General features: G+C 73.1%; 47 protein-coding genes. 32 read left to right on the top strand and 15 right to left on the bottom strand.

All coding sequences use genetic code 11. The features are described 5' to 3' along the window. The 4 genes from B7P34_RS18245 to B7P34_RS18260 all read left to right on the top strand — a co-directional run. The coding region (locus B7P34_RS18245; protein ID WP_223267976.1) for a hypothetical protein at positions 1-528 on the top strand (528 nt) is incomplete at its 5' end. 71 nt (positions 529-599) lie between these two features. Beyond that, on the top strand, positions 600-1,619 hold the full coding sequence (locus B7P34_RS18250; RefSeq protein WP_223267977.1) for an ABC transporter ATP-binding protein: 1,020 nt from the start codon (positions 600-602) through the stop codon (positions 1,617-1,619). A 40-nt stretch (positions 1,620-1,659) separates the two neighbouring features. Further along, a complete protein-coding gene (locus B7P34_RS18255; RefSeq protein ID WP_106677807.1) occupies positions 1,660-2,499 on the top strand; it encodes an ABC transporter permease in 840 nt (279 codons plus the stop codon). A gap of 56 nt (positions 2,500-2,555) precedes the next feature. Continuing rightward, entirely contained in the window at positions 2,556-3,224 is a 669-nt protein-coding gene (locus B7P34_RS18260) for a hypothetical protein (protein WP_106677809.1), read from the top strand. Between the two features lie 314 nt (positions 3,225-3,538). Here the strand turns inward: B7P34_RS18260 and ybaK are convergent, their stop codons facing one another. Genes ybaK through B7P34_RS18275 form a run of 3 tightly spaced genes read right to left on the bottom strand, consistent with a single transcriptional unit; the run spans position 3,539 to position 6,444 of the window. Continuing rightward, entirely contained in the window at positions 3,539-4,042 is a 504-nt protein-coding gene (ybaK, locus tag B7P34_RS18265) for a Cys-tRNA(Pro) deacylase (RefSeq protein ID WP_106677811.1), read from the bottom strand. Between the two features lie 18 nt (positions 4,043-4,060). Further along, a complete protein-coding gene (locus B7P34_RS18270) occupies positions 4,061-4,798 on the bottom strand; it encodes an LON peptidase substrate-binding domain-containing protein (RefSeq protein ID WP_106677814.1) in 738 nt (245 codons plus the stop codon). Between the two features lie 44 nt (positions 4,799-4,842). Further along, the gene (locus B7P34_RS18275) at positions 4,843-6,444 is read right to left on the bottom strand and encodes an oxidoreductase (RefSeq protein ID WP_106677815.1); all 1,602 of its coding nucleotides are present in this window, start codon (positions 6,442-6,444) and stop codon (positions 4,843-4,845) included. Between the two features lie 145 nt (positions 6,445-6,589). On the opposite strand from B7P34_RS18275, the gene hisD reads away from it, so the two are divergent. Genes hisD through hisF form a run of 8 tightly spaced genes read left to right on the top strand, consistent with a single transcriptional unit; the run spans position 6,590 to position 12,312 of the window. Continuing rightward, positions 6,590-7,942, top strand: coding sequence for a histidinol dehydrogenase (gene hisD, locus B7P34_RS18280; protein WP_106677816.1), 1,353 nt, complete (start codon positions 6,590-6,592; stop codon positions 7,940-7,942). Further along, complete coding sequence (locus B7P34_RS18285; RefSeq protein ID WP_106677817.1) at positions 7,939-9,045, top strand: histidinol-phosphate transaminase; 1,107 nt, start codon at positions 7,939-7,941, stop codon at positions 9,043-9,045. Before hisD ends, B7P34_RS18285 begins: the two co-directional genes overlap by 4 nt. Continuing rightward, positions 9,042-9,635, top strand: coding sequence for an imidazoleglycerol-phosphate dehydratase HisB (gene hisB, locus B7P34_RS18290; protein WP_106677819.1), 594 nt, complete (start codon positions 9,042-9,044; stop codon positions 9,633-9,635). Before B7P34_RS18285 ends, hisB begins: the two co-directional genes overlap by 4 nt. Then, positions 9,635-9,802, top strand: a complete 168-nt coding sequence (locus B7P34_RS37535) for a hypothetical protein (protein WP_189382868.1) — start codon at positions 9,635-9,637, stop codon at positions 9,800-9,802. Before hisB ends, B7P34_RS37535 begins: the two co-directional genes overlap by 1 nt. Beyond that, the gene (gene hisH, locus B7P34_RS18295; RefSeq protein ID WP_106677820.1) at positions 9,799-10,440 is read left to right on the top strand and encodes an imidazole glycerol phosphate synthase subunit HisH; all 642 of its coding nucleotides are present in this window, start codon (positions 9,799-9,801) and stop codon (positions 10,438-10,440) included. The genes B7P34_RS37535 and hisH overlap by 4 nt, the downstream gene beginning before the upstream one ends. After that, positions 10,437-11,162, top strand: a complete 726-nt coding sequence (gene priA / locus B7P34_RS18300) for a bifunctional 1-(5-phosphoribosyl)-5-((5-phosphoribosylamino)methylideneamino)imidazole-4-carboxamide isomerase/phosphoribosylanthranilate isomerase PriA (RefSeq protein ID WP_106677822.1) — start codon at positions 10,437-10,439, stop codon at positions 11,160-11,162. The genes hisH and priA overlap by 4 nt, the downstream gene beginning before the upstream one ends. Beyond that, positions 11,159-11,560, top strand: a complete 402-nt coding sequence (locus tag B7P34_RS18305; RefSeq protein ID WP_106677823.1) for a Rid family hydrolase — start codon at positions 11,159-11,161, stop codon at positions 11,558-11,560. The genes priA and B7P34_RS18305 overlap by 4 nt, the downstream gene beginning before the upstream one ends. After that, positions 11,557-12,312 (top strand): imidazole glycerol phosphate synthase subunit HisF, encoded by a 756-nt coding sequence (gene hisF / locus B7P34_RS18310; RefSeq protein WP_106677824.1) that lies wholly within the window; start codon positions 11,557-11,559, stop codon positions 12,310-12,312. Before B7P34_RS18305 ends, hisF begins: the two co-directional genes overlap by 4 nt. A gap of 68 nt (positions 12,313-12,380) precedes the next feature. Here hisF and B7P34_RS18315 read toward each other — a convergent pair whose 3' ends face one another. Genes B7P34_RS18315 through B7P34_RS18325 form a run of 3 tightly spaced genes read right to left on the bottom strand, consistent with a single transcriptional unit; the run spans position 12,381 to position 14,493 of the window. Continuing rightward, complete coding sequence (locus B7P34_RS18315) at positions 12,381-12,923, bottom strand: DoxX family protein (protein ID WP_106677826.1); 543 nt, start codon at positions 12,921-12,923, stop codon at positions 12,381-12,383. A 39-nt stretch (positions 12,924-12,962) separates the two neighbouring features. Further along, positions 12,963-13,595: a TIGR03085 family metal-binding protein gene (locus B7P34_RS18320; protein ID WP_106677827.1), complete on the bottom strand. Its 633-nt coding sequence runs from the start codon at positions 13,593-13,595 to the stop codon at positions 12,963-12,965. Between the two features lie 46 nt (positions 13,596-13,641). Next, positions 13,642-14,493 (bottom strand): hypothetical protein, encoded by an 852-nt coding sequence (locus B7P34_RS18325; RefSeq protein ID WP_146166848.1) that lies wholly within the window; start codon positions 14,491-14,493, stop codon positions 13,642-13,644. A gap of 74 nt (positions 14,494-14,567) precedes the next feature. Here B7P34_RS18325 and hisI point away from each other — a divergent pair, with 74 nt between their 5' ends. From hisI to B7P34_RS18390, 14 genes are all read left to right on the top strand, one after another. Then, a complete protein-coding gene (gene hisI, locus B7P34_RS18330; protein WP_106677830.1) occupies positions 14,568-14,936 on the top strand; it encodes a phosphoribosyl-AMP cyclohydrolase in 369 nt (122 codons plus the stop codon). An 11-nt stretch (positions 14,937-14,947) separates the two neighbouring features. Next, positions 14,948-16,474 carry an anthranilate synthase component I gene (locus B7P34_RS18335; protein ID WP_106677832.1) on the top strand — a complete coding sequence of 509 codons (1,527 nt, stop codon included), beginning with the start codon at positions 14,948-14,950 and terminating at the stop codon, positions 16,472-16,474. 48 nt (positions 16,475-16,522) lie between these two features. After that, positions 16,523-17,125 (top strand): TIGR02234 family membrane protein, encoded by a 603-nt coding sequence (locus tag B7P34_RS18340; protein WP_106677833.1) that lies wholly within the window; start codon positions 16,523-16,525, stop codon positions 17,123-17,125. Positions 17,126-17,234: 109 nt separating this feature from the next. Further along, on the top strand, positions 17,235-17,468 hold the full coding sequence (locus B7P34_RS18345; protein WP_106677834.1) for an HGxxPAAW family protein: 234 nt from the start codon (positions 17,235-17,237) through the stop codon (positions 17,466-17,468). A gap of 105 nt (positions 17,469-17,573) precedes the next feature. Then, positions 17,574-18,014 (top strand): DUF2752 domain-containing protein, encoded by a 441-nt coding sequence (locus tag B7P34_RS18350; RefSeq protein WP_106677836.1) that lies wholly within the window; start codon positions 17,574-17,576, stop codon positions 18,012-18,014. A 149-nt stretch (positions 18,015-18,163) separates the two neighbouring features. Next, entirely contained in the window at positions 18,164-18,973 is an 810-nt protein-coding gene (gene trpC, locus B7P34_RS18355) for an indole-3-glycerol phosphate synthase TrpC (RefSeq protein WP_106677837.1), read from the top strand. Between the two features lie 6 nt (positions 18,974-18,979). Next, positions 18,980-19,132: a tryptophan biosynthesis modulator TrpM gene (gene trpM, locus B7P34_RS39920; RefSeq protein ID WP_368066774.1), complete on the top strand. Its 153-nt coding sequence runs from the start codon at positions 18,980-18,982 to the stop codon at positions 19,130-19,132. 46 nt (positions 19,133-19,178) lie between these two features. Then, entirely contained in the window at positions 19,179-20,420 is a 1,242-nt protein-coding gene (gene trpB / locus B7P34_RS18360) for a tryptophan synthase subunit beta (RefSeq protein WP_106677839.1), read from the top strand. Then, positions 20,420-21,235 carry a tryptophan synthase subunit alpha gene (gene trpA / locus B7P34_RS18365; protein ID WP_106677841.1) on the top strand — a complete coding sequence of 272 codons (816 nt, stop codon included), beginning with the start codon at positions 20,420-20,422 and terminating at the stop codon, positions 21,233-21,235. Before trpB ends, trpA begins: the two co-directional genes overlap by 1 nt. Positions 21,236-21,334: 99 nt before the next feature. Then, positions 21,335-22,117, top strand: coding sequence for a DsbA family protein (locus tag B7P34_RS18370; RefSeq protein ID WP_106677842.1), 783 nt, complete (start codon positions 21,335-21,337; stop codon positions 22,115-22,117). Between the two features lie 83 nt (positions 22,118-22,200). Further along, positions 22,201-23,070: a prolipoprotein diacylglyceryl transferase gene (gene lgt, locus B7P34_RS18375; protein ID WP_106677844.1), complete on the top strand. Its 870-nt coding sequence runs from the start codon at positions 22,201-22,203 to the stop codon at positions 23,068-23,070. Between the two features lie 269 nt (positions 23,071-23,339). Continuing rightward, positions 23,340-24,071: a VIT1/CCC1 transporter family protein gene (locus B7P34_RS18380; RefSeq protein WP_106677845.1), complete on the top strand. Its 732-nt coding sequence runs from the start codon at positions 23,340-23,342 to the stop codon at positions 24,069-24,071. Between the two features lie 323 nt (positions 24,072-24,394). After that, a complete protein-coding gene (gene gltB, locus B7P34_RS18385; RefSeq protein ID WP_106677847.1) occupies positions 24,395-28,945 on the top strand; it encodes a glutamate synthase large subunit in 4,551 nt (1,516 codons plus the stop codon). Next, entirely contained in the window at positions 28,938-30,398 is a 1,461-nt protein-coding gene (locus B7P34_RS18390; RefSeq protein ID WP_106677849.1) for a glutamate synthase subunit beta, read from the top strand. The genes gltB and B7P34_RS18390 overlap by 8 nt, the downstream gene beginning before the upstream one ends. 95 nt (positions 30,399-30,493) lie before the next feature. On the opposite strand, the gene B7P34_RS18395 is transcribed toward B7P34_RS18390, so the two are convergent. Genes B7P34_RS18395 through B7P34_RS18410 form a run of 4 tightly spaced genes read right to left on the bottom strand, consistent with a single transcriptional unit; the run spans position 30,494 to position 33,856 of the window. Further along, positions 30,494-31,159 (bottom strand): family 16 glycoside hydrolase, encoded by a 666-nt coding sequence (locus tag B7P34_RS18395; protein WP_106677851.1) that lies wholly within the window; start codon positions 31,157-31,159, stop codon positions 30,494-30,496. Further along, positions 31,156-32,346, bottom strand: a complete 1,191-nt coding sequence (gene wecB, locus B7P34_RS18400) for a non-hydrolyzing UDP-N-acetylglucosamine 2-epimerase (RefSeq protein WP_223267978.1) — start codon at positions 32,344-32,346, stop codon at positions 31,156-31,158. Before wecB ends, B7P34_RS18395 begins: the two co-directional genes overlap by 4 nt. A 47-nt stretch (positions 32,347-32,393) precedes the next feature. Next, positions 32,394-33,650, bottom strand: a complete 1,257-nt coding sequence (locus B7P34_RS18405) for a glycosyltransferase family 2 protein (protein ID WP_106677853.1) — start codon at positions 33,648-33,650, stop codon at positions 32,394-32,396. Beyond that, positions 33,647-33,856: a hypothetical protein gene (locus tag B7P34_RS18410; protein ID WP_146166849.1), complete on the bottom strand. Its 210-nt coding sequence runs from the start codon at positions 33,854-33,856 to the stop codon at positions 33,647-33,649. The genes B7P34_RS18405 and B7P34_RS18410 overlap by 4 nt, the downstream gene beginning before the upstream one ends. Before the next feature lie 369 nt (positions 33,857-34,225). Between B7P34_RS18410 and B7P34_RS18415 the strand changes: the two genes are divergently transcribed. Together B7P34_RS18415 and B7P34_RS18420 are read left to right on the top strand one after the other, a co-directional pair. Continuing rightward, the gene (locus B7P34_RS18415) at positions 34,226-36,046 is read left to right on the top strand and encodes a DUF2334 domain-containing protein (RefSeq protein WP_106677857.1); all 1,821 of its coding nucleotides are present in this window, start codon (positions 34,226-34,228) and stop codon (positions 36,044-36,046) included. Continuing rightward, positions 36,043-37,113, top strand: a complete 1,071-nt coding sequence (locus B7P34_RS18420) for a glycoside hydrolase family 113 (protein ID WP_106677858.1) — start codon at positions 36,043-36,045, stop codon at positions 37,111-37,113. Before B7P34_RS18415 ends, B7P34_RS18420 begins: the two co-directional genes overlap by 4 nt. Before the next feature lie 66 nt (positions 37,114-37,179). On the opposite strand, the gene B7P34_RS18425 is transcribed toward B7P34_RS18420, so the two are convergent. From B7P34_RS18425 to B7P34_RS18440, 4 genes are all read right to left on the bottom strand, one after another. After that, entirely contained in the window at positions 37,180-38,331 is a 1,152-nt protein-coding gene (locus B7P34_RS18425; RefSeq protein WP_106677859.1) for a sensor histidine kinase, read from the bottom strand. Then, positions 38,328-39,005: a response regulator gene (locus tag B7P34_RS18430; RefSeq protein ID WP_106677860.1), complete on the bottom strand. Its 678-nt coding sequence runs from the start codon at positions 39,003-39,005 to the stop codon at positions 38,328-38,330. The genes B7P34_RS18425 and B7P34_RS18430 overlap by 4 nt, the downstream gene beginning before the upstream one ends. A 124-nt stretch (positions 39,006-39,129) precedes the next feature. Further along, positions 39,130-39,834 (bottom strand): hypothetical protein, encoded by a 705-nt coding sequence (locus B7P34_RS18435; RefSeq protein WP_106677862.1) that lies wholly within the window; start codon positions 39,832-39,834, stop codon positions 39,130-39,132. A gap of 476 nt (positions 39,835-40,310) precedes the next feature. Next, complete coding sequence (locus tag B7P34_RS18440; protein WP_106677863.1) at positions 40,311-41,117, bottom strand: S1 family peptidase; 807 nt, start codon at positions 41,115-41,117, stop codon at positions 40,311-40,313. Between the two features lie 244 nt (positions 41,118-41,361). Here B7P34_RS18440 and B7P34_RS18445 point away from each other — a divergent pair, with 244 nt between their 5' ends. Beyond that, positions 41,362-42,267, top strand: coding sequence for a hypothetical protein (locus B7P34_RS18445; protein WP_106677865.1), 906 nt, complete (start codon positions 41,362-41,364; stop codon positions 42,265-42,267). A gap of 12 nt (positions 42,268-42,279) precedes the next feature. On the opposite strand, the gene B7P34_RS18450 is transcribed toward B7P34_RS18445, so the two are convergent. After that, entirely contained in the window at positions 42,280-42,660 is a 381-nt protein-coding gene (locus tag B7P34_RS18450) for a VOC family protein (protein WP_106677866.1), read from the bottom strand. A gap of 90 nt (positions 42,661-42,750) precedes the next feature. Between B7P34_RS18450 and B7P34_RS18455 the strand changes: the two genes are divergently transcribed. The 3 genes from B7P34_RS18455 (at position 42,751) to B7P34_RS18465 (ending at position 47,278) form a co-directional block, all read left to right on the top strand. Then, positions 42,751-45,984, top strand: coding sequence for an endo-alpha-N-acetylgalactosaminidase family protein (locus B7P34_RS18455; protein WP_223267979.1), 3,234 nt, complete (start codon positions 42,751-42,753; stop codon positions 45,982-45,984). A gap of 86 nt (positions 45,985-46,070) precedes the next feature. Continuing rightward, the gene (locus B7P34_RS18460; RefSeq protein ID WP_106677868.1) at positions 46,071-46,961 is read left to right on the top strand and encodes a helix-turn-helix domain-containing protein; all 891 of its coding nucleotides are present in this window, start codon (positions 46,071-46,073) and stop codon (positions 46,959-46,961) included. A gap of 11 nt (positions 46,962-46,972) precedes the next feature. Then, the gene (locus B7P34_RS18465) at positions 46,973-47,278 is read left to right on the top strand and encodes a chorismate mutase (RefSeq protein ID WP_030364772.1); all 306 of its coding nucleotides are present in this window, start codon (positions 46,973-46,975) and stop codon (positions 47,276-47,278) included. The last annotated feature ends 198 nt before the right edge of the window (positions 47,279-47,476 follow it).

Below are 47,476 nucleotides of genomic sequence, written 5' to 3' on the forward strand. Positions count from 1 at the left end.
GGCCGCGGCCTCGCCGGCCAGCCCGCCGACCGGTCCGGCGGGCCCGGCGGCGGCCCGGGCGGCGCCTCCGGCCAGAGCAACGGCTCCGCCCTCGCCGCCAACGCCACCCTGCGCTGGTCCTCCGACAAGGGCTGGATCGAGCGGCCCGGCACCGGCGGCCCCGGAGAGCCCCCCGAAACCGCCTCGCTCCCGATGCTCGCCCAGCTCACCAGCGCCGAGCAGCGCTGGGCCGACCGCGAGGAGGACATCACCACCGTCGGCGGCGACCCCTTCGAGGTCGGCCAGGTCTTCGCCCGGCGCTGGGCCGAGCGCCTCCCCGACCCCGTCCACCTGCAGCACCTCTCCACCGAATACCCCCGCATCCCGCACCGCATTGACGGGGAGCTGCTGCGCTACGCCGCCCGCTTCGGCCTGCTCGCCCACAAGGACGACCAGATCGACGAGCACGACCGCTATGCCATCCGGGCCGGCTTCTGGCGCGAAATCGACACCCGCACGGCGGCCGAGAAGGCACCGGCGGGCGACTGACCGCGCCACGCTCCGCGCCCGGGCCGCCCCGACGGCCGGGGCGCGCGTCCCACCGCGTACCCTCATAGCTCGTGAGGACGGGCGTGAAAGAGGCGGCTGCAGCCGCCACGGTGTGCACCGTGCGCGGCCTGGTCAAGACCTACCCCGCCGCGCGCGGCCGCCGCGGCGCGCCCGGCACCGACGCCGTACGCGCGAGCGACGGCATCGACCTGGAGGTCCGGCGCGGCGAGATCTTCGGACTGCTCGGCCCCAACGGCGCCGGCAAGTCCACCCTCGTCCGCCAGCTGACCGGACTGCTCCGCCCCGACGAGGGCAGCGTCGAGCTCCTCGGCCACGACCTCGTGCGCCACCCCGAGCGCGCCGCGCGCCTCGTCGGCTACCTCGGCCAGGAGTCCACCGCCCTCGACGAGCTGACCGTCGCCCTGGCCGCCGAGACCACCGGCCGGCTCCGCGGCCTGAGCCTGCGAGCGGCCCGCGCCGAGCGCGACGCCGTCCTGGACGAACTGGGCCTCGCCCCGATCGCCGGGCGCCCCCTCAAGAAGCTCTCCGGCGGCCAGCGCCGCCTCGCCTGCTTCGCCGCCGCGCTCGTCGGCGACCGGCCCGTCCTCGTCCTCGACGAGCCCACCGCCGGCATGGACCCCGTCGCGCGCCGCGCCGTCTGGGCCGCCGTCGACCGACGCCGCGCCGAGCACGGCACGACCGTCCTGCTCGTCACCCACAACGTCATCGAGGCCGAGACCGTCCTCGACCGCGTCGCCGTGCTGGAGCGCGGCCGGATCATCGCCTGCGACACGCCCGCCGGGCTGAAGGAGCTCGTCGGCGACGAGGTCCGCGTCGAGCTCGTCTGGCGCGCCGAGGCCCCCCTGCACGTCCCCGAGGTCGCCGCCCTGCGCGACGCCGCGCAGGCCGCCGGCCGGCGCTGGACGCTGCGGCTCGCCCCCGCCGAGGCGCGCGCCGCCGTCGCCGCCGTGACCGGCGGGCCCGCCTTCGCCGCGCTCGACGACTTCACCCTCACCACCCCCAGCCTGGAGGACGTGTACCTCGCGCTCGGCGGCCGCGCGGAGGGCGCGGAAGGGCTGGTGAAGGCGTGACGAGAGCCCTGCCGACCGGACTGAACAGGAGCTGTGCCGGGTGAGTGCTGTGTCCGCAGAAGCGGTGACCCCTGGGGCGGTCAGGTCCGGGAGCGACTCCCGGCCGCGGTCCGGCGGCGACGGCGCCGCCCCGCTCGCGCCCCGGGCGAAGCTGCTGCCCGCCCTGGCCGCCGTGTACCGCGCGCAGCTCTCGCGGGCCCGGGTCGCACGGATCCCCCTGCTGTTCGTCGCGACGTTCCAGTCCGTCGGCATCATGATCATGATGCGGGGCGTGGTGGACGGCGGCGACGAGGCGCGGGCCGTCGTGGCCGGCTCCAGCGTGCTCGTCGTGGCCTTCGTCGCCCTCAACCTCCTCGCCCAGTACTTCGGCCAGCTGCGCGCGAGCGGCGGTCTCGACCACTACGCGACGCTGCCCGTGCCGCCCGCGGCCGTCGTGCTCGGCGCGGCCGCCGCGTACGCCTCCTTCACCGTGCCCGGCACCGCCGTCACGGCCGTCGTGGGCAGCGCGCTCTTCGGCCTCCCCATGGCCCACCTGTGGGTGCTCGCCGCGGTCGTCCCGCTCTCCGGCGCGGCCCTCGCCGGCCTCGGCGCGGCCCTCGGGCTGCTCGCACCGCGCCAGGAGCTGGCCACGCTCTGCGGACAGCTCGGCATGTCGGCGGCGCTGCTCCTGGGCGTGCTGCCCGCCGCGCACATGCCCGCGCCCATCGCCTACGCCCGCGACCTGCTCCCCTCCACCTACGGGGTGGAGGCGCTCGCCCGCAGCTTCGACGCGCGCCCCGACTGGGCCGTGGTCGCCGCCGACCTCGGCGTGTGCGCGGCCGTCGGCGTGGTCTCGCTGGCCGTCGCCACGTGGGCGTACCGCCGGGCGGCCGTGCGGTGACGCGCCAGGACGGTCCTGCCGCCGGGTCCGCGGCGCCGACCTGGCACGATGACAGGGTGACCGCACCGCTGACGCCGCATGACCCGCCCTCGAACGAGCCCGGCACCGGGGCCGGGCCCACGGAGCCCGCGCCCGGCGACGCGTTCGTCCCCGCGGACGAGGCCGAGCGCCGTGCCGAGATGCGCGCCGAGGCGCGTGCCGAACTGCGGCAGGCCGCGGTCATCGCCGCGGTGGTGGCGGTCTCCGGCGTGCTGCTGGGGCTGCTGTGGGCGTGGCTCGCGCCGCGGGTCCCGCTCATCTCGGACGGCAAGGCCGTCTACCTGAAGAACAGCGAGGGCGAGCAGGCCATCGGCGCCGACGGCACGTTCGCGCTGCTGGCCCTCGGGTTCGGCGCGCTCAGCGGGGCCGTCGTCTTCTGGCTGCGGCGCCGCGGGGGAGTTCCGCTCGTGGTCGGGCTGGCCGCGGGGTCCTTCCTCGCCTCGCTGGTCGCCTGGCGCCTCGGCATGTGGCTGGGCCCCACGTCGGACGTGGTGGCGGCCGCGCGTGCGGCGGGGCGCGGTGTCGTCTTCGACGCGCCTTTGAAACTCGCGGCCAAGGGGGCGCTGCTGGCGTGGCCGCTGGCGGCGATGGCGGTGCACTTGGTTCTGACGGCGCTGTTCGGGCCGCGGGACCCGGAGCCGGTGCCGGACTGGACTCCGTCCGGGGATCCGGACGGCCCGGCCTGAGCGGGTCCGGCACCGCCGGTCACCTCCGGCGGGGGTTGCGCGCCGCCGCGGCGGGGGAGTAGCCCCGGCCCCGCCCTTTCACCGTTTCCTCCTGCGGAGGGCCGGGGGCCGGACGGCCCGCCGCGGCGGCGCGCAAGGGCCTACGCCGGCCTGCGGCCGTGATTCGCTCGGTTCTTCTTCAGGCGCCAGCGACGCTTGCGGGTGCGCTTCGACATGGGCGTCCCTCCCGGATCGCGGGCCGCACGCGCGGCGTCCCGCTCCGACGGTCGTAGCCGAGGGACGGGCGGCCGTCCAGACCCCCCGCACCCGCAGGGTCACCCGCGGGCGATCGGCGCGATCACCGCGTCCGTGAGGGCGGCCAGGTCACCGGGCGAGAGCTCGACCTCCAGGCCCCGGCGCCCGGCCGAGACGCAGATGGTCGCGTGGGAGCGCGCGGAGGCGTCCAGCGCGGTCGGCAGCCGCCGGCGCTGGCCGAGCGGCGAGATCCCGCCCCGTACGTACCCCGTCGTGCGCTCCGCGGCCGCCGGGTCGGCCATCGCCGCCCGCTTGCCGCCGACGGCCGCCGCGAGGGCCTTCAGATCGAGGGAGCCGGAGACGGGCACGACGGCGACCGTCAGCGCGCCGTCGACCTCGGCGACGAGGGTCTTGAAGACCTGCGCGGGATCCCGGCCGAGGGCCTCCGCGGCCTCCGTCCCGTAGGACGCGGTGGCCGGGTCGTGGTCGTAGGAGTGCACGGTGAAGGCGGTCCCCGCCTTCTCCAGGGCGACGATGGCCGGGGTCGAGCCGGAGCCCGGGTTCGATCGCTGCTTGCGCGCCAAGAGTCCGTTCCGTCCGGGTCAGTTGGGGTTCGTCGGCTGCCGGATCAGGTCCGTGGCCGGCAGCGACGGGAGCTTACCGATCACCGCGGTCTCGGCGCGCAGGATTTTCAGCTCGCGCGCGAGCCGCGTCGCGGTGTCCGGCGTCTCCAGGAGCCGCTGCTTCGCCGGGACGTCGAGCATGGCCGCCGCGGCGACGAGGTAGGAGAGCACGGACGGCTCGCCCGGCAGGTCGGTCTGCCCGGCGAGCGTGCGCTCGGTCGCCCCGGCGAGCCGCTTCTGGTAGGCGCGGAAGGCCCGGACGACGCCGGAGGCGAGCGCGCCCGCGCCCTCGCCCTGCTCCTCCGCGATGTCCTCGACCTCACCCGTCAGGTACGGCCCGGAGGCGTCGACGGACAGCAGCCGGAAGCGGGTGGTGCCGGTGGCGAGGACCTCGTACGTGCCGCCGGTGCGCTCGCGGATGGTGGCCGCCTCCGCCACGCAGCCGACGGTGTGGAACGCCTTGAGCGGGTCGGGGCCGAAGCCGGACGCCGGGCCGGGCTCGGGGCGGGCGCCCTCGGGCAGGCCGGGCGCCGTGGGCGCGACCTCGCTGCCGTCGCGGATGGCGACGACGCCGAAGCGGCGCGGTTCCTCCTCGGGAAGCGCCGACAGGTCGCGCATCAGCGCGCGGTACCGCTGCTCGAAGACGTTCAGGGGCAGGACGAGCCCGGGGAACAGCACCGAGTTCAGCGGGAAGAGGGGCAGGCGCGCGGTGGTCACAGCCGGTAAGCCTAATGGCCTGTGCACCGGTGCCGCCCGGGCGTTCACTGCCGGCGCAGCAGCCGGGAGGCGCCCGCCGCCACGGTCGTCGCGAGCATCCACCCGAGCAGGATCAGCGCCGCGACCACCCACTGGGTGAGGCCCGTGGGCCGCCAGGCGTTGCCCTGCCCGAGATCGATGACCGGCACGAGCAGGTCGAGGGCGTACAGCCAGGGGTTCCAGGCGGGGCCCTCGCCCTCCTTCAGCGGCGGCACGGGCCGCAGGGTGAAGTAGACGGTGGCGGCGGCCCACAGCACGGCCATCCACACGGCCGCCCGGCCGGGCCGGTAGCCGTAGGCCACCATCCAGTCCTGGAGGTAGCCCCAGGCCTTGCCGGCCGGGGGCAGCGTCTCGCGGCGGCGGCGCTGCTTGGCGAGGAGGACGGCCCGGGCGTCGGCGTCCTCGCCGCTGTCGCGCAGGGCGCCCGCCAGCTGCTCGTACGGCTCGGGGGCGTACTCGGGCGTGGCGGCGGCCACCCACTCCAGCCGCAGAGCGAGGGGGAAGTGGCCGAGCGGTATCAGCGTCTCGTAGGCGAAGCCGGCCATCACCAGGCTGCCGGGCCCGGGCCAGCTGTCGTAGCGGTCGACCAGGTTGGAGACGCGGGCGCCGGAGAGCACCACGCGGCCGCGCTGCGCCCACTCGCCGAGGAAGCGCAGCTCGGGCGTCTGGATGCGGCGCAGCGACAGCTCCTGGTCGGCCTCCAGCGCGAACCGGGCCTGGCTGAAGTCGACGGCGTCGCCGAACCGGCCGTCGTCCAGCCGCACCCCGCCCCGGCACTCGAAGGCCTGCGTGCGGACGCCGTGCTGCGGGGTGGTGGTGATGCCGTACGGGGGAGTGGTGCCGGTCGTGAACGGATAGCCGCCGACCCCCGCGCCCGTCAGGTAGAGGGTGCGCTCCACGGTCAGCTGCGGGGCGTTGAAGGCGCGTCTGCCGTGGGGGTTGCTCAGCGTGGAGCCGCGCAGGCTCAGCGAGACCCCTATCGTCGCGGCCCGCATGCTGAGCTCGCCGTACGAGCGCATCATCTCCGCCTGCATGTCCTGCCCGACGCTCATCCCGTCGGCCGCTATGGAGACCCCGCGCCGGTCGGGGCGCACGACCAGCTGGTTGAGCAGGAGGTCGGTGCCTATCTGGGCGTCGGTCAGCCGGATGCCGCGCTGGACGACGCAGCGCGGCAGGTGCAGGTCGCCCTCGGTGCGCAGCCGGGCGGCCTCCAGCCGGGGCAGCGAGCAGGCGATCAGGCGCAGGGTGGTGAACTGGCTCTCGGGCAGGAGCACCTCCTGCTCGAAGCGGCAGTTGTGCATTTCGACGTAGGGCACGACCCTGCCGCCGGAGAGGTCGAGCGTGCCGGTGATCTGCACGCCGTTCAGCTTGAGGGCGGTCACCCGGCCCGGCAGCGGGGGCGGGCCGTCCAGCAGGAGCAGGGCCACGACGCGGGCCCGGACGCTGCGCTCGGGGCCCCACGCGTGCGGGCCGCGCGGGTCGTTCCACTCGGGCCGGGGCGTGCGCAGGTCGTGCGTGCGGCCCGCACGGAACGCCTTCCACATCGCCTGCTCGATCGCGGTCAGCCCCAGCTCCGGCGGCGGGCCGCCGTCTCGCGGGTCGGTCACGCTCCGCACCCCCTCCCGTCCCGTGCACCTCGGTGTACCATCCCCATTCCCTCCGGGTGACCGGTTGAACACTCTCGGTGAAACACCTGTACCAGTGAGTGGTACGGGGCGCGGTGCGACGGGGCGGGTCTGAGACAATTACCGTGTGATCTCCCGAATCGATCTGCGCGGTGCCGCCTCCTCCGAGGCCGGCGTCGACCGCGACCTGCTGCCCCGAGCCGAACTCGACGTCGAGGCCGCCCTGGAGAAGGTGCGGCCCATCTGCGAGGACGTGCATCATCGGGGCACCGCGGCCCTGATCGACTACGCGGAGCGCTTCGACGGAGTGAAGATCGACCGGGTGCGGGTCCCCGCCGCGGCGATCACCAAGGCCCTGGAGGAGCTCGACCCGGCCGTGCGCGCCGCGCTGGAGGAGTCCATCCGCCGCGCCCGCATCGTCCACCGCGAGCAGCGCCGCACCGACACGACCGTCCAGGTCGTCCCCGGCGGCACGGTCACCGAGCGCTGGGTCCCCGTCCAGCGCGTCGGGCTGTACGTGCCGGGCGGCCGGTCCGTCTACCCCTCGTCCGTGATCATGAACGTGGTGCCGGCCCAGGAGGCCGGCGTCGGCTCCATGGCCGTCTCCTCGCCGCCCCAGGCCGCCTTCGGCGGCCTGCCGCACCCCACGATCCTGGCCGCCTGCGCGCTGCTCGGCATCGATGAGGTGTACGCGGCGGGAGGCGCCCAGGCCGTCGCCATGTTCGCCTACGGCACCGAGGAGTGCCGCCCGGTCAACATGGTCACCGGCCCGGGCAACATCTGGGTCGCCGCCGCCAAGCGGCTGCTCAAGGGCCGCATCGGCATCGACGCCGAGGCCGGCCCCACCGAGATCGCCGTCCTCGCCGACGCGACCGCCGACCCCGTGCACGTCGCCGCCGACCTGATCAGCCAGGCCGAGCACGACCCGCTGGCCGCCTCCGTCCTCGTCACCGACTCGGAAGAGCTCGCGACGGCGGTCGAGAAGGAGCTGGAGACCCAGGTCGCCATGACCCGGCACGTCGAGGACCGCATCGTGCCCGCGCTCGGCGGCCGCCAGTCCGGCATCGTCCTGGTCGACTCCGTCGACCACGGCCTCGCCGTCGTCGACGCCTACGGCGCCGAGCACCTGGAGATCCAGACCGCGGACGCCGCGGCCGTCGCCGCCCGCGTGCGGAACGCCGGCGCGATCTTCGTCGGCCCCTACGCCCCCGTCTCCCTCGGCGACTACGCCGCCGGCTCCAACCACGTGCTGCCCACCGGCGGCTGCGCCTGCCACTCCTCCGGGCTGTCCGTGCAGTCCTTCCTGCGCGGCATCCACGTCGTCGACTACACCCGCGAGGCCCTGGCCGAGGTCGCGGGCCACGTCGTGACGCTCGCCGAAGCCGAGGACCTGCCCGCCCACGGCGCGGCGGTCAAGGCGCGTTTTGCCGAAGGCGAACTGGACAAGCACAGTGACTGGAAGGTCCCGGAAAGCAAGTGACCGGTATTGACGATCTCCCCATCCGGGACGAGCTGCGCGGCAAGTCCTCGTACGGCGCCCCCCAGCTCGACGTGCCCGTACGCCTGAACACCAACGAGAACCCCTACCCGCTGCCCGACCCCCTCGTCGCCCGCATCGCCGAGCGCGTCGCCGAGGCCGCCCGGCACCTCAACCGCTACCCCGACCGGGACGCGGTCGAGCTGCGCACCGAGCTCGCCAAGTACCTCACCCGCACCACGGACCACGAGGTCACCACCGCGAACGTCTGGGCCGCCAACGGCTCCAACGAGGTCCTCCAGCAGCTGCTGCAGACCTTCGGCGGGCCCGGCCGCACGGCCATGGGCTTCGAGCCCTCGTACTCGATGCACGCCCTGATCTCCCGCGGCACCGGCACCGGCTGGATCTCCGGCGCCCGCAGCGCGGACTTCACCATCGACACCCCGGCCGCCGAGCGCGCCATCGCCGAGCACCGCCCCCACGTCGTCTTCATCTGCTCGCCCAACAACCCCACGGGCACGGCGGTCGAGGCGGAGACGGTCCTGCGGCTGTACGAGGCCGCGCAGGCGGCCCGGCCGTCGCTCGTCGTCGTCGACGAGGCGTACGGAGAGTTCAGCCACCGCCCCTCGCTGCTGCCCCTCATCGCGGGCCGCCCGAACCTCGTCGTCTCCCGCACCATGTCCAAGGCCTTCGGCGCGGCCGGGCTCCGCCTCGGCTACCTCGCCGCGGACCCCGCGGTCGTCGACGCCGTCCAGCTCGTGCGCCTGCCGTACCACCTGTCGGCCGTCACCCAGGCCACGGCGCTCGCCGCCCTGGAGCACACCGACACCCTGCTCGGCTACGTCGAGCAGCTCAAGGCCGAACGCGACCGCCTCGTCACCGAGCTGCGCGCGATGGGCTGCGAGGTGACCGACTCCGACGCCAACTTCGTGCAGTTCGGGCGCTTCGACGACAGCCACGCCGCCTGGCAGGCCATCCTCGACCACGGTGTCCTGGTACGGGACAACGGCGTCCCGGGGTGGCTGCGCGTCACCGCCGGCACGCCCGAGGAGAACGACGCCTTCCTGGACGCCGTACGCGCCATTCGCAAGGAGAACCACTCATGAGCCGCGTTGGGCGCGTCGAGCGCACCACCAAGGAGACCTCCGTCCTCGTCGAGATCGACCTCGACGGGACCGGGCAGGTCGACGTGTCGACCGGGGTCGGCTTCTACGACCACATGCTCGACCAGCTCGGTCGCCACGGCCTCTTCGACCTCACCGTCAAGACCGACGGCGACCTGCACATCGACACCCACCACACCATCGAGGACACCGCCCTCGCGCTGGGCGCCGCCTTCAAGCAGGCCCTCGGCGACAAGGTGGGCATCTACCGCTTCGGCAACTGCACCGTGCCCCTGGACGAGTCCCTCGCCCAGGTCACCGTCGACCTCTCCGGCCGCCCCTACCTCGTGCACACCGAGCCCGAGAACATGGCGCCCATGATCGGCACGTACGACACGACGATGACCCGGCACATCCTGGAGTCCTTCGTCGCGCAGGCCCGGATCGCCCTGCACGTGCACGTCCCCTACGGGCGCAACGCCCACCACATCGTGGAGTGCCAGTTCAAGGCGCTCGCCCGGGCCCTGCGCTACGCGTGCGAACGCGACGCCCGCGCGGCCGGGATCATCCCGTCGACGAAGGGTGCGCTCTAGTGAACGGCCTGTCCACCACGCTCATCGTCGTCGGCCTGTTCCTGGTCGGCGGCATCATCTCCTTCCTCAAGCAGGGCATGCCCAAGAGCATCATCGTGCTCCTCGGCATAGGCGCCGCGATGTGCCTGACCGCCGGCACCCTCCGCATCGAAGGAATCTGGTCATGAGCGCCCCGAAGAAGGTCGTCGTCTTCGACTACGGCTTCGGCAACGTCCGCTCCGCCGAGCGCGCCCTCGCCCACGTCGGCGCGGACGTCGAGATCACCGGCGACTACGAGAAGGCGATGAACGCCGACGGCCTCCTCGTCCCCGGCGTCGGCGCCTTTGCCGCCTGCATGCAGGGCCTGCGCGCCGCCCGCGGCGACTGGATCGTCGGCCGCCGCCTCTCCGGCGGCCGCCCCGTGATGGGCATCTGCGTCGGCATGCAGATCCTCTTCGAGCGCGGCATCGAACACGGCGTTGCGACCGAAGGCCTCGACGAGTGGCCCGGCCTCGTGGAGCCCCTCAAGGCCGACGTCGTCCCGCACATGGGCTGGAACACCGTCACCCCCGCCGAGGACTCCCAGCTCTTCGCCGGCCTCGGCGCGGACACCCGCTACTACTTCGTGCACTCCTACGCGGTGCGCGAGTGGAGCCTCGAGGTCACCAACCCCAACATCCGCGCCCCCAAGGTCACCTGGGCCACGCACGGCGAGCCCTTCGTGGCCGCCGTGGAGAACGGCCCCCTGTGGGCCACCCAGTTCCACCCCGAGAAGTCCGGCGACGCCGGAGCCCAGCTCCTCACCAACTGGATCGGAACCCTGTGAGCAAGCTCGAACTCCTCCCCGCCGTCGACGTCCGCGACGGCCAGGCCGTGCGCCTCGTCCACGGCGAGTCCGGCTCCGAGACCTCGTACGGCTCCCCGCTGGAGGCGGCCCTCGCGTGGCAGCGCTCGGGCGCCGAGTGGCTGCACCTGGTCGACCTGGACGCCGCGTTCGGCACCGGTGACAACCGCGAGCTCATCGCCGAGGTGGCCGGGGCCATGGACATCAAGGTCGAGCTGTCCGGCGGCATCCGCGACGACGCCTCGCTCGCCGCCGCCCTCGCCACCGGCTGCACCCGCGTCAACCTCGGCACCGCCGCCCTGGAGACCCCCGAGTGGGTCGCCAAGGTCATCGCCGAGCACGGCGACAAGATCGCGGTCGGCCTCGACGTCCGCGGCACCACCCTGCGCGGCCGCGGCTGGACCCGCGACGGCGGCGACCTCTACGAGACCCTCGCCCGCCTCGACCGCGAGGGCTGCGCCCGCTACGTCGTCACCGACATCGCCAAGGACGGCACGCTCCAGGGCCCCAACCTGGAGCTGCTGAAGAACGTCTGCGCCGCCACCGACAAGCCGGTCGTCGCCTCCGGCGGGGTTTCCTCCCTTGACGATCTGCGCGCGATCGCCAACCTGGTACCGGAGGGTGTCGAAGGCGCCATCGTCGGAAAGGCCCTCTACGCCAAGGCGTTCACCTTGGAAGAGGCCCTGGAGGCTGTGTCCGCATGACCGAAGCCGTGCAGCGTGTGCAGAGCGACAGTCCCTGGGAAGAGATGTTCGGTTGTGCGCACGCCGTCGCGGCGGGGGACCGGGTCCTGGTGTCCGGCAGCATGCCGTTCACCGGAAACGTGCTGGTGGGCGAGGGCGATCCGTACGAGCAGGCGAAGGCGGCCTTCGGCAACGCCCTCGCCGCGCTGGAGCGGTTCGCCCTCGGCCCCGAGGCCGTCGTCCGGACCCGGACGTATCTGACCCACGCGCGGGACGTGGACGCGGTCTGCCGCGCCCACAAGGAGATCTTCGACGCGGTCCGGCCGGCGGCGACCCTGGTCGTCGTCTCCGGGTTCGTCGACTCGCGCGTGCTGGTCGAAGCAGAGCTGGAAGCGTACCGAGGAGCAACGAGCACATGACCCTCGCGGTCCGAGTCATCCCCTGCCTGGACGTCGACAACGGCCGGGTCGTCAAGGGCGTCAACTTCCAGAACCTGCGCGACGCGGGCGACCCCGTGGAAATGGCCAAGGTCTACGGGCAGGAGGGCGCCGACGAGCTGACGTTCCTCGACATCACCGCCTCCTCCGGCAACCGCGAGACCACCTACGACGTGGTGCGCCGCACCGCCGAGCAGGTCTTCATCCCGCTGACCGTCGGCGGCGGCGTCCGCACCGCGGCCGACGTCGACAAGCTGCTGCGGGCCGGCGCCGACAAGGTCGGCGTCAACACGGCGGCCATCGAGCGGCCCGAGCTGATCCGCGAGATCGCCGAACGCTTCGGCCGGCAGGTCCTGGTCCTGTCGGTGGACGCCCGCCGTACGCCGTCGGGCTCCTTCGAGGTCACCACCCACGGCGGGCGCCGCGGCACCGGCCTCGACGCCGTCGAGTGGGCCCACCGCGCGGCGGAGCTCGGCGCCGGCGAGATCCTGCTGAACTCCATGGACGCCGACGGCACCAAGGACGGCTACGACACCGAGATGATCCGCGCCGTGCGCAAGCACGTCACGGTCCCGGTCATCGCGAGCGGCGGCGCCGGCCGCCTGGAGCACTTCGCCCCGGCGGTGGAGGCGGGCGCGGACGCGGTCCTGGCCGCGTCGGTCTTCCACTTCGGCGACCTGCGGATCGCCGACGTCAAGACGGCCCTGCGCGAGTCGGGTCACCCGGTCCGCTAACCGCGTGCGGCGGATCATCGCGGTGGTGGCCCGTTCCGCCGGACTCCCGCCGTCGGACGGGAGCCCGGCTAGTCGCGGATCAGCAGGAACACCGCCCCGACCACCAGGGCCAGGGCGATCGCCGCGACCCCGTACGACAGCCGGTGATGCCGCACCACCGGCAGGTACGCGTCCGCCGCGTACCGGCCCGGGCCCGTGAGGGCGAGCGCCGCCGCCGAAACGGCCACCAGCAGGGTGAACTCCACGCCCTTCGGCAGGAGGAAACCGCCGTCCCACGTCACCCCGAGCGCGTTGACCATCGTGCCCAGCACGGCGGCCGCGGCGAGCGGCGTGAGGAGTCCGAGGAAGAGGCCCGCGCCGCCGAGCGTCTCGCTGAGGCCGGCGATGACCGCCATCGCCTTGGGCATGGGATAGCCCCAGGCCTCGAAGCCCCGCGCCGTGCCGTCGAGGCCGGGGCCGTCGAACCAGCCGAAGAGCTTCTGCGTGCCGTGCGCGACCATGATGATGCCGAGCATCAGCCGCAGGAGCAGGACCCCGAGCGAGAAGCCGGCCGGGGAGAGCGCGGTGGTGGCCGGGGCGGCGGCGTGGGCGGGTCTGCTGGTGTAGGCCATGGCAGGGGCACCTCGGGGGTCGGGGTCCGGCGCGGACCCTCAGATTCCCAGCCGTGCCCCCTCCAGCTTCGCCACCGCGTCCTTGTCGCCGTCAAGCTCCACCCGGGCGGCGGCTTGGCGGCCGAACACGAAGAGGGTCAGCTCGCCGGGCTCCCCGGTGACGGTGACGACGGGCGCACCGCGCCGGGCGACCGCCGTACGGCCGTCGGGGCGGCGCAGGACCAGGCCGACGGGGGAGCGGCGGCCGAGCATCCGGGCCACCCGCTCCAGGCGGGACCAGAGGGCGTCCGCGAAGACGGGGTCCACCTCGCGCGGGGCCCAGTCCTCCTGGGCCCGGCGCACGTCCTCGGCGTGCACGTAGAACTCGACGGTGTTCGCGGCCTCGTCGATCTGCTTGAGGGCGTACGGCGACAGCCGCGGCGGCCCGGTGCGGATGAGCTGGATCAGCTCCTCGTACGGCTTGGCGGCGAACTCCGCCTGCACCCGGTCCAGGCGCGCGGCCAGCGGCTTGAACACGAGCCCGGCGGCGGCGTCGGAGCGGCGTTCCCGCACGACGACGTGGGCCGCCAGGTCACGCGTCCGCCAGCCGTCGCAGAGCGTCGGGGCGTTCGGGCCCGCCGACTCCAACAGATCGGCGAGGAGCAGACGTTCGCGCTGGGCGTGGGTCGACATGGCGCCACCCTACGGCCGGCGCCCCGCCGCTGCCACGCCCCCGCGGCTACTGGGGCAGCGGCGCGTCCATCTTCTGGCCGCCCTGCGAGACGCTCAGCGTCATCGAACACGTGATCTGGTCCTGGCCGCGGGCGTAGGTGACCGGGGTCGGGTAGAGCACGTACGAGTAGTAGTTCTTGCCGTCGGTTATGGAGCGCATCCGGGCCTGTGCGTCCTTCTTGCACATGTCGCGGGCCTTGGTCTGGATGTCCAGCTCGGAGTCGAACTTGCCGGTCAGGGTCTCGTTGGCGATGACCTCGCCGTCGTGCGGACCGCTGCACGGCTTCGTCTTGACCTCGGTGAGGCCGATGGACATGCGCGGGTGGTCGAAGCACTGGCCGGGCTTGAGGACCACGTACGGCACGCGGGACACCGACGGGGAAGAGGAGGACGCGGACGGGTCGGGGTTCGACGGGTCGGCGCCGGGGCCGCCGGGGGCGGCGCTCGGCGCGGAGGGCGCCGCCGACGGGGCCGACGAGCTCTTCGGCTTGGCGACCGGGTCCTTCTTGTCCTTGTCGCCACCGGCCGTCAGCAGGAGACCGCCCGCGACGAGGCCGACGAGCAGCACGCCGCCGATGACGATCGCGGCGACCTTCGCGCCCTTGTTGCCCGAGGGCGGCGGAGGGGGCGGCATCGGCGGGGCGAACTGCTGGCCGTACTGCTGCTGCCCGTACTGACCGAAGCCCGGCTGCTGGCCCGGCTGGCCGAATCCCGGCTGCTGGCCGTACCCCTGCGGCGCTTGCGGCTGTCCGTAGGGCGGGGCGGGCGGCTGGGCTGACGGCGGCCCGAACTGCTGCGGCGGGCCGAACCCACCGCCGCCACCGGGAGGCTGCGGGGAGTTCGAGGGCGGAGTACTCATGGGCGAAGCATGCCGTACGCCACTGACACCGCCGCCCGGGGGGTCCCGGCCCGTCCGCGCGGCAGAATGGACCCATGACCGGCAACACCGCCCCCGCGTCCTCCCTCGACCCCGCCATCGCCGCACGCCTCAAGCGCAGCGCCGACGGGCTCGTCCCCGCCATCGCCCAGCAGTACGACACCGGCGAGGTCCTCATGCTCGGCTGGATGGACGACGAGGCGCTCCACCGCACCCTCACCACCGGCCGCTGCACGTACTGGAGCCGCAGCCGGCAGGAGTACTGGGTCAAGGGCGACACGTCCGGACACGTCCAGCACGTGAAGTCCGTGGCCCTCGACTGCGACGCGGACACCCTCCTCGTCAAGGTCGACCAGGTCGGCGCCGCCTGCCACACAGGCGACCGCACCTGTTTCGATGCCGACGTCCTCCCGCTCGGCCAGTAGGCTCCGCTGCCATGGCTGCCACGACCACCGGTGACGTCACCCCGGACGCCGAGACCTTCCGTACGCTCGCGAAGGACCGCCGGGTCATCCCCGTCACGCGGCGCTTCCTCGCCGACGGCGACACGCCCGTAGGCCTGTACCGCAAGCTCGCCGCGGAGCGGCCGGGCACCTTCCTGCTGGAGTCCGCCGAGAACGGCCGCACCTGGTCGCGCTACTCGTTCGTGGGCGTCCGCAGCTCCGCGACCCTCACCGCGCGAGGCGGCCGGACGCACTGGCTGGGCGCCCCGCCCGTCGGCGTGCCCACCGACGGCGACCCGCTGGAGGCGCTGCGCGCGACCGTGGCCGCCCTGCACACCCCGCGCGACCTCATGGAGGGCGCCGGGCTGCCGCCCTTCACCGGCGGCATGGTGGGCTACCTCGGCTACGACGTCGTCCGCCGCCTGGAGAAGATCGGCGAGCACGGCGGCGAGGACCGCGACCCGCTCGGCCTGCCCGAGCTCACCATGCTCCTCACCTCCGACCTCGCCGTCCTCGACCACTGGAACGGCACCGTCCTGCTGATCGCCAACGCGATCAACCACAACGACCTCGACAGCGGTGTGGACGAGGCGTACGCGGACGCCGTCGCCCGGCTGGACGCCATGGCCGCCGACCTCCGCCGGCCCACGCCCTCGGCCCCCACCGCCCTGCCGCCCTCCGAGCTGCCCGGGTACACGGCCCGCTGGGGCGGCCCCGACTACATGGCGGCCGTCGAGGACATCAAGGAGCGCATCCGCGCCGGCGAGGCCTTCCAGGTCGTGCCCTCGCAGCGCTTCGAGACGCCCTGCACGGCCTCCGCGCTCGACGTCTACCGCGTGCTGCGGGCCACGAACCCCAGCCCGTACATGTACCTGTTCCGGTTCGACGGGTTCGACGTCGTCGGCTCCAGCCCCGAGGCCCTCGTCAAGGTCGAGGACGGGCAGGCCATGGTGCATCCCATCGCCGGCACCCGGCCGCGCGGCGCCACCCCGCAGGCGGACGCGGCCCTCGCCGAGGAGCTCCTCGGCGACGCCAAGGAGCGCGCCGAGCACCTCATGCTCGTCGACCTCGGCCGCAACGACCTCGGGCGGGTCTGCGAGCCCGGCAGCGTCGAGGTCGTCGACTTCATGTCGATCGAGCGCTACAGCCACGTGATGCACATCGTCTCCACGGTCACCGGCCGCGTGGCCGCCGGGCGCACCGCCTTCGACGTGCTCACCGCCTGCTTCCCGGCCGGCACGCTCTCCGGGGCGCCCAAGCCGCGGGCCATGCAGATCATCGAGGAGCTGGAGCCGTCGCGGCGCGGGCTCTACGGCGGCTGCGTCGGCTACCTGGACTTCGCCGGGGACTCCGACACCGCCATCGCGATTCGCACCGCCGTCCTGAAGGAGGGCACGGCCTACGTCCAGGCCGGCGCGGGCGTCGTCGCCGACTCCGACCCGGCCGCGGAGGACGCGGAGTGCCGCAACAAGGCGGCGGCGGTGCTCCGCGCCGTGCACTCGGCGAACCGGCTCGCCTAGCGCGACCCCGGCAGCGCCCCGAACACCCCCACAAGGGATAGTGGACCCGTGAGCAAAGCCGTAACCCCCCGCCGCGGAACCGTCGGCACCGCGCTGCTCCTGGGCGCCGCCGGCGCCGCCCTCGCCCTGCTCGCGGGCGGCCGCACCTGGGCCGAGGGCACGACGACCGTCGCCCAGAGCACCGTCACCAAGCACGTCAGCGGCCAGGACGTCACGGGCCTGCCCGGCGCCCTCGCCGTCGTCGGCCTCGCCGCCCTCGTCGCGGTCTTCGCCGTCCGCGGCGTCTGGCGCACCGTGGTGTCCGCCGGCCTCGTCCTCGCGGGCGCGGGCGTCGTCGCCGGCGCGGTCACCGGCGCGGGCGACACCTCCGCCCTGGAGGAGCAGGCCGCCAAGGCCAACGGCCTCACCAGCGGCGCCGTCGACCACGTCACCCACACCGCCTGGCCGTGGGTCGCCCTTGCGGGCGGTGTCCTGCTGCTGCTCGCCGGGCTCCTGGCCCTGCGCTTCGGCCGCCACTGGCCGGCCATGTCCGGCCGCTACGAGCGCGACGGCACCCCCCGTCCCCGCCGCGTCCGCACGGCCCCGGACCCCGAGCGCCCCGAGGAGCTCTGGAAGGCCCTCGACCGCGGCGAGGACCCGACCGGGGCGTGACACGCCCTACCGCCTCCCCCCGGATCGAGGCGGCCCCGGCCGTCGGGGACAATGACCATGAGCGTTCTCCGCGCCCGCGGGCGCGCCACAGCAACGAGGAGTCTTAGTCATGGCGGGTAGCAGCCACGGACACACCCCGGCCGCCTGGACCGGTGTCACCATCGCCTTCATCGGCTTCTGCGTCTCCGGCGCCTTCACGGTGGCCGCGAAGCCGGTCGGCTTCTGGGCCGGCATCGTGATCATCGCGCTCGGCGGTGTCGTGGGCGGCGTCATGGCCATGATGGGCATGGGTCAGGGCAAGAAGGCTCCCCTGAAGGTGGCCGGGCAGGCGAGCAAGGGCTGACGCCCCGCCTTCCCCTGACGCCCCGAGGCGCGGCCCGGGCCCGTACGACCCCCGTACGACGGCCCTGAGCTGCGCCTTCGTGCTGTCCGGCGGAGACTGTGCCCTGTGAAGGGCTGGAAGAGGGGCTGGACGGGGGGCCGGGTGGGGGACGGCGCGCGCCGGATCGCCGCCCCGCTGGGCGTCGCGGGCGGCCTCGCCGCGGCCGCCGGCTACGTCGCGGCCGTGGACCCCAACCGCCCCGGCCGCTACCCCGCCTGCCCCCTGCTGCGCTGCACGGGCCTGTACTGCCCGGGCTGCGGCGGGCTGCGCGGCCTCCACGCCCTCACCCACGGCGACCTCCCCGGAGCGCTCGGGGCCAACGCCCTGGCCGTCGCCGCGTACGCCGCGTTCGCCGTCTTCTGGTGCGTGTGGTTCACCAGGGCCCTGCGGGGCCGCGGGGGCGTGTCGCTGTCGCCGCGCGCCCGCCATTGGTGGGGCCTCGGCGCCGTCGTCACGCTCTTCACGGTCCTGCGGAACCTGCCCGTGGGCACAGCCCTCGCCCCCTAACGGGTGTCCGGCGGGCGTCCACAGGATGGGACCCGCGTCAACCGGATGCGAAACCTTCGCCCGGCGGCAAGTACCATCGCAAGACCTGGTGGGGGGAGGATTCCCGCCGCACCAGCCAGACCATCCGAGTCCGGAAGGGGGCCGCTCGCGTGAGTGTGCTCGACGAGATCATCGAGGGCGTCCGTGCCGACCTCGCGGAGCGGCAGGCGCGCGTCAGCCTCGACGAGCTCAAGGAGCGGGCTGCCAGGGCGCCGCAGGCCAAGGACGGCGCCGCGGCCCTCCGCGGCGAGAACGTCGGCGTGATCTGCGAGGTCAAGCGATCCAGCCCCTCCAAGGGCGCGCTGGCCGCGATCGCCGACCCCGCCGGCCTCGCCGCCGACTACGAGGCGGGCGGCGCGTCCGTCATCAGCGTGCTGACCGAGGAGCGCCGCTTCGGCGGCTCGCTCGCCGACCTGGAGGCCGTCCGCGCCCGGGTCGACATCCCCATCCTCCGCAAGGACTTCATCGTCACCGCCTACCAGCTGTGGGAGGCCCGCGCCTACGGCGCCGACCTCGTCCTGCTGATCGTCGCCGCGCTGGAGCAGGAGGCCCTGGTCTCCCTCATCGAGCGCGCCGAGTCGATCGGCCTCACGCCGCTGGTCGAGGTGCACGACGAGGAGGAGGTCCAGCGCGCGGTGGACGCCGGCGCGCGGATCATCGGCGTCAACGCCCGCAACCTCAAGACCCTGGAGGTCGACCGGGGCACCTTCGCCCGGGTCGCCCCGGAGATCCCGGACGGCATCATCAAGATCGCCGAGTCCGGCGTGCGCGGCCCGCACGACCTCATCGCCTACGCCAACGACGGCGCCGACGCGGTGCTCGTCGGCGAGTCCCTGGTCACCGGCCGCGACCCCAAGGGGGCCGTCGCCGATCTCGTTGCCGCGGGCGCGCACCCCGCGCTGCGGCACGGGCGGGGCTGACCGGCCATGACGGCGTACGCACGGCTCGCCCGCGGCTGCCGGCCGCGCGGCTGCCGTGCGCCCGCGCGCCGCGTCCTCGGACGCCGCGTGCGGTACCACATCGGCTGTGAGCCGGGGCAGATCAACGGGATGCGATGGCGCGGCGGCGCCACGCTCTGACCGTTGTCCCGCCCGAAAACATCACAGCTGTTCGAGGAGTACGTACGTGTCCTCTGAATTCTTCGTCCCGGACCCGGAGGGTCAGGTTCCAAGCGCCGAAGGCTACTTCGGCGCGTTCGGCGGCAAATTCATCCCCGAAGCCCTCGTCGCCGCCGTCGACGAGGTCGCCGCCGAATACGAGAAGGCCAAGGCGGACCCCGCCTTCGCCGCCGAGCTCAACGACCTGATGGTCAACTACACCGGCCGCCCCAGCGCCCTCACCGAGGTGCCGCGCTTCGCCGAGCACGCCGGCGGCGCCCGCGTCTTCCTCAAGCGCGAGGACCTCAACCACACCGGCTCGCACAAGATCAACAACGTGCTGGGCCAGGCCCTGCTCACCAAGCGCATGGGCAAGACCCGCGTCATCGCCGAGACCGGCGCCGGCCAGCACGGCGTCGCCACCGCCACCGCCTGCGCCCTCTTCGGCCTCGAATGCACCATCTACATGGGCGAGGTCGACACGCAGCGCCAGGCGCTGAACGTCGCCCGCATGCGGATGCTCGGCGCCGAGGTCATCGCCGTGAAGTCCGGCAGCCGCACCCTGAAGGACGCCATCAACGAGGCGTTCCGCGACTGGGTCGCCAACGTCGACCGCACCCACTACCTCTTCGGCACGGTCGCCGGCCCGCACCCCTTCCCGGCCCTCGTGCGCGACTTCCACCGCGTCATCGGCGTCGAGGCGCGCCGCCAGATCCTGGAGCGCGCCGGCCGCCTGCCGGACGCCGCCGTGGCCTGCGTGGGCGGCGGCTCCAACGCCATCGGCCTCTTCCACGCCTTCCTCCCCGACGAGGGCGTGCGCCTGATCGGCTGCGAGCCCGGCGGCCACGGCCTCGCCACCGGCGAGCACGCGGCCACGCTCACCGCCGGCACCCCCGGCATCCTGCACGGCTCGCGCTCCTACGTCCTGCAGGACGAGGACGGCCAGATCACCGAGCCGTACTCGATCTCGGCCGGGCTCGACTACCCCGGCATCGGCCCGGAGCACTCCTACCTCAAGGACGCCGGCCGCGCCGAGTACCGCGCCGTCACCGACGACGAGGCCATGCAGGCGCTGCGCCTGCTCTCGCGCACCGAGGGCATCATCCCGGCCATCGAGAGCGCGCACGCGCTCGCCGGAGCCCTGGAGATCGGCAAGGAGCTGGGGCAGGACGGGCTGGTCCTCGTCAACCTCTCCGGCCGCGGCGACAAGGACATGGACACGGCGGCCCGCTACTTCGGGCTGTACGACGACGAGGCGGGGGAGCGGTAATGGCGGGCAACATCGAACTCCTGAGCTCCGTGCTGGCGGCGGCGAAGGCGGAGAACCGTGCGGCCCTCGTCGGCTACCTCCCCGCCGGCTTCCCCACCGTGGACGACGGCGTACGGGCCGTCACGGCCATGCTCGACGGCGGCTGCGACGTCGTCGAGGTCGGCCTGCCGCACAGCGACCCGGTCCTCGACGGCCCGGTCATCCAGACCGCCGACGACATCGCCCTGCGCGGCGGCATCAGGATCACCGACGTCATCCGCACGGTGAAGGAGGCGCACGAGATCACGGGCGCCCCCGTGCTGTGCATGACGTACTGGAACCCGGTCGACGCCTACGGCGTGGAGCGGTTCGCCGCCGACCTGGCCGCCGCCGGCGGAGCGGGCTGCATCCTGCCCGACCTGCCGGTCGAGGAGTCCGAGGCCTGGCGCAAGGCCGCCGAGCAGCACGGCCTCGCCACCGTCTTCGTGGTCGCGCCCAGCAGCCGCGACGAGCGGCTCGCCAAGATCACGGCGGCGGGCAGCGGCTTCGTGTACGCGGCCTCGCTGATGGGCGTCACCGGCACCCGGGAGTCCGTGGGCAACGAGGCGCAGGAGCTGGTGCGGCGCACGCGCGCGGTCACCGGGCTGCCTGTCTGCGTGGGGCTCGGCGTCTCCAACGCCGCCCAGGCCACGGAGGTGGCCGCCTTCGCCGACGGCGTGATCGTCGGCTCGGCCTTCGTCAAGCGGCTCCTGGACGCGCCCGACCTGGAAACGGGCCTGGCCGCCGTCCGCGCGCTCGCGGGCGAGCTCGCCGAGGGCGTGCGCAAGCGCGGGTGACGCCTTCGCGCGGGTGACTCCTTCGTACGGGTAACTCTTTTGAAGGAACCGGCGACCGGGGGCGCGCTGCGGCGCGCCCCCGGTTCGTTGTAGGGGGATGTGAGCCAGAAGAACTCGGACGGTAAGCGCAGCGCCCGCGAGCGGCTGCAGGAACAGCGGCAGCGCGAAGAGGCCCGGATCAGGCGCAGGCGCACGCTGATCGCCGCCGCGGTCGTCGTCGCCGTGCTCGGCGCGGGCGCCGGGATCGCGGCGATCGTGGCGAGCACGAGCGGCGGCAAGAAGAAGGAGACCGCCGGCCCCCTCGTCGCCCCGCAGGGCGCCACCGGCAAGGACAGCGTCACCATCCCCGTCGGCAAGCCCGCCGCGAAGGCGACCCTCACGGTCTACGAGGACTTCCGCTGCCCCGCGTGCGCCCAGTTCGAGAACGGCTTCCGCGACACGGTCAACCAGCTGGAGCAGAAGGGCGAGGTCAAGGCCGAGTACCACATCGTCACCCTGATCGACTCCAACCTCGGCGGCACCGGCTCCCTCAACGCCGCCAACGCGGCGGCCTGTGCCCAGGACGCCGGGAAGTTCTCCGCCTACCACGACCTGCTCTACAAGAACCAGCCGCCGGAGACGGACGACGCCTTCGGCAAGAAGGCGCGCCTGCTGGAGCTCGCCGGCCAGGTGCCGGGGCTGGACACGCCCGCCTTCCGCAGCTGCGTGGACGACGGCACGCACGACAGCTGGGTGAAGAAGTCCCACGAGGCCTTCGGCAAGACCTCCTACCGCGCCACCCCGACCGTGGTGCTGGCCGGCAAGAGCATCTACGGCGACCCGGCCAACCCGCTCACCCCGGACAAGCTGCGAAAGATGGTGGCGGAGGCCACGAAGGGCTGAGCGGGGCGTGCAGGGCGTTACGCAGCTGTTGCGCCGGGTGGGTTGCCGTTCCGTCGCCCCGGCAGGGTAGCGTCGGGGACGTCATGGAACTCGCATACATTCCCAGCCCCTCGACCGGCGTGGTCCACCTCGGCCCGGTCCCGCTGCGCGGCTATGCCTTCTGCATCATCATCGGCGTCTTCGTGGCGGTCTGGCTGGGCAACCGGCGGTGGATCGCCCGCGGTGGACGGGCGGGGACGGTGGCGGACATCGCCGTCTGGGCGGTGCCCTTCGGGCTCGTCGGCGGCCGGCTGTACCACGTCATCACCGACTACGAGCTGTACTTCGGCGAGGGCCGCAACTGGGTCAACGCCTTCAAGATCTGGGAGGGCGGCCTCGGCATCTGGGGCGCGGTCGCCCTCGGCGCGGTCGGTGCGTGGATCGGCTGCCGGCGCCGCGGCATCCCGCTGCCGGCCTGGGCCGACGCCCTCGCGCCCGGCATCGCCGTGGCCCAGGCGATCGGCCGCTGGGGCAACTGGTTCAACCAGGAGCTCTACGGCAAGCCGACGGACCTGCCGTGGGCCCTGAAGATCGACGCCGACCCGGCGATCGGGCGGGTGGCGGGCACGTACCACCCCACCTTCCTGTACGAGTCGCTGTGGTGCCTGCTGATCGCGGGCCTGGTGATCTGGGCCGACCGCCGCTTCACGCTCGGTCACGGGCGGGCGTTCGCGCTGTACGTCGCGTCGTACACCGTAGGTCGCTTCTGGTTCGAGTACCTGCGCGTGGACGACGCGCACCACGTGCTGGGCCTGCGGCTCAACGGCTGGACGTCGATCGTGGTGTTCGTGGCGGCCGTCATCTACATGATCATCTCGGCGAAGAGGGTTCCGGGACGGGAGACCGTGGTGGAGCCGCCGCTTGATGGGGACGCGTCGACGGACGACGCGTCCCCCGAAAAGAAGAAGGTCTGACGGCCGGCTCGGCAAAGCCGGACTCCGCCGCAGTGGCTGATCGCCGCTGCGGCGGTTTTTTCGTGCCGCAGGCAAACAAAATCCGCCGCCACGGCGCGCAACCCCCACCGGACGTGTCCGGCGGTGCCGTACCGGGCCTCAACCCGTACGTCTTGCCAGGTCAGCCAGGCCTTCCTTGCTAGCGGATCACCCGCATTCTGCGTACCTTCGAACGCATCGGGGGGCGCACGGGCAAGCCGTCACGCCCCGGCGAAGGGAGCGAACCGGAGATGTCTGTCCTGGAAGCCGTCGCGGCACCGCACATAGCGCACCGCGACAACCACACCCACCGCGACGTGAACGGCGGCTGGCTCCGTCCCGCGGTGTTCGGTGCCATGGACGGTCTGGTCTCCAACGTCGCGCTGATGACGGGCGTGGCGGGCGGGGCCGCCTCCTCGGACACGATCGTGATCGCCGGCCTGGCCGGCCTCGCCGCCGGCGCCTTCTCGATGGCCGCCGGCGAGTACACCTCCGTGGCGTCGCAGCGCGAGCTCGTCCTCGCCGAGCTGGACGTGGAGCGCCGCGAGCTGCACAAGCACCCGGCCGACGAGCTGGCGGAGCTGGCCGCGCTCTACGAGTCGCGGGGCGTGGAGCCGAAGCTGGCGATGGAGGTCGCCATGCAGCTCTCCCGGGACCCGGAGCAGGCGCTGGAGATCCACGCCCGCGAGGAGCTCGGCATCGACCCCTCCGACCTTCCGTCGCCCATGGTCGCGGCGGTGTCGTCGTTCGGTTCGTTCGCGCTGGGCGCGCTCCTGCCCCTGCTGCCGTACCTGCTGGGGGCCACGTCCCTGTGGCCGGCGGTGCTGCTGGCGCTGCTCGGTCTCTTCGCCTGCGGCGCGGTCGTGGCCCGGGTGACGGCCCGCTCCTGGTGGTTCAGCGGCCTGCGCCAGCTGTTCCTGGGCGCGGCCGCGGCGGGTGTGACTTACGCCCTCGGTATTGCCTTCGGCACCGCACTGGGATAATTCTTATGCGGGGTCCCGCATAACGTACGGATGACGGAGCGGTTTCAGGCCCTCGACGACCGGGCACAATCCGGGAGCGCAGCGGGCAACGCCGCCCGCTCTGTGCTGTGTCCGGCGCCGCCGGTACGGGCGATCCCCAAGGCTTCCGGCAGCTCGCCGCATCACCTCGCAGCGTCCACATGCTGAACCGGTGCTTCCACTTTTCGGGAAGCACCCCATCATGTAACCTGCACCAACTTCTTCCGCAGAGGGCCAATGTCGTCCCTCGGCACATGTCACCGGCCGTCCGGCCGTGACCGCCAAGACGACGACGGGAGCCGCCGATGCGATCCGCATCCCACCCCGCCCAGCAGGGAATGTACGACCCGCGGAACGAGCACGACGCCTGTGGCGTCGGCTTCGTCGCGACCCTCACCGGCGAGGCGAGCCACGCGCTCGTGGAACAGGCCCTCACCGTCCTGCGCAACCTGGAGCACCGCGGCGCCACAGGCTCCGAGCCCGACTCCGGCGACGGCGCGGGCATCCTGCTGCAGGTCCCGGACGCCTTCCTGCGGGAGAGCGTTCCCTTCGCCCTCCCCGAGCCCGGGGCGTACGCCGTCGGCATCGCGTTCCTCCCCGCGGACCCCGCGGAGGCGGACACCGCCGTCTCGTCTATCGAGGCGATCGCCCGCGAGGAGGGCCTCACCGTCCTCGGCTGGCGCACCGTCCCCGTCGCCCCCGAACTGCTCGGCGCCGGCGCCCGCGCCACCATGCCGGACTTCCGGCAGCTGTTCGTGAGCGACGGCGAGAACAGCGGACTCGCCCTGGACCGCAAGGCGTTCGTGCTGCGCAAGCGCGCCGAGCGCGAGGCCGGGGTCTACTTCCCCTCGCTCTCCGCCCGCACGATCGTCTACAAGGGCATGCTCACCACCGGTCAGCTGGAGCCCTTCTTCCCGGACCTCTCCGACCGCCGCTGCGCCACCGCCATCGCCCTGGTCCACTCCCGCTTCTCCACCAACACCTTCCCCAGCTGGCCGCTCGCCCACCCGTACCGCTTCGTCGCCCACAACGGCGAGATCAACACCGTCCAGGGCAACCGCAACTGGATGCGGGCGCGCGAATCCCAGCTGGCCAGTGAACTGTTCGGGCAGGGCGGCGAACTCGACCGGCTCTTCCCCGTCTGCACCCCCGACGCCTCCGACTCCGCCTCCTTCGACGAGGTCCTGGAGCTCCTCCACCTCGGCGGCCGGTCCCTGCCGCACAGCGTGCTGATGATGATTCCCGAGGCCTGGGAGAACCACGCCTCCATGGACCCGGCCCGGCGCGCCTTCTACCAGTACCACTCCACCCTGATGGAGCCCTGGGACGGCCCGGCCTGCGTCACCTTCACCGACGGCACCCTCGTCGGCGCCGTCCTCGACCGCAACGGCCTGCGCCCCGGCCGCTACTGGGTCACCGACGACGGCCTCGTCGTGCTCTCCTCCGAGGTCGGCGTCCTCGACATCGACCCGGCTCGGGTCGTCCGCAAGGGCCGCCTCCAGCCCGGCCGGATGTTCCTGGTCGACACCGAGCGCCACCGCATCATCGAGGACGACGAGATCAAGGCCGAGCTCGCCGCCGCCGCGCCCTACGGGGAATGGCTGGAAGCCGGCCTGATCGACCTGGCCGACCTCCCCGAGCGCGAGCACATCGTGCACACCCACGCCTCGGTCACCCGCCGCCAGCAGACCTTCGGCTACACCGAGGAGGAGCTGCGCGTCATCCTCGCCCCCATGGCCCAGGCCGGCGCGGAGCCGATCGGCTCGATGGGCACCGACTCGCCGATCGCCGCGCTCTCCGAGCGGCCCCGGCTGCTCTTCGACTACTTCACCCAGCTGTTCGCGCAGGTCACCAACCCGCCGCTGGACGCCATCCGCGAGGAGCTCGTCACCTCGCTGATCTCCTCCCTCGGCCCGCAGGGCAACCTCCTGGAGCCCACCGCGGCCTCCTGCCGCAGCGTCACCCTGCCCTTCCCCGTCATCGACAACGACGAGCTCGCCAAGCTCATCCACATCAACGCCGACGGGGACATGCCGGGCCTCGCGGCCGTCACCCTCTCCGGCCTCTACCGCGTCGGCGGCGGCGGCGAGGCCCTGGCCGCCCGTCTCACGGAGATCTGCGCCGAGGCCGACGCGGCCATCGCCGGCGGCGCCCGCCTCATCGTCCTCTCCGACCGCCACTCCGACGCCGAGCACGCCCCGATCCCCTCGCTGCTGCTCACCTCCGCCGTCCACCACCACCTCATCCGCACCAAGCAGCGCACCCACGTGGGCCTGCTGGTCGAGGCCGGCGACGTCCGCGAGGTGCACCACGTCGCGCTGCTCATCGGCTACGGCGCGGCCGCCGTCAACCCGTACCTGGCGATGGAGTCGGTCGAGGACCTCGTCCGGGCAGGGACGTTCCTGCAGGGCATCGAGCCCGAGGCCGCGATCCGCAACCTCATCAAGGCGCTCGGCAAGGGCGTCCTGAAGGTCATGTCCAAGATGGGCATCTCCACCGTGGCCTCGTACCGCGGCGCCCAGGTCTTCGAGGCGATCGGCCTGGACGAGGGCTTCGTCGACACCTACTTCCACGGCACCGCCACCAAGATCGGCGGCGCGGGCCTGGACGTCGTCGCCCGCGAGGTCGCGGCCCGCCACGCCAAGGCCTACCCGGCCACCGGCATCGCGGCCAGCCACCGCCGCCTCGACATCGGCGGCGAGTACCAGTGGCGCCGCGAGGGCGAGCCGCACCTGTTCGACCCGGACACCGTCTTCCGGCTCCAGCACGCCACGCGCGCCCGCCGCTACGACATCTTCAAGCAGTACACCGAGCGCGTGAACGAGCAGTCCGAGCGGCTGATGACGCTCCGCGGCCTGTTCTCCCTCACGACCGACCGGCAGCCCGTCCCCCTCGACGAGGTCGAGCCCGTCAGCGAGATCGTCAAGCGCTTCTCCACCGGCGCCATGTCGTACGGCTCGATCTCCCGCGAGGCCCACGAGACCCTCGCCATCGCCATGAACCGGCTGGGCGGCAAGTCCAACACCGGCGAGGGCGGCGAGGACCCCGAGCGCCTCCACGACCCCGAGCGCCGCTCCAGCATCAAGCAGGTCGCCTCCGGCCGCTTCGGCGTGACGAGCGAGTACCTGGTCAACTCCGACGACATCCAGATCAAGATGGCCCAGGGCGCCAAGCCCGGCGAGGGCGGCCAGCTGCCCGGCCACAAGGTCTACCCCTGGGTCGCCAAGACCCGGCACTCCACGCCCGGCGTCGGCCTGATCTCGCCGCCCCCCCACCACGACATCTACTCCATCGAGGACCTCGCCCAGCTCATCCACGACCTGAAGAACGCCAACCCGGCCGCCCGCATCCACGTGAAGCTGGTCTCCGAGGTCGGCGTCGGCACGGTCGCGGCGGGCGTCTCCAAGGCCCACGCCGACGTCGTCCTGATCTCCGGCCACGACGGCGGCACCGGCGCCTCGCCCCTGACGAGCCTCAAGCACGCGGGCGGCCCCTGGGAGCTCGGCCTCGCCGAGACCCAGCAGACGCTGCTGCTCAACGGCCTGCGCGACCGCATCGTCGTGCAGACCGACGGCCAGCTCAAGACCGGCCGCGACGTGATCGTCGCCGCCCTCCTCGGCGCCGAGGAGTTCGGCTTCGCCACCGCCCCGCTCGTCGTCTCCGGCTGCGTCATGATGCGCGTCTGCCACCTGGACACCTGCCCGGTCGGCATCGCCACCCAGAACCCCGTGCTGCGCGAGCGCTTCAGCGGCAAGGCCGAGTTCGTCGTCAACTTCTTCGAGTTCATCGCCGAAGAGGTCCGCGAGCTCCTCGCCGAACTGGGCTTCCGCACCCTCCAGGAGGCCGTCGGCCACGCCGAACTCCTCGACACCGGCCGGGCCGTGACCCACTGGAAGGCCCAGGGCCTCGACCTCGCCCCGCTGCTGCACGTGCCGGACCTGCCCGCCGGGGCCGTCCGCCACCGCACCACCGACCAGGACCACGGCCTGGCCAAGGCCCTCGACAACGAGCTGATCGAGCTCGCCGCCGACGCCCTCGCGGTCCCCTCCGCCGAGGACGCCCGGCCCGTCCGCGCCCAGGTCCCCATCCGCAACATCAACCGGACCGTGGGCACCATGCTCGGCCACGAGGTCACCAAGCGCTTCGGCGGCGCCGGCCTGCCCGACGACACGATCGACATCACCTTCACGGGCTCCGCCGGCCAGTCCTTCGGCGCCTTCCTGCCCCGCGGCGTCACCCTGCGCCTGGAGGGCGACGCCAACGACTACGTCGGCAAGGGCCTCTCCGGCGGCCGGATCGTCGTCCGCCCCGACCGCGACGCCGACCACCTCGCCGAGTACTCGGTCATCGCCGGCAACACCCTCGCCTACGGCGCGACCGGCGGCGAGCTGTTCCTGCGCGGCCGCGTCGGCGAGCGCTTCTGCGTCCGCAACTCCGGCGCCACCGTGGTCTCCGAAGGGGTCGGCGACCACGGCTGCGAGTACATGACGGGCGGCCGGGCCGTCGTCCTCGGCGAGACCGGGCGCAACTTCGCGGCCGGCATGTCCGGCGGCGTCGCCTACGTGATCGACCTCGACCCCGACAACGTCAACAAGGAGCTGGCCGCCGCCGTCGAACCCCTCGGCGCCGACGACCGGCAGTGGCTGCACGACGTCGTGCGCCGCCACCACGAGGAGACCGCCTCCACCGTCGCGGCCGGCCTCCTCGCCGACTGGGACACCGCCGCCGGCCGCTTCAGCAAGGTCGTCCCGGCCACCTACAAGGCAGTGCTCGCCGCCAAGGACGCCGCCGAGCGAGCGGGTCTCTCCGAGACGGAGACCCACGAGAAGATGATGGAGGCGGCGACCAATGGCTGACCCCAAGGGCTTCCTGACCACCGGGCGCGAGGTCGCGCAGACCCGCCCCGTCGCCGAGCGCGTCCGCGACTGGAACGAGGTCTACGTCCCCGGCTCGCTGCTGCCGGTCATCAGCAAGCAGGCGAGCCGCTGCATGGACTGCGGCATCCCCTTCTGCCACAACGGCTGCCCGCTCGGCAACCTCATCCCCGAGTGGAACGACTACGCCTACCGCGACGACTGGCGGGCGGCCAGCGAGCGGCTGCACGCGACCAACAACTTCCCCGAGTTCACCGGCCGGCTCTGCCCGGCCCCCTGCGAGGCCGCCTGCGTCCTCGGCATCAACCAGCAGCCGGTCACCATCAAGAACGTCGAAGTCACCATCATCGACAAGGCGTGGGCCGCGGGCGACGTCACCCCGCAGCCGCCCGAGCGGCTCTCCGGCAAGACCGTCGCCGTCATCGGCTCCGGCCCCGCCGGCCTCGCCGCCGCCCAGCAGCTCACCCGCGCCGGCCACACGGTCGCCGTCTACGAGCGCGCCGACCGCATCGGCGGCCTCCTGCGCTACGGCATCCCCGAGTTCAAGATGGAGAAGCGGCACATCAACCGCCGCATCGAGCAGATGCGCGCGGAAGGCACCAAGTTCCGCACCGAGGTGGAGATCGGCCGCGACATCGACGCCGCCAAGCTCCGCAAGCGCTACGACGCCGTCGTCATCGCCGCCGGCGCCACCACCTCCCGCGACCTGCCCGTCCCCGGCCGCGACCTCAAGGGGGTCCACTTCGCCATGGAGTACCTGCCCGTGGCCAACAAGGTGCAGGAGGGCGACCTGACGGTCTCCCCGATCACCGCCGAGGGCAAGCACGTCGTCGTCATCGGCGGCGGCGACACCGGCGCCGACTGCGTCGGCACCGCCCACCGCCAGGGCGCGGCCTCCGTCACCCAGCTGGAGATCATGCCCAAGCCGGGGGAGGAGCGGAACGCGAACCAGCCCTGGCCGACCTTCCCCATGCTCTACAAGGTCACCTCGGCGCACGAGGAGGGCGGCGAGCGGGTCTACTCCGTCTCCACCACGCACTTCGAGGGCGACGAGGACGGCAACGTCCAGTGGCTGCACCTCGTCGAGGTCGAGTTCACCGACGGCAAGCTCGTCCAGAAGCCGGGCACCGAGCGCCGCATCCCGGCCCAGCTCGTCACCCTCGCGATGGGCTTCACGGGCACGGACCGGCAGAACGGCCTCGTCGACCAGTTCGGCCTGGAACTGGACGCCCGCGGCAACATCGCCCGCGACGCCGACTACGCCACCAACGTCCCCGGCGTGTTCGTCGCCGGCGACGCCGGGCGCGGCCAGTCCCTCATCGTCTGGGCCATCGCCGAGGGCCGCTCCGCCGCCCGCGGCGTGGACCGCTACCTCACCGGCACCAGCACCCTGCCGGCCCCGGTCCGCCCCACGGACCGCGCCCTGACGGTCTGACCCGTCCCCGCAAGGACGGCCCCGCCGTCCCCGGAAAGCTCGCGGCGCCTGCCCCACCCCGACCACAGGTGGCAGGCGCCGCGCTGTCATGCCCGCTACTCCGTCGGGTGCACCATCAGGTCGCGGAACTCCACCTTCGCGTCCTCGGTGTAGACCCCCACGCTGCCCTTCCGGTACGGGCGCTCCCGGTCCTCGTAGGCGACCAGCCCCCGCCCGTCGACGCTCACCTCCATGCGCGCCCCGCGCTGCGCCACCCGCACCGCCGACCACGCGCCGATGGGGAACCGCCCCTGGCCGGTCGCGAGGAAGCGCTGCCCGCCCCCGTAGGCGGGGTCGCGCTTGCCGAGCTCCCAGCCGTTCGGCTTGAGGGTGATGTAGTAGAAGTGCTCGGGGTCCGTGTACGCCCACAGCAGCCACGGCACCTCCCACGGGTTGGGCTCGGGCGTGCGCAGCTGGGCGACGGTCCGCATGCGCGCCTCGAAGTCCACGTCCACGAAGCGTTCCGTGGAGACGATCAGCCCGGCGTGGGTCTCGTCCGGCACGCGGGAGGGCCGGGGGGAGAGGAAGAGGCCGTCGTGGCGGCCGATGTTCTCGCCGTGGCCGTCGAAGACCGACCGCCACGGGCCGTGGACCGATCCCTCGGCCCACGGCCGTTCCGGCGCCTCGTCACCGGACAGGAGGCTGCTCACCGCGAGAACGGCGCCCGCCACCGCGAGGGCGGCGAGCAGTGCGAGACCGAGCAGCCGCTGAACTCTCGTCATGCCGTCGAGTATGACCCCGGCCCCTCGGTGCGGGTGGTGACCAGCTCGGCGGCGTCGCCGTCGTCCGCGTCGGCACCGAAGTCCTCCGCGAGCTGGGCGATGATGCGGTCGGTGGCGTGGCCGTCCCCGAAGGGATTGCCCGCCGTGGCCATCCGCGCGTACGCGGCAGGATCATCCAAAAGGTGGACGGCGGCCTCCAGGATGGCCTCGGGTTCGGTGCCCACGAGCCGGGCCGCCCCGGCCTCGACGGCCTCGGGGCGCTCGGTGGTCGTGCGCAGGACGAGGGCGGGCTTGCCGAGGGTGGGCGCCTCCTCCTGGATGCCGCCGGAGTCGGTGAGGACCAGGTCGCAGGCGGCGAGGGTGGCGGAGAAGTCGAGGTAGCCGAGCGGCTCGGCGATCTCGATGTGCGGGTGGTCCGTCAGCTCGGGCAGGAGCGCCTCGCGGACGGCGGGGCTCTTGTGGAGCGGCAGCACCATCTCCACGTCGCCCCGGTCGGCGAGCCGCCGCAGGGCCCGGCCCATGGAGCGCATCACGGCGCCCTGGTTCTCGCGGCGGTGCAGCGTGACGAGCACGCGCCGCAGGCGGGTGCGGAAGAGGCTCTGCCCGGTGCCCTCCTCCAGCACCCACAGCAGGTTGTCGATGACGGTGTTGCCGGTGGTGAACACCTCGGCGCCGGGGACGCCTTCGGCCGTCAGGTGGTCCGCGGCCCGCTGCGTGGGAGCGAAGTGCCAGCGCGCCATCCGGCCTATCAGGCGGCGGTTGAGCTCCTCGGGGAAGGGGTTGTCGAGGACGCCGGTGCGCAGCCCCGCCTCGACGTGGGCGATGGGGACGTGCTCGTAGAAGGCGGCGAGGGCGCCGGTCAGGGCGGTGGTGGTGTCGCCCTGGACGACGACGAGGTCGGGGCGCTCGGCCCGGACGACCTCGCCGAGGCCGTCCACGAGGCGGGCGGTGAGCGTGGACAGCTGCTGCCGGTCGCGCATGACGTCGAGCTGGGTGTGGACCGGGACGCGCAGGAGGCCCAGCATCTGGTGGAGCATCTCGCGGTGCTGGCCGGTGGTGACGACGAGCGGTTCGAAGAGCGGGGAGAGCGCCATGGCACGGGCCACGGGCGCGAGTTTGATGGCCTCGGGTCGGGTGCCCAGCACGAGCATGGCGCGTACGGGCGCGGTGATGAGGTCAGCGGACATGGTTCTCCCTGGGAAGGGCCTGACGAGTGAGCGGAGCGGGAGCGGTTTCAGGTGCGCGCGGTCTTCAGCCACGTCTGCTTGCCGGTGAGCATCCGCCACAGGCCCCACCAGCCGGCGGCGAACCAGATGTAGCCGTAGAAGATGAAGACGTGCGAGAGCAGGATCGAGCGCAGGAGCCCGAGGCCGCGCTCGCGCCGGCGGTAGACGAAGCCGTACGCGTAGGCCGCCGTGAAGGACAGCACGTACGGGCCGATGATCCACATCGGGGTGATCAGCGGGCGTCCGGCCTGGACGGAGCCGATGACGGTGCCGGCCACCGCGACCAGGAAGGACAGCGGCAGCAGTGAGGTGAGCAGGATGAGGACCGGGCTGGAGAGGTGGTACAGCAGGTCGACGGCGGCGCGGGTGGGGACGGAGCGCAGGATCAGCGGCACCAGCCCCGCCGACTGCAGGTGACCCTGGAACCAGCGCGAGCGCTGGCGCACCAGGCGGCGGACGTCGAGCACGGCCTGCTGCGAGACCGCGGCCGCGGTGCAGTGCTGGTTGGTCCAGCCGCGGGCGATGAGCCGGACCCCGAGGTCGAGGTCCTCGGTGAGCGAGTCGCTCCAGGGCCCGGCCTCCGCGCCGGGGACGGCGAGGGAGTCGAGCGCGGCGAGCCGCATGAACTGTCCGTTGCCGCCCATTCCGACGCTGCCGATATAGCGCCGGGCGCACTGGAAGATATCGCCGTAGATGACGAATTCCATGTCCTGGAGCCGGGCCAGGAGGCCCTGGTGGCGGTTGTACATGCGGACGCCGACCTGGGTGGCGCCGACGCGCGGATTGTCGAAGAAGGGGTCGACGGACTGGACCACGTGTTCGTCGAGGCGGCCGTCGGCGTCGACGACGCAGACGATGACGTCGTGCGGGTCGTAGCCGTCCATGAGGCCCGACTCGCGGAGGTGGCGGATTCCGGCGTTGAGGGCGGCGCCCTTGCCGCGGCGGGCGTTCGGCAGGGTGCGCTGCAGGAGGCGGACGCGCTCGGGGTCGGCGGCGCGGGCGATGCCGGCGGTGCCGTCGTCGGACGCGTCGTCGATCACCAGGGCCAGGAAATTGCCTGCGGGCAGGGCAGTGATCCGGGCAAGGCTCTCCGCGAGAACCTTTTCCTCGTTCAGGCAGGCGAGGAGAAAGACGTACAGCCGTTTGTGGCGGGGGCCCCGGACGCGGCGGACGCGGCGCCGGGAGAGCAGGAACATCGTGGTGTTGTAGCAGCCCGCCATCACGATGATCGCGATGGCGGATCCCAGCAGGACCTCGCTGGTCAAGGCAGGTCACCGCTGGGCCCGGCCGGTGCGCCGGGGGCCGGCGCGCTGTGGTCGGGCGTGTTGCGGACGGCGAACCAGAGTTTGGCGGCGATGATGACGAGCGCGGCCGTGCAGTAGAGCAGGAATCCGGCCCCGGCGGCTTCCTGCAGTCCTTTGGCAAAAGGAATGCCCGGAAGCACTTCAGGCGCCGCCGTCAGCCCGGCCATGGGCAGGACGGAGCCCAGAGCGGGTTTTCCGTACATGAGTTCCCCCCGAATTGCGCCTCTTGCGCCTCTCGATGACGAGGCAAGGCATGCGCAGGGAAGGTATCAGATAAGACAGGTAATACTGTCGGACTTGGTGACTATTGTTGGAGCGGAATCTCAAATTCGAAGAACCTACCGGTCGTTATGCCTGATCACGGTCGGATGTGACGGGTGTGATTTCTGGTCTGCACCAGCGCATCTGCACGGAACTGCCCGCTCGGGACCGAAGTTGTCTATTGACATGCATCGTTCCTCGCCAGAAGAATCTGGCGACTGTCGGGCCCCTGACGGAACGGGGGTGGCGACCGCAGCATTACCAGGGGGAATTCCATGCAGAACCAGCGAGGGAGATCCGGGAAAGTCCGGATCTCCGCCGTCGCCGTGCTCCTCGCCGCCCTGCTGGGCGGCATCCTGTTTTCCTGGACCGCCGGGGCCGCGATATCCCGCCCCAAGCCGCGCAGCACCGACGCCGTGAACCCGCTCGCGCTCTCCCCGGAGAGCAAGAAGGACCTCACCGCCGCGGCGAAGGCCCGCCTCGCCTACGACCGGCTGCGCCGCACGGGGGCCCTCACGGTCACCCCGGCGCCCGTCACGAAGGCCGCCACCGCGAGCACGCTCGCCGCGCCCGCCGGCACCTCGGCCCTCGTCCTCTACGACACCACCGGCCCCTACGGGCAACTGGGCGAGCTCTACGCCATGGCCACCGCCAACCTCGCGGGCCACTTCGCCGCCGTCACCGCCAAGCCCGTCTCGGCCTACACCGCCGGCATGGTCAACCAGTACACGGCCACCGTCTACCTCGGCTCGACCTACTACGGGGGCACCGTCCCCGACGCCGTCCCCGCCGCCTTCTACCAGGACGCCATGGCCACCAGCCGGCCCGTCACCTGGATCGGCGACAACATCTGGAACATGGCCAACGCCGTCGGCGTCACGCAGTTCAAGCAGAAGTACGGCTGGGACCCCACCAACTCGTTCTACGAGAGCGGCGGTTCCATCGGCAACATCAACCAGGTCACGTACAAGAACCAGCAGCTGACCCGGCAGATCCCCGCAGGCCAGGACGGCGGCGTGCTCCACCCCGCCCTCCTCACCGGCCCCGGCTACCCGGCCGTCACCACCCTCGCCGTGGCCAAGGACGGCACCTCCGGCGCCACCAGCCCCTGGGCGATCCGCTCCGCGAACCTCACCTACCTCGGTGAGATCCCCTTCGCGTACGTCTCCGAGAGCGACCGCGTCATCGTCTTCGAGGACCTCCTCTTCGACGCCCTCGCGCCCTCGACCACCGAGCGCCACCGGGCCTTCGTCCGCCTGGAGGACATCAGCCCCAAGTCCGACCCGGCCCAGCTGCGGACCATCGCCAACTACCTCAAGACACAGAAGATCCCGTACGGCATCAACGTCATCCCCGTCTACACCGACCCCAAGGGCGTCTACAACAACGGCACCCCCGAGACCATCACCCTCGCCCAGGCACAGCCCGTCGTCACCGAGATCAAGAACATGCTCGCCAACGGCGCCGTCCTGATGAACCACGGCTACACCCACCAGTACGGCACGGCGAACAACCCCTACAACGGCGTCACCGGCGACGACTTCGAGTTCTTCCGCGCCCACGTCGACACGGCGAACAACGTCGTCCTCGACGGGCCCCCCGCGGAGGACTCCACCGCCTGGGCCCAGACCCGGGTCACCCAGGCCCTGGCCGGATTCGCCGCCGCCGGGCTGCCCAAACCGGCCTTGTGGACCACTCCGCACTACGCGGCGTCCGCCACCGACTACCGTGTCCTCGGCCAGAACTACTCCGCCCGCCTGGAGCGCTCGTTGTACTTCGCCGGCACGCTCACCGGTGGCACACCGGACAACAGCCGTTACATCGGCCAGTTCTTCCCGTACGCGGTCAAGGACGTCTACGGCACCACCGTCCTGCCCGAGAACATCGGCAACTACGAGCCCGAGGCCTACAACAACCACCCGCCCCGGCTCCCCGCCGACCTCATCGCCTCCGCCAAGGCCAACCTGGCCGTCCGCGACGGCGTGGCCAGCTTCTTCTACCACCCCTACTACCCGCTGGCGCCGCTGCAGCAGACGATCGAGGGCATCAAGGCCCTCGGCTACACCTTCGTCGGCCCCACGGACCTGAACCAGTGAACGCCGGGAGGAGGGCGGCCGGAGCGCTGCTCACCGCTGCCCTCCTCCTCGCCGGATGCCTCACGGGCTGCTCCTCCGGCCGGGACGCGGACCCCGGCGAGGAGACCACGCCCGGCCCCGGCGCACGCACCGACGAGGGAAAGGCGGCCGGAATGCGCGGCATCACCCTCCCCTCCTGGAACACCGACGACTACGCCGGCCCGGACGCCGCGCCCTACCTGCGGCAGATCGCCGCCACCGGCGCCCGCTGGGTGACCTTCACCCCCACCTGGTACCAGGACGGAACCACCGACTCCGCCATGCACACCACCGGCGAGACCGCCGGCGACGACGCCCTCCGGCACATCATCGGCCTCGCCCACGCCACCGGCCTCAAGGTCATGCTCAAACCCCACGTCGACCTCGCCAAGGGTGGCGACCGGGCCGGCATCCGGCCGAGCGACCCCGGCGCGTGGTTCGCCGCCTACGAGCGCTTCATCACCCACTACGCGGAACTCGCCGCCGCCACCAAGACCGAACAACTCGCCGTCGGCACCGAACTGGCCGGCACCTCCCGCGACGGCACCCGCTGGAGCAAGGTCATCAGCGCCGTCCGCGCCCGCTACCGCGGCCCGCTGACCTACGCCGCCAACTACGACGAATACCGCGCCGTCCCCTTCTGGGACGACCTCGACGTCATCGGCATCGACGCCTACTGGCCCCTCGCCGACCACGCGACCGCCGACACCGCCCGGCTCCGCGACGCCTGGAAACCCATCACCGGCGAACTCGCCGCCTTCTCCGCCCGCCGGCACCGCAAGATCCTCTTCACCGAGGCCGGCTACGTCAGCCAGCGCGGCACCACCACCGCCCCCTACTCCTGGACCGTCAGCAAGAGCGGCGGCGAGGACGAACAGGCCGCGGCCTACGAGGCGCTGCTCACCGCCCTCGACGGACAGCCCTGGTGGGCAGGGGTCTGCTGGTGGATGTGGGACGACTGGCCCGACGCCGGCGAGACGCCGCGCCGCCTCGCGTACACCCCGCACGGGAAACCGGCGGAGAAGGTCCTGCGGCAGCACTGGAAGTGAGGGCCCGCCCTCCTCGACCGGTGAGAGACCGGTGAGAGATCAGTGAGGTGAGGGACCGGGGCGCGGTCACCGCCGCCGGTCCACCGGGAAGCGCGCCGTGACCTCCCAGCCGCCCTCCGGCGCCGGGCCCGCGCGCAGCAGCCCGCCCATCGCCTTCGCCCGCTCGCTCAGGCCCACCAGGCCGAAGCCCCCGCCCCGGGCCTTCTCCGGGAGCGCGGCCGCGTTCCTGCCGTCGTCGGCGATGCGCAGCTCGACGCCCGCGGGCACCCCGCGGACGCCGATCCGTACGGCCGTGGCGTCGGCGGCGTGCTTGCGGATGTTGGTGAGCGCCTCGCGGACGACCCGGTGCACGCCCGCCGCGACCTCGGCGGGGATCCAGTCCTCCAGCCCCTGCTCGATGTAGAGGACGACGGGCGGCCCCGTGCGCGCGAACGCCTCCGTGAGCGCGCGCACCTCGGGCAGCCCGGCGACCGGCTCCGTCTCCGCCTCCCCCTCCCGCAACACGCTCACCAGGCGGCGCATCGCGCCGAGCGCCTCGCCCGCGGACGTCTCGATGCGCTCGAAGGCACCGGCCGCCGCGGGCCCCTCCAGCGCGGTGAAGCGGGCGGCCTGGGCCTGCACGGCGATGCCGGTGATGTGGTGGGCGACGAGGTCGTGGAGCTCGCGGGCGAGCTCCAGGCGCTCGGCGGTGCGGACCGCGGTCAGGTCGCGCACGCGCTGGGCGGCGTGGCCGCGCAGCAGCAGCGAGTACGTGCCCACCACGACCAGCAGCATCGAGAAGAGGGCCGTGAACCACTCGGGGTTGAGGTCGCGCATGGGCGCGGCCACGACGGCGACGGCGAGCAGCGGGCCGAGGACGCCCGCGACCCGGTTCGAGGACTTGCTGACGACGAGGGTGAAGAGGACGAGCAGGGCGACGTCCTCGCCCATGCCCCAGACGACGCGCGGATGCGGCCCGATCATGAGAACGGCGGAGGCGACCAGGGAGACCGCGACCGCGACGCCCGCCCGCACGGTCAGCGGGATCCACCCGTAGGGCACCGCGCACAGACAGACCAGGACGCCCGAGGCGAGGACGACGGCGTGCGGCACGCTCGGCTGCCGGGCGAGCGCGATGCCCTCCAGCCCCACGAGACAGAGCAGGACGGCCCCGAGGGAGGCCTTCGCGAAGACTGCCCCCCGGGGATGGCGGACGGCCCAGCCGCCCCACCTGGTCACGTGCCGCCCGCGGCCAGCCCGCTCTCCCAGGCCCAGGCGGCGATCTCGACGCGGTTACGGGCGTCCAGCTTCAGCTGCACGTTGGCCAGGTGGGTCTTGACCGTGGACAGCGAGACGAAGAGCTCGGCGGCGATCTCCGCGTTCGTCGCACCACGGGCCAGACAGCGCACGACGTCGGCCTCGCGGTCGGTCAGCGGCTCGGAGGGGGCCCGCGCCGGGCCCACCGGGCCGCCGGGGGCCATGTCGCGCAGGAGGCGGACGGTGATCGCGGGCGAGATCAGGGAGTCGCCCACGGCCGCCGCGTGCACGGCCTCGACGAGCATGGCGGGGCTCGCGTCCTTCAGCAGGAAGCCGGACGCGCCGTTGCGCAGCGCGGTGTGCACGTATTCGTCGAGGTCGAAGGTGGTGACGATGACGATCCGCGGGCGCCCGCCCAGCTCCGGCCGCGCGGCCGCGCGCTCCGACAGCCGGCGGGTGACCTCCAGGCCGTCGAGCTTGGGCATGCGGATGTCGAGGAGCAGCACGTCGGGCTCGTGCTCCTCGACGGCGGCGAGGGCGGCCTCGCCGTCCACGACGTCGGCGACGACCTCGATGTCGGGCTGGCTCTCCAGGATCATGCGGAAGCCGGTGCGGACCATCTCCTGGTCGTCCGCGATGACCACGGTGATCGCCATACTCGTTCCTTGCGGTTCCTTGCGCTGTGCTGCCCGTACGGCGGTGCCCGCCGAACGGGGGACTTCCCCGGGGCCTCTCCGCCCCTCCATGTGAGCGGGGGCCGCGGGCCGCCGCAACCGCGGATCAGGCGCCCGTGCGACCGGCCCGGCGGGCGGCGAGACGGCGCACCCCGTAGGCACCGCCGCCGAGGGCGAGCAGGGCCACGCCGCCCGCGAGGGCCGGGGCGCCGATGTCGTGCCGGCCCTTGATGACCTCGCCCGCTTCGACGACCCGCTTGACGGGGTTGCTGGAGGCGGCGCGGAGCGCGCGCGGGCGGGGCGAGGCCTGCGGCTCCTCGCCGCCCCGCACGGTGACGACATGGCCGGAACCGGCGGCGGCGCCGGACACGTGCTTGGCGCCCTTGTGGCGGGCCGCACCGGCCTCGGCCCCGTCCGGAGTGTGCCGCAGCGCGCCCGAGGCGAAGTCGTAGTAGTTCGTCAGCTGGGCCCCGTCGAGGGACGCGCGCAGCGTCGGCTTCGCGGTGTCCCCGCCGAGGAGACGCAGGTGGAGCCGGTCGATGTCGGCCGCGGGGCGGGACGCGTCGATCGTGCGCCGCTGCTTGCCGTGCTTGGTCACCGTGACCGTCGTGCCGCGCTCGCCGGAGGCCAGCTGCGCCCGGCTGCCGTCGGGCAGCTGGACCTGCCGGACGACGACGGGGCGGCCGGAGCTCGTGTCCCTGCCGCCGGCGGAGCGGGCGTCCGCGGCGAGCGCACCGGCCGTCGGCCAGGCGACCGCGCCGACGGCGGCGGCGAGGACGGTGACGGCGGCGATGCGGTGCTTGGCGGACACGGGGGTCCCTTTCCGTAACGGTCGGCTCGGTCTGCGGCCGCCGGGCGGCGGACCACGACCTTCACGTTACGGGCCTTTACGGCGCTCACACCTCGACTGTCCGACCATTCTCGCCTCGGCCGAAAGGATGACGAAGGCCCGCCCACGTCATACCGGAGTCGCGTGGACGGGCCTCGGAAGCGGGTGCGCGATTGGGCCGTCCGGGCGGCCGCCGCCACCCGGACGGCCCGGCGGGGGAGGAGCGGCGCTCAGCCGCTCCGGCGGGAGGGAGCGTGCGGCGCAGTCATACGGTGCCGGGCCGGCGCGTCCCCTCCGCCGCGACGGTGATCAGCCGGGGTCAGCCGTGCCGGCGGTGCCGTACTGCGCTCGGTCCGGCACCGCCGGGCTCCGGGGTGGTGGGTCGCGCGCCGCTGCGGCGGGAGGGGGCGTGCGGCGCAGTCATACGGTGCCGGGCCGGCAAAACCCCCTCGCCCGGGTCAGCCGCCCAGGCTGACGGCGGCGCTCCTGATGTCCGCCGCGAACGTGCTCACCTCGGTGTAGACGCCGGGGTACTGCGGCCGCGCGCAGCCCTGCCCCCAGCTGACGATGCCGACCTGGATCCACGCGCCCGCGCCGTCCTTGCGGAACATCGGGCCGCCGGAGTCGCCCTGGCACGTGTCGACGCCGCCCTGGTCGAGGTATCCGGCGCAGATCTCCTCGTCCGGTATGAGGTTGCCGTAGGCCTGCTGGCAGGCGGCGTCGTCGACGAAGGGCACGGTGGCCTTCAGCAGGTACCGCTGCTGGCTGCCGCCCTCGCGGTCCGCGCCCCAGCCCGCGATGGTGAAGGTGCCGTTGTTGTACGCGTCGCTGTCGGCGGTCTTGAGCGTGGGCAGGTCGACCGGCCGGGCGAGCTTGATCAGCGCCCAGTCCTTGCCGGAGCCGTTGTAGCCGGGCGCCTGGATGACCTGGGTGGACTTGACCTTGATGGCCTGCGGCGAGTTGAGGTCGGCGACTCCGGCGGTGGCCGTGATGGAGGTGTTGGCGCCGCTGCCGCCGACGCAGTGGGCGGCGGTGAGGACGATCTGCTTCGTGTAGAGCGCGCCGCCGCAGCCCATGGACAGCCGCACCATCCACGGGAACTCGCCCTGCTGGGCCTGCGTGCCGCCGACGACGCCCTCGCGCGGGCGCGGGTCGCGCGGGCCGTCGGCGAGGGCGGCTCCGGCGGTGAGGGTGAGCGCGGCGACCGCCGCGGCGCCGGCGGCGAGGGTTCTCCTGAGCGTGCCGAGGAAGAGGAAGGAACGCAAGGGTCTTCCTTTCGTGGGAGGTTACGCGCGAATGTCAGGCCCATGACAATCCCGGTCGTCCGATTACCGGAATCGAGCCTTCGCTGCGCGGTGCGATTATGAGCAGCGAACGAACGTGCGACAAGCACCCCGTTTCGGCCAGCCGTACCGCCGGCACCACGGTCTGCCGCAGCCCCGCACCGCCCCCGTACAGTGGAGGGAGGGGCGCAGCGGCCGGCAGGGGGACCCCAGGGGGTGGTCACGCGTGGGCACCGGGACCGGAGCCGGAAACGGCGTAGAGATCGTGCACGGCTACCCGCACATCGAGACCGTCCGCACCGCGATCACCGCGCTCTACAAGCGCCTCTCCTACGACACGGTGCACACCTTCGAGCTCAGCGTGCCCCCGGCCGACGTCGCCTTCGACGACGACGAGAACCCCTACCTCGGCGTGCAGCGCGTCGCCGGCGCGATGGTGCGCCACCTGCGCCTGCCGGACGCCCGGATGATCGTCAGCTTCCGCGACATGCGGCACGCGGGAAGCGTCGAGCTCGCCGCCGGGCCCGAGTACTTCATCGAGCTCAACTCCCGCTTCAAGACCCACCGCAAGGACATCGGCGCCGCCCTCTCCCACGAGGTCATGCACGTCTATCTGCACCGGCTCGGCCTCGCCTTCCCCGGCACCCGCGACAACGAGATCCTCACCGACACCGCGACGGCCTACCTCGGGGCGGGCTGGCTGCTCCTCGACGCCTACCGCGAGTCGGCGGTCTCCACGCAGAAGCTCGGCTACCTCACCCCGGAGGAGTTCGGCTACGTCCTCGCCAAGCGGGCGCTGGCCTTCGGAGAGGACCCCGCCCCGTGGTTCACCAGCCCCCAGGCGTACGACGCGTACGTCAAGGGCCTCGCGGAGGCGCGGCGCGACGGCCGCCGGCCCCCGCTCGCCGCGGCCGGACGGCTCGGCCGCCACCGCTACGCCCGCGACCGCCGCGCCGTCCAGAACGCCCGGCGCAGCGACCCCTCCGGCTGGGGCTACGCCTTCGAGGGCCACGACCCGCTGCGGGTGAGCTTCCCGTGCCCCACGTGCCACCAGCGGATCCGGGTGCCGGTGCGGGGGAGCGTACGGGTGCGGTGCGGGCTGTGCCGGTCGGTGCTGGAGTGCGACACCTGACGGCCGCCGCCGCTACAGCGACTGCCCGAAGCAGAGGCAGAAGGGGTGCCCCGCGGGGTCGTTGAACACCAGGAAGCCCTTCTCCTTGCCGCCGCTGTCGTGCAGGAACTCCGCCCCCAGCGCGATCACCTCGCCCCGCGCCCGCTCCACGTCCTCCCGCGTGTCCACCTCGAAGTCCAGGTGGAACTGCTGCGGGAAGGCCGGGTCGGGCCAGCGCGGCGGCCGGTGGTCCTTCGCCTCCTGGAAGGCGATCCGCTCGCCCGCGGGAGATGTCAGCCACACCCAGGACGGCTCGGCGGCGTCCACCTCCCAGTCCAGGATCCGGGCGTAGAAGCCGGCCAGCGCGGCCGGGTCGGGACAGTCGACGACGGGATACATCAGCTTCGCGATCATGAGCTGATCCTGCCCGCCGCGGACAGGAGTCCAATACCCGTACCACTTTTGTCCATGGGCGCCACGGCCCCCGCCCTCCACCCTGTGCCCGTGGCCATCGGTACCGAGGAGGACCGCGGAGTGGATGAGGACAGGGCGGACGAGGACAGAGCGGGCGAGGACCGCAGGGCGGGAGAGGGCCGCCGGGCGGGCGAGGACCGCAGGGCGGACGACGCGGCCCCGCGCACCCCCACGGCCCCGCGCACCCCCACCCGCCGCGCCGTGGTCACCACGGGCGCCGCCGCCGGCCTCGCCGCACTCACCGGGCTCACCGGACTCGCCGGGACGGCCGCCGCCGCGCCCGCACGGGCCGACGCCGTCCTGCGCTCCACCGGCCTCGACGTCCGCGTCGGCACCACCTTCCCCTACGTCATCTCCTACACCGACCGCACCACCGGAGACGTCGTCCACGGCCAGGAGGACCCGGTCACCTCCCTGCTCGTGGACGAGAAGGAACACACCCCCCACGTCACCTCCACCATCCGCGGCGACCGCGCCGCGTACGCCCTCACCCTCACCGGCGGCACCCGCATCGATGTCGAGATCCGCGTCACCGGCACGCGCGTCGACTGGCACGTCACCCGCATCACCGAGAACCCCGGCCTGCGCATCGGCACCCTCCGCATCCCCGGCCTCGCCCTGCTCAGCGTCCGCAGCACCCAGCCCGGCGCCGAACTCCTCGCCGCCCGCATCCAGCTCGACAAGGCGAAGAACGGCGACACCCTCGTCCGCCCCGGCCCGGACACGCCCGCCGACGAGGCGCCCATCGGCTGCGCCTACGCCGTCGTCAGCACCGGCCGGCTCGCCGCCGCCATCGACACCAACACAGTCCAGGACCGCCCGGACGCCGCCACCGCCTGGGAGAACGGCCGCCTCCGCCGGCAGACCCGCACCCGGCCCTACGGGACCGAGGCCCGGATCACCTGCGGCCAGTGGACCCACCGCGCCGCCGGCGCGCCCGTCACCGACACCGAGCCCCTGCCCCGCGCCACCATCGTCGTCACCCGCGACCGCAACGGCGACGGCCGAGCCGACTGGCAGGACGCCGCCATCGCCCTGCGCGACGTCATGACCGCGCCGCTCGGCGCCGCCGACCAGCACCTCCGCGTCGTCCCCCACATCCCCTTCAACTTCGCCAGCCAGGCCACGAACCCCTTCCTCGCCACCCTCGACAACGTCAAACGGATCGCCCTCGCCACGGACGGCCTGCGCCAGTTCACTCTCCTCAAGGGCTACCAGTCCGAGGGCCACGACTCCGCTCACCCCGACTACGGCGGCAACCACAACACCCGCGCCGGCGGCCTCACCGACCTCAACACCCTGCTGCGCGCCGGAAAGAAGTGGAACAGCGACTTCGCCGTGCACGTGAACACCACCGAGTCCTACCCCGTCGCCCACGCCTTCTCCGAGACCCTCGTCGACGCGGGCAACAAGCAGTGGGACTGGCTCGACCAGTCGTACAAGATCGACGCCCGCCGCGACCTCCTGTCCGGCGACGTCGTCCGCCGCTTCCGGCAGCTGCGCGCCGAGACCGACCCCGCCCTCACCACCCTCTACATCGACGTCTTCCGCGAGTCCGGCTGGAACTCCGACCGGCTGCAGCGCGCCCTGCGCGACCAGGGCTGGCAGATCGCCACCGAATGGGGCCACGGCCTGGAACGCTCCAGCCTCTGGTCGCACTGGGCGAACGAGACCGACTACGGGCCCGACACCTCGCGCGGCATCAACTCCCGCCTCATCCGCTTCCTCCATCACCACCACAAGGACGTCTTCGCCGACAAGTGGCCCCTCCTCGGCACAGCCAAGCTCGGGACCTTCGAGGGCTGGCAGGGCAAGACCGACTGGGCCCCCTTCCACCGCCTGATCTGGACCGAGAACCTTCCGGCCAAATACCTCCAGGCCCACCCCGTCCGCACCTGGGCCGACCACGAGATCACCTTCGAGGGCCCGGCGCGCACCACCGTCAGCGACGCCGACGGCACCCGCACCATCACCACCGACGGCCGCCTCGTCTACAAGGGCGGGCTCTACCTGCTGCCCTGGGAACCGCGCGAGGCCCTCGACCCCGCCAAGCTCTACCACTACAACCCCACCGGCGGCACCACCCGCTGGCACCTGCCCCGCGGCTGGTCCGGCCGCACCACCGTCGTCCTCCACCGGCTCACCGACCAGGGCCGCACCGACCCGGTCGAACTGCCCGTCCGCGGCGGCGAGGTCACGATCGAGGCCACGGCCGGACAGCCGTACGTCCTCACCCGCGGCCACGGCCGCTCCCCGCGGCCCGCATGGGGCGAAGGCACACCGCTGCACGACCCCGGCTTCCACTCCGGCAGCCTCGACGGCTGGCAGGTCACCGGCCCCGCGGCCGTCGAGCGCAGCCCGCTCGGCGACTGGGAGCTCGTCATCCGCGCCGGAGCGGCGGCCACGGTCGGACAGCGGCTCGCCCGGCTCGGACCCGGCACGTACGCCGCCTCCGTGCAGGTCGAGATCGGCGCCGCCGCGGGGGAGCGGCGCCGGTCCGCCCTGGAGGTCCGCACCGCCGACGGCGTCACCGCCGCCAACTGGACGGACACCTCCACCGCCGGCAACCACGTGGCCGCCGACCGCAAGCACGGCACCCGCTTCCAGCGGATGTTCACCCGCTTCACCGTGCCACCGGGCGGCGGGCCCGTCACCCTCACCCTGAGCGTCGCCGCGGGCAGCGCGCGCGTACGGTTCGACGCACTGCGGGTCGTGGCCGCCGGGCGGCAGACCGAACGCCCCGGCGCCCTCCTCTTCGAGGACTTCGAGAACGTCCCCCAAGGCTGGGGACCCTTCGTCAAAGGCGACGCGGGCGGCACCACCGACCCCCGCACGCACATCGCCCAGCGGCACGCGCCCTACACGCAGCGCGGCTGGAACGGCAAGGCCGTCGACGACGTCATCGACGGCACCCAGTCCCTGAAGTCGCGCGGCGAGAACACCGGGCTCGTCTACCGCACCGTCCCCCACACCGTGCGCTTCCGGCCCGGACGCCGCTACCGCATCGAGTTCCGCTACGAGAACGAGACCGCCGGCCAGTACGCCTGGATCACCGGCGCGGACACCCCCGGCAGCCGCGAACTGCAGCGCACGCCCCTGCCCGCCGCCCACACCCCCACCACCCACACGTACGAGTTCACCGCGCCGGAGACGGGCGAGGCGTGGGTGGGGCTGCGCAAGACCGGCGACAGCGGCACGGCCGAGTTCGTCCTGGACGGCTTCACGGTCTACGAGACGAACGAGGAGACGGGCGAGACCCCGTGAAGCGCTCCGGTGAAGCACTCTGGTGAACCGCACCGCCATGCGCGAAGATCGGCCCACGGCGCCGACACCGCGGGAGGCCGGGACCCATGTACCAGACATGGATGCGCTACTTCAGCCCCGGCCCCGTCCACCACCGGCTCGGCCTCGTCTGCCTCGGCGTGGGCCTCCAGCACGGGGCACTGCCGCCCGTCGGACCCCGCACCCTCGACCACCACGTCGCCGTCGTCATCCACGCCGGCAGCGGCTGGCTCCGCACCCCCGACGGCCGCACCCGCACCGTGACCGCGCCCGCGCTCCTCTGGCTGGCCCCCGGCGTCCCTCACCACTACGGCGCCGCCGGCGGCACCGGCTGGGACGAGGCCTTCGTCGACTTCACCGGCCCCGCCGTCAGCGCCTACACCGAACTGGGCTGCATCGAACCCCACCGGCCCCTCGTCCCTCTCACCGACACCACCGCCGCACACACCGCCGTCCACCGCATCGCCCGCGCGGCACGCCGCGGCAACCCCCTCCTGGAACTCGAAACCTCGGCGGCCGTCCACGAACTGCTCGTGGCCCTGCGCCGGGCACGAGCAGACACCACCCCCGGCGGCGAACCCGTCCTCCAGGCCCTCGCCCGGGACGCCTTCCTCCCCCTCACCGTCGCCCAGCACGCCGCCCGGCACGGCATGACCACCGCCGAACTCCGCGCCGCGGTCCGCCGCGGAGCCGGCTGCAGCCCCAAGGACTACCTCCTCGGCATCCGCCTCGGCCGCGCCAAAGAACTCCTCGCCGCCACCGAACTGCCCGTCGCCGCCGTCGCCCGCCGCGTCGGCTACGCCGACCCCGCCTACTTCAGCCGCCTCTTCACCCGCCGCGTCGGCACCGCGCCCGTCCGCTTCCGCGCCCGGCAGGGACGCGCCGTGCCCGGCGGCTGGAGCGCCCGGATCCCCGATCCGGACCACCCACCGGTGATCGCACCCCGTCCGTCCGCATAGGCTCGGTGACCATGAGCAACAGTTCCATGGACGAGTCCGTACGCGCCGAGCTCGGCCGGCTGCGCGACAGCATCGACAACATCGACGCAGCGGTGATCCACATGCTCGCCGAGCGCTTCAAGGCCACCCAGCAGGTCGGCCACCTCAAGGCCGCCCACAAACTGCCCCCCGCCGACCCGGCCCGCGAGGCCCGCCAGATCGCCCGCCTCCGCGAACTGGCCGAGAACGCCAAACTCGACCCCGCGTTCGCGGAGAAGTTCCTGAACTTCATCATCGCCGAGGTCATCCGCCACCACGAGACGATCGCGCGCGCGTAGCGCGTCCCTGCGGCAACGCCCAAGGGGGCGCCATTCCGAGTGCGGGCCGCGCACTCCCCTTCCGCCGAGGCGGCGCTCAGCCGAGACGGCGCGTTCCGGCGGTGCCGTGCTCACCTGAGGCCGGGCCGGCACCGCCGGCCTCCGCGGCGGGGGTCGCTCGCCGTTGCGGCGGGGGAGAGGATGCGGTGCCCGTCACTA

This window comes from Streptosporangium nondiastaticum, assembly GCF_003011965.1.
Taxonomy (GTDB): domain Bacteria; phylum Actinomycetota; class Actinomycetes; order Streptomycetales; family Streptomycetaceae; genus Streptomyces; species Streptomyces nondiastaticus.

Coding starts and splice junctions, on each gene's coding strand:
- B7P34_RS18305 (WP_106677823.1), top strand. CDS start 11,159: ATGACCGAAGCCGTGCAGCGTGTGCAGAGCGACAGTCCCTGGGAAGAG.
- B7P34_RS18345 (WP_106677834.1), top strand. CDS start 17,235: ATGGCGGGTAGCAGCCACGGACACACCCCGGCCGCCTGGACCGGTGTC.
- hisF (WP_106677824.1), top strand. CDS start 11,557: ATGACCCTCGCGGTCCGAGTCATCCCCTGCCTGGACGTCGACAACGGC.
- gltB (WP_106677847.1), top strand. CDS start 24,395: ATGCGATCCGCATCCCACCCCGCCCAGCAGGGAATGTACGACCCGCGG.
- B7P34_RS18335 (WP_106677832.1), top strand. CDS start 14,948: ATGGCTGCCACGACCACCGGTGACGTCACCCCGGACGCCGAGACCTTC.
- lgt (WP_106677844.1), top strand. CDS start 22,201: ATGGAACTCGCATACATTCCCAGCCCCTCGACCGGCGTGGTCCACCTC.
- hisH (WP_106677820.1), top strand. CDS start 9,799: ATGAGCGCCCCGAAGAAGGTCGTCGTCTTCGACTACGGCTTCGGCAAC.
- B7P34_RS18430 (WP_106677860.1), bottom strand. CDS start 39,005: ATGGCGATCACCGTGGTCATCGCGGACGACCAGGAGATGGTCCGCACC.
- B7P34_RS18450 (WP_106677866.1), bottom strand. CDS start 42,660: ATGATCGCGAAGCTGATGTATCCCGTCGTCGACTGTCCCGACCCGGCC.
- B7P34_RS18415 (WP_106677857.1), top strand. CDS start 34,226: ATGCAGAACCAGCGAGGGAGATCCGGGAAAGTCCGGATCTCCGCCGTC.
- B7P34_RS18390 (WP_106677849.1), top strand. CDS start 28,938: ATGGCTGACCCCAAGGGCTTCCTGACCACCGGGCGCGAGGTCGCGCAG.
- B7P34_RS18395 (WP_106677851.1), bottom strand. CDS start 31,159: ATGACGAGAGTTCAGCGGCTGCTCGGTCTCGCACTGCTCGCCGCCCTC.
- B7P34_RS18460 (WP_106677868.1), top strand. CDS start 46,071: ATGTACCAGACATGGATGCGCTACTTCAGCCCCGGCCCCGTCCACCAC.
- hisI (WP_106677830.1), top strand. CDS start 14,568: ATGACCGGCAACACCGCCCCCGCGTCCTCCCTCGACCCCGCCATCGCC.
- trpM (WP_368066774.1), top strand. CDS start 18,980: ATGACGGCGTACGCACGGCTCGCCCGCGGCTGCCGGCCGCGCGGCTGC.
- B7P34_RS18320 (WP_106677827.1), bottom strand. CDS start 13,595: ATGTCGACCCACGCCCAGCGCGAACGTCTGCTCCTCGCCGATCTGTTG.
- B7P34_RS18410 (WP_146166849.1), bottom strand. CDS start 33,856: ATGGCCGGGCTGACGGCGGCGCCTGAAGTGCTTCCGGGCATTCCTTTT.
- trpA (WP_106677841.1), top strand. CDS start 20,420: ATGGCGGGCAACATCGAACTCCTGAGCTCCGTGCTGGCGGCGGCGAAG.
- wecB (WP_223267978.1), bottom strand. CDS start 32,346: ATGTCCGCTGACCTCATCACCGCGCCCGTACGCGCCATGCTCGTGCTG.
- B7P34_RS18325 (WP_146166848.1), bottom strand. CDS start 14,493: ATGAGTACTCCGCCCTCGAACTCCCCGCAGCCTCCCGGTGGCGGCGGT.
- B7P34_RS18380 (WP_106677845.1), top strand. CDS start 23,340: ATGTCTGTCCTGGAAGCCGTCGCGGCACCGCACATAGCGCACCGCGAC.
- B7P34_RS18315 (WP_106677826.1), bottom strand. CDS start 12,923: ATGGCCTACACCAGCAGACCCGCCCACGCCGCCGCCCCGGCCACCACC.
- B7P34_RS18465 (WP_030364772.1), top strand. CDS start 46,973: ATGAGCAACAGTTCCATGGACGAGTCCGTACGCGCCGAGCTCGGCCGG.
- hisB (WP_106677819.1), top strand. CDS start 9,042: ATGAGCCGCGTTGGGCGCGTCGAGCGCACCACCAAGGAGACCTCCGTC.